The 57,491-nt window shown below is 54.1% G+C and carries 54 protein-coding genes and 2 tRNA genes (1 of these 56 cut by a window edge); 37 read left to right on the forward strand and 19 right to left on the reverse strand.

All coding sequences use genetic code 11. The annotated features are described in order from the left end of the window. Position 1 precedes the first annotated feature (1 nt). The 6 genes from WBY09_RS15100 (at position 2) to WBY09_RS15125 (ending at position 4,245) form a co-directional block, all read left to right on the forward strand. Positions 2-1,333, forward strand: coding sequence for a class I SAM-dependent methyltransferase (locus WBY09_RS15100; RefSeq protein ID WP_336233160.1), 1,332 nt, complete (start codon positions 2-4; stop codon positions 1,331-1,333). 449 nt (positions 1,334-1,782) lie between these two features. After that, positions 1,783-2,148 carry an AtpZ/AtpI family protein gene (locus WBY09_RS15105; RefSeq protein ID WP_040823076.1) on the forward strand — a complete coding sequence of 122 codons (366 nt, stop codon included), beginning with the start codon at positions 1,783-1,785 and terminating at the stop codon, positions 2,146-2,148. 21 nt (positions 2,149-2,169) lie between these two features. Beyond that, positions 2,170-2,892, forward strand: a complete 723-nt coding sequence (locus tag WBY09_RS15110; RefSeq protein ID WP_008889876.1) for a F0F1 ATP synthase subunit A — start codon at positions 2,170-2,172, stop codon at positions 2,890-2,892. Positions 2,893-2,952: 60 nt separating this feature from the next. Then, the gene (locus WBY09_RS15115; RefSeq protein WP_007089066.1) at positions 2,953-3,177 is read left to right on the forward strand and encodes an ATP synthase subunit C family protein; all 225 of its coding nucleotides are present in this window, start codon (positions 2,953-2,955) and stop codon (positions 3,175-3,177) included. A 74-nt stretch (positions 3,178-3,251) separates the two neighbouring features. After that, a complete protein-coding gene (locus WBY09_RS15120; RefSeq protein WP_008889877.1) occupies positions 3,252-3,737 on the forward strand; it encodes a F0F1 ATP synthase subunit B family protein in 486 nt (161 codons plus the stop codon). 4 nt (positions 3,738-3,741) lie between these two features. Further along, positions 3,742-4,245, forward strand: coding sequence for a F0F1 ATP synthase subunit B family protein (locus WBY09_RS15125; RefSeq protein WP_064781144.1), 504 nt, complete (start codon positions 3,742-3,744; stop codon positions 4,243-4,245). Positions 4,246-4,323: 78 nt separating this feature from the next. Here the strand turns inward: WBY09_RS15125 and WBY09_RS15130 are convergent, their stop codons facing one another. Continuing rightward, positions 4,324-5,283, reverse strand: a complete 960-nt coding sequence (locus tag WBY09_RS15130; protein WP_336233161.1) for a glutathione S-transferase family protein — start codon at positions 5,281-5,283, stop codon at positions 4,324-4,326. Positions 5,284-5,433: 150 nt separating this feature from the next. On the opposite strand from WBY09_RS15130, the gene WBY09_RS15135 reads away from it, so the two are divergent. Continuing rightward, a complete protein-coding gene (locus tag WBY09_RS15135; RefSeq protein ID WP_064788799.1) occupies positions 5,434-6,399 on the forward strand; it encodes a LysR family transcriptional regulator in 966 nt (321 codons plus the stop codon). Here WBY09_RS15135 and WBY09_RS15140 read toward each other — a convergent pair whose 3' ends face one another. From WBY09_RS15140 to WBY09_RS15155, 4 genes are read right to left on the reverse strand one after another with little or no spacing between them, the layout of a single operon-like run. Further along, positions 6,400-8,475, reverse strand: a complete 2,076-nt coding sequence (locus tag WBY09_RS15140; RefSeq protein ID WP_336233162.1) for a hypothetical protein — start codon at positions 8,473-8,475, stop codon at positions 6,400-6,402. It abuts the gene before it with no gap. Continuing rightward, positions 8,472-11,183 (reverse strand): DUF4159 domain-containing protein, encoded by a 2,712-nt coding sequence (locus WBY09_RS15145; protein ID WP_336233163.1) that lies wholly within the window; start codon positions 11,181-11,183, stop codon positions 8,472-8,474. The genes WBY09_RS15140 and WBY09_RS15145 overlap by 4 nt, the downstream gene beginning before the upstream one ends. Continuing rightward, positions 11,180-12,133 carry a DUF58 domain-containing protein gene (locus tag WBY09_RS15150; RefSeq protein WP_336233164.1) on the reverse strand — a complete coding sequence of 318 codons (954 nt, stop codon included), beginning with the start codon at positions 12,131-12,133 and terminating at the stop codon, positions 11,180-11,182. The genes WBY09_RS15145 and WBY09_RS15150 overlap by 4 nt, the downstream gene beginning before the upstream one ends. Then, a complete protein-coding gene (locus tag WBY09_RS15155) occupies positions 12,134-13,174 on the reverse strand; it encodes an AAA family ATPase (RefSeq protein WP_336233165.1) in 1,041 nt (346 codons plus the stop codon). A 113-nt stretch (positions 13,175-13,287) separates the two neighbouring features. On the opposite strand from WBY09_RS15155, the gene WBY09_RS15160 reads away from it, so the two are divergent. From WBY09_RS15160 to WBY09_RS15180, 5 genes are read left to right on the forward strand one after another with little or no spacing between them, the layout of a single operon-like run. Then, positions 13,288-13,869 (forward strand): DUF1285 domain-containing protein, encoded by a 582-nt coding sequence (locus WBY09_RS15160; protein WP_336233166.1) that lies wholly within the window; start codon positions 13,288-13,290, stop codon positions 13,867-13,869. Beyond that, entirely contained in the window at positions 13,866-14,510 is a 645-nt protein-coding gene (locus tag WBY09_RS15165; protein WP_008889886.1) for a CoA pyrophosphatase, read from the forward strand. Before WBY09_RS15160 ends, WBY09_RS15165 begins: the two co-directional genes overlap by 4 nt. A 23-nt stretch (positions 14,511-14,533) precedes the next feature. Next, entirely contained in the window at positions 14,534-14,821 is a 288-nt protein-coding gene (locus WBY09_RS15170) for a hypothetical protein (RefSeq protein WP_008889887.1), read from the forward strand. Between the two features lie 30 nt (positions 14,822-14,851). Next, the gene (locus tag WBY09_RS15175) at positions 14,852-16,210 is read left to right on the forward strand and encodes a CCA tRNA nucleotidyltransferase (RefSeq protein WP_336233167.1); all 1,359 of its coding nucleotides are present in this window, start codon (positions 14,852-14,854) and stop codon (positions 16,208-16,210) included. Continuing rightward, the gene (locus WBY09_RS15180) at positions 16,207-16,866 is read left to right on the forward strand and encodes a DUF459 domain-containing protein (RefSeq protein WP_336233168.1); all 660 of its coding nucleotides are present in this window, start codon (positions 16,207-16,209) and stop codon (positions 16,864-16,866) included. The genes WBY09_RS15175 and WBY09_RS15180 overlap by 4 nt, the downstream gene beginning before the upstream one ends. Before the next feature lie 15 nt (positions 16,867-16,881). Here WBY09_RS15180 and WBY09_RS15185 read toward each other — a convergent pair whose 3' ends face one another. The 5 genes from WBY09_RS15185 to WBY09_RS15205 all read right to left on the reverse strand — a co-directional run bounded on the left by WBY09_RS15185 (position 16,882) and on the right by WBY09_RS15205 (position 22,605). Next, complete coding sequence (locus WBY09_RS15185) at positions 16,882-17,235, reverse strand: hypothetical protein (protein ID WP_064788805.1); 354 nt, start codon at positions 17,233-17,235, stop codon at positions 16,882-16,884. 128 nt (positions 17,236-17,363) lie between these two features. Then, positions 17,364-19,163 (reverse strand): EAL domain-containing protein, encoded by a 1,800-nt coding sequence (locus tag WBY09_RS15190; protein WP_245227846.1) that lies wholly within the window; start codon positions 19,161-19,163, stop codon positions 17,364-17,366. A gap of 258 nt (positions 19,164-19,421) precedes the next feature. Beyond that, on the reverse strand, positions 19,422-20,372 hold the full coding sequence (gene xerD / locus WBY09_RS15195; RefSeq protein WP_197146648.1) for a site-specific tyrosine recombinase XerD: 951 nt from the start codon (positions 20,370-20,372) through the stop codon (positions 19,422-19,424). Positions 20,373-20,399: 27 nt separating this feature from the next. Further along, positions 20,400-22,466, reverse strand: coding sequence for an antifreeze glycopeptide (locus WBY09_RS15200; protein WP_197146649.1), 2,067 nt, complete (start codon positions 22,464-22,466; stop codon positions 20,400-20,402). A 1-nt stretch (position 22,467) separates the two neighbouring features. Beyond that, positions 22,468-22,605 carry a hypothetical protein gene (locus WBY09_RS15205; protein WP_165374927.1) on the reverse strand — a complete coding sequence of 46 codons (138 nt, stop codon included), beginning with the start codon at positions 22,603-22,605 and terminating at the stop codon, positions 22,468-22,470. A 387-nt stretch (positions 22,606-22,992) separates the two neighbouring features. On the opposite strand from WBY09_RS15205, the gene WBY09_RS15210 reads away from it, so the two are divergent. The 6 genes from WBY09_RS15210 to WBY09_RS15235 all read left to right on the forward strand — a co-directional run bounded on the left by WBY09_RS15210 (position 22,993) and on the right by WBY09_RS15235 (position 29,111). Continuing rightward, positions 22,993-23,604 (forward strand): shikimate kinase, encoded by a 612-nt coding sequence (locus WBY09_RS15210; protein ID WP_252724049.1) that lies wholly within the window; start codon positions 22,993-22,995, stop codon positions 23,602-23,604. Between the two features lie 4 nt (positions 23,605-23,608). Further along, positions 23,609-24,724 (forward strand): 3-dehydroquinate synthase, encoded by a 1,116-nt coding sequence (gene aroB / locus WBY09_RS15215; protein ID WP_197146651.1) that lies wholly within the window; start codon positions 23,609-23,611, stop codon positions 24,722-24,724. Positions 24,725-24,903: 179 nt separating this feature from the next. Next, positions 24,904-26,178 (forward strand): HlyC/CorC family transporter, encoded by a 1,275-nt coding sequence (locus WBY09_RS15220; RefSeq protein ID WP_008889896.1) that lies wholly within the window; start codon positions 24,904-24,906, stop codon positions 26,176-26,178. A gap of 252 nt (positions 26,179-26,430) precedes the next feature. Beyond that, positions 26,431-26,880: a CBS domain-containing protein gene (locus WBY09_RS15225; RefSeq protein ID WP_008889897.1), complete on the forward strand. Its 450-nt coding sequence runs from the start codon at positions 26,431-26,433 to the stop codon at positions 26,878-26,880. Between the two features lie 213 nt (positions 26,881-27,093). Then, positions 27,094-27,663 carry a DUF2889 domain-containing protein gene (locus tag WBY09_RS15230; protein ID WP_336233169.1) on the forward strand — a complete coding sequence of 190 codons (570 nt, stop codon included), beginning with the start codon at positions 27,094-27,096 and terminating at the stop codon, positions 27,661-27,663. A 167-nt stretch (positions 27,664-27,830) separates the two neighbouring features. Further along, the gene (locus WBY09_RS15235; RefSeq protein WP_336233170.1) at positions 27,831-29,111 is read left to right on the forward strand and encodes a transporter substrate-binding domain-containing protein; all 1,281 of its coding nucleotides are present in this window, start codon (positions 27,831-27,833) and stop codon (positions 29,109-29,111) included. 26 nt (positions 29,112-29,137) lie between these two features. Here WBY09_RS15235 and WBY09_RS15240 read toward each other — a convergent pair whose 3' ends face one another. The 3 genes from WBY09_RS15240 to WBY09_RS15250 all read right to left on the reverse strand — a co-directional run bounded on the left by WBY09_RS15240 (position 29,138) and on the right by WBY09_RS15250 (position 31,439). After that, entirely contained in the window at positions 29,138-29,749 is a 612-nt protein-coding gene (locus WBY09_RS15240) for a c-type cytochrome (protein ID WP_336233171.1), read from the reverse strand. After that, positions 29,749-31,002 (reverse strand): PQQ-dependent sugar dehydrogenase, encoded by a 1,254-nt coding sequence (locus WBY09_RS15245; RefSeq protein WP_336233172.1) that lies wholly within the window; start codon positions 31,000-31,002, stop codon positions 29,749-29,751. The genes WBY09_RS15240 and WBY09_RS15245 overlap by 1 nt, the downstream gene beginning before the upstream one ends. Before the next feature lie 140 nt (positions 31,003-31,142). After that, a complete protein-coding gene (locus WBY09_RS15250) occupies positions 31,143-31,439 on the reverse strand; it encodes a BolA family protein (protein ID WP_120225676.1) in 297 nt (98 codons plus the stop codon). Between the two features lie 160 nt (positions 31,440-31,599). On the opposite strand from WBY09_RS15250, the gene WBY09_RS15255 reads away from it, so the two are divergent. The 7 genes from WBY09_RS15255 to WBY09_RS15285 all read left to right on the forward strand — a co-directional run bounded on the left by WBY09_RS15255 (position 31,600) and on the right by WBY09_RS15285 (position 40,603). After that, the gene (locus WBY09_RS15255) at positions 31,600-32,250 is read left to right on the forward strand and encodes a DnaJ domain-containing protein (RefSeq protein ID WP_336233173.1); all 651 of its coding nucleotides are present in this window, start codon (positions 31,600-31,602) and stop codon (positions 32,248-32,250) included. Between the two features lie 212 nt (positions 32,251-32,462). Continuing rightward, the gene (cobS, locus tag WBY09_RS15260; protein WP_008889904.1) at positions 32,463-33,470 is read left to right on the forward strand and encodes a cobaltochelatase subunit CobS; all 1,008 of its coding nucleotides are present in this window, start codon (positions 32,463-32,465) and stop codon (positions 33,468-33,470) included. Positions 33,471-33,521: 51 nt separating this feature from the next. Beyond that, entirely contained in the window at positions 33,522-35,447 is a 1,926-nt protein-coding gene (cobT, locus tag WBY09_RS15265) for a cobaltochelatase subunit CobT (protein ID WP_336233174.1), read from the forward strand. Between the two features lie 19 nt (positions 35,448-35,466). Further along, positions 35,467-36,309 (forward strand): tRNA glutamyl-Q(34) synthetase GluQRS, encoded by an 843-nt coding sequence (gene gluQRS / locus WBY09_RS15270; protein ID WP_336233175.1) that lies wholly within the window; start codon positions 35,467-35,469, stop codon positions 36,307-36,309. A gap of 58 nt (positions 36,310-36,367) precedes the next feature. Beyond that, positions 36,368-37,528, forward strand: a complete 1,161-nt coding sequence (locus WBY09_RS15275; RefSeq protein WP_336233176.1) for an AAA family ATPase — start codon at positions 36,368-36,370, stop codon at positions 37,526-37,528. Next, positions 37,525-38,223: a hypothetical protein gene (locus WBY09_RS15280; protein ID WP_336233177.1), complete on the forward strand. Its 699-nt coding sequence runs from the start codon at positions 37,525-37,527 to the stop codon at positions 38,221-38,223. The genes WBY09_RS15275 and WBY09_RS15280 overlap by 4 nt, the downstream gene beginning before the upstream one ends. A gap of 313 nt (positions 38,224-38,536) precedes the next feature. After that, entirely contained in the window at positions 38,537-40,603 is a 2,067-nt protein-coding gene (locus WBY09_RS15285; protein WP_336233178.1) for a putative bifunctional diguanylate cyclase/phosphodiesterase, read from the forward strand. Between the two features lie 89 nt (positions 40,604-40,692). Here the strand turns inward: WBY09_RS15285 and WBY09_RS15290 are convergent, their stop codons facing one another. Beyond that, the gene (locus tag WBY09_RS15290) at positions 40,693-40,881 is read right to left on the reverse strand and encodes a hypothetical protein (RefSeq protein WP_008889908.1); all 189 of its coding nucleotides are present in this window, start codon (positions 40,879-40,881) and stop codon (positions 40,693-40,695) included. A 448-nt stretch (positions 40,882-41,329) separates the two neighbouring features. Here WBY09_RS15290 and rpmB point away from each other — a divergent pair, with 448 nt between their 5' ends. Together rpmB and WBY09_RS15300 are read left to right on the forward strand one after the other, a co-directional pair. After that, positions 41,330-41,623, forward strand: a complete 294-nt coding sequence (rpmB, locus tag WBY09_RS15295) for a 50S ribosomal protein L28 (RefSeq protein ID WP_008889909.1) — start codon at positions 41,330-41,332, stop codon at positions 41,621-41,623. Between the two features lie 391 nt (positions 41,624-42,014). After that, on the forward strand, positions 42,015-42,581 hold the full coding sequence (locus tag WBY09_RS15300; RefSeq protein ID WP_008889910.1) for an HNH endonuclease: 567 nt from the start codon (positions 42,015-42,017) through the stop codon (positions 42,579-42,581). 92 nt (positions 42,582-42,673) lie between these two features. Here the strand turns inward: WBY09_RS15300 and WBY09_RS15305 are convergent, their stop codons facing one another. The 4 genes from WBY09_RS15305 to WBY09_RS15320 all read right to left on the reverse strand — a co-directional run bounded on the left by WBY09_RS15305 (position 42,674) and on the right by WBY09_RS15320 (position 47,264). Next, on the reverse strand, positions 42,674-44,857 hold the full coding sequence (locus WBY09_RS15305) for a TonB-dependent siderophore receptor (protein WP_197146659.1): 2,184 nt from the start codon (positions 44,855-44,857) through the stop codon (positions 42,674-42,676). A 148-nt stretch (positions 44,858-45,005) separates the two neighbouring features. Further along, entirely contained in the window at positions 45,006-45,893 is an 888-nt protein-coding gene (locus tag WBY09_RS15310; RefSeq protein WP_197147638.1) for a helix-turn-helix transcriptional regulator, read from the reverse strand. A gap of 233 nt (positions 45,894-46,126) precedes the next feature. Beyond that, positions 46,127-46,633: a disulfide bond formation protein B gene (locus tag WBY09_RS15315; protein WP_197146660.1), complete on the reverse strand. Its 507-nt coding sequence runs from the start codon at positions 46,631-46,633 to the stop codon at positions 46,127-46,129. Positions 46,634-46,676: 43 nt separating this feature from the next. Beyond that, complete coding sequence (locus WBY09_RS15320; RefSeq protein ID WP_008889914.1) at positions 46,677-47,264, reverse strand: YqaA family protein; 588 nt, start codon at positions 47,262-47,264, stop codon at positions 46,677-46,679. 215 nt (positions 47,265-47,479) lie between these two features. On the opposite strand from WBY09_RS15320, the gene WBY09_RS15325 reads away from it, so the two are divergent. Next, positions 47,480-47,565: transfer RNA gene (locus tag WBY09_RS15325), tRNA-Leu, on the forward strand. Positions 47,566-47,716: 151 nt separating this feature from the next. Here WBY09_RS15325 and WBY09_RS15330 read toward each other — a convergent pair. Beyond that, a complete protein-coding gene (locus WBY09_RS15330; protein WP_336233180.1) occupies positions 47,717-48,757 on the reverse strand; it encodes a LacI family DNA-binding transcriptional regulator in 1,041 nt (346 codons plus the stop codon). A 184-nt stretch (positions 48,758-48,941) separates the two neighbouring features. Between WBY09_RS15330 and WBY09_RS15335 the strand changes: the two genes are divergently transcribed. The 9 genes from WBY09_RS15335 to WBY09_RS15375 all read left to right on the forward strand — a co-directional run. After that, positions 48,942-49,964 (forward strand): ABC transporter permease, encoded by a 1,023-nt coding sequence (locus WBY09_RS15335; protein ID WP_197146662.1) that lies wholly within the window; start codon positions 48,942-48,944, stop codon positions 49,962-49,964. A gap of 59 nt (positions 49,965-50,023) precedes the next feature. Next, the gene (locus WBY09_RS15340; protein WP_008889917.1) at positions 50,024-51,034 is read left to right on the forward strand and encodes a substrate-binding domain-containing protein; all 1,011 of its coding nucleotides are present in this window, start codon (positions 50,024-50,026) and stop codon (positions 51,032-51,034) included. A gap of 99 nt (positions 51,035-51,133) precedes the next feature. After that, complete coding sequence (locus WBY09_RS15345; RefSeq protein ID WP_197146663.1) at positions 51,134-52,681, forward strand: sugar ABC transporter ATP-binding protein; 1,548 nt, start codon at positions 51,134-51,136, stop codon at positions 52,679-52,681. Then, entirely contained in the window at positions 52,678-53,742 is a 1,065-nt protein-coding gene (locus WBY09_RS15350; protein WP_336233181.1) for an ABC transporter permease, read from the forward strand. The genes WBY09_RS15345 and WBY09_RS15350 overlap by 4 nt, the downstream gene beginning before the upstream one ends. A 10-nt stretch (positions 53,743-53,752) precedes the next feature. Further along, the gene (locus WBY09_RS15355) at positions 53,753-54,754 is read left to right on the forward strand and encodes a dihydroxyacetone kinase subunit DhaK (RefSeq protein WP_286792656.1); all 1,002 of its coding nucleotides are present in this window, start codon (positions 53,753-53,755) and stop codon (positions 54,752-54,754) included. Between the two features lie 12 nt (positions 54,755-54,766). Continuing rightward, positions 54,767-55,402 carry a dihydroxyacetone kinase subunit L gene (locus tag WBY09_RS15360; RefSeq protein WP_286792655.1) on the forward strand — a complete coding sequence of 212 codons (636 nt, stop codon included), beginning with the start codon at positions 54,767-54,769 and terminating at the stop codon, positions 55,400-55,402. A 152-nt stretch (positions 55,403-55,554) separates the two neighbouring features. Next, positions 55,555-56,556: an aldo/keto reductase gene (locus tag WBY09_RS15365; RefSeq protein ID WP_286792654.1), complete on the forward strand. Its 1,002-nt coding sequence runs from the start codon at positions 55,555-55,557 to the stop codon at positions 56,554-56,556. A 372-nt stretch (positions 56,557-56,928) separates the two neighbouring features. Continuing rightward, positions 56,929-57,027 (forward strand) — tRNA-Ser (locus tag WBY09_RS15370). Between the two features lie 213 nt (positions 57,028-57,240). Then, positions 57,241-57,491, forward strand: the 5' end (the start) of a protein-coding gene (locus WBY09_RS15375) for a cyclase family protein (RefSeq protein ID WP_336233182.1). Its footprint extends 697 nt past the window's final position; 251 of the gene's 948 nt are visible here — the first part of the coding sequence; its start codon is at positions 57,241-57,243; its stop codon lies beyond the right edge, outside the window.

Genomic DNA, 57,491 nt, shown 5'->3' on the forward strand with positions numbered 1-57,491 from the left:
GATGTCCCAGAAAGTGCGCGAGCTTTACGAACAGTTTCCCTATCCGTTGCGCGATCCAGGGCAGGAAAAAGACCGCCTGTTAATGCCGCCGATCGATACCCTGTCACGGGTCAATCATTACTGTTTTGGCGGGACAAAGGAATTTGATGCCACCTTCCGCGCACTGGTTGCCGGTGGCGGCACCGGGGATTCGATGATCTGGCTGGCAGAACAATTGCGCGATGTCGGTGGATCGGTGACCTACCTCGAGCCGTCCGCGGCCAGTACCAAGGTCGCCCGTGCCCGGGCCGAGGCACGCGGTCTTTCAAACGTCACCTACGTCAATCAGACCATCTCTGAATTTGCCAAATCCAAGCCCGAGCCGTTTGATTACATCAATTGTGCCGGTGTCTTGCACCATCTTGAAGACCCGGAAGAGGGCCTTCGCGATTTGATGTCGGTGCTTAAGGCCGACGGTGCGATGGGCATCATGGTCTATGGCGAACACGGGCGCCTTGCCGTGACCGAGTGGCGCAAAATGATCGAGCCATTGCTGGAAGGCAAAGACCTGCAGCAACAGTTGGCGATGACGCGGACATTGCTATCGTCGCTGCCCGAAGACAACATGCTGCTTAAGATGGGCGGCGGTCTGGGCTTCATCAAAGGGTTGCTTGAAAACGATCCGGAAATTGTTGATTTGCTGCTTCATCCCGTTGAATGCGCATATGACGTCCACGGGGTGTATGATTTCGCGTCTTCTGCGGGCCTTCATGTTGCGGCCTTTACGGGCTTCTTCGGGTTTGGTGGAACGGGCAAGGCGCATTACAAGATCGACAATCTGGTGCGTGATCCGGCCATTCTGCGCGAACTGGCGGCCAAGCCGCTTCGCGATCAGCAGGCATTTTGCGAAAGGTTCAGTGGCGCGATGCCGCTGCATGCATTCTACCTGACCCGTGAAGACAAGAGCCAAACTGCCGAAATGCTGCCAGATGCCGAACTGGCACCTTACTTCTTCGTCCCGCCCAACAAGACCTTTTTTGATGATCTGGTGGCATTGGCCGGACAACCTGTTCTGATCGAAGACGGCAGTGGCAATGCGGTCGACCTGACCGGTGGGCCGGATCTGGCCCGCTTGCTGGCGGTCTTTGATGGCAAAAAGACGGTTGCAGAACTTGTCGCCATTCTGCGCGATGAAATTCTTGATACCCAGCCGATTGATATGAACTCGATTGCGATCAATACATTGGGGGCTGTGTGGGCGCTGTTTCACAAGTTCGATTGGATGTTGTCATCAAAGCCTGGCGGCTGGCAAAAAACCGACGGTGAACGGACGCTCGGCGTGCGCAAGATCTGATTGGTTTGCGGGGGTAGCGCCCCTGCAAGCCTCATTCGGTGACCGCGGGTGAATCGGGAATGCCGACTTTCTTTAATCCACCGATATTTCATGGTTTTGGGCAAAAACACTCCTGATTTTGGCAAATTGCCGGGGCCCGGTGAAAAACACCGAATTTGTCATCTATGATGCCAAAGGGGATAAAACCGGCAGGAACCAAGGAAAACCGCCGGTTGCAGGCCAGTGGCGCAGATCACTGTCAATTCTTTTGACTGCGACTATTGCCTAACTCTAAAAGTGTTTTCCTTCACATTTAAGGGGTTAAGTGTCTGAAATAATTATTATTATTTCGGTTTTCAAAGGCCCGGGGAGACGGGGTTTTACAGCTTGACAGCCCATGGGGTGCTAAGTATGTTGCCCGCGCATTTCCTTGCGACGTTTGCAGGGCTGCCAAAGCGGGGTTCACGACAATGAGCGATGATAAAGATCGCGCTTCATTAGCAGAGCTTGAGAGCAAACTGGCAGCCGTAGCAGGCAAGCGAGAAGAACTGCACAGCCCGAACCGGGCGACCGGCAAACCATCTCAAGGGATGGCGCTTGGCATGAGGATTTCGGCGGAAATGATCGCTGCGGTTCTTGTCGGCTTGCTGATTGGCTGGGCGCTGGATCGGGTGCTTGATACGACACCTTGGCTGCTTGTTCTGTTTGTTTTTCTTGGAGCAGGTGCCGGAGGTTTGAACGCTTATCGCGTTGCCAAGGGTTTTGACAGTGCTGTCGGACTTGGTCGTGCGATGGGGGAGCGCAAGCAGGGGAACGGGGACAAATCCGAACCCTGATAATATTGAGCGAGGATTACGGTGGCTGGACCGCTAGAGCAGTTTGAAATCAAGCCCTTGGCCGAACTTTCGGTTGCCGGCATTGATATTTCCTTCACCAACTCCGCACTTTGGATGGTGATCGCAGCCGTTCTCGTAACGGGCTTCATGACGCTTTCGATGCGTCGCGGCGCGCTGGTTCCGGGCCGCTGGCAGGGATCTGCCGAGGTGATGTACGAATTCGTCGCCAATATGCTCAAGGACAACGTGGGAAGCGCAGGTCGCAAATATTTCCCGTTCGTCTTTACGCTGTTTATGTTTGTTCTGTTCGGGAACCTGCTTGGCATGATCCCGCACAGCTTTACCTTTACGAGCCACATCGCTGTTACCTTTGCGATGGCTCTGGTGATCTTCCTCGGTGTGACGGTCATCGGCTTCATGCGTCATGGTACGCATTACCTTCGGATGTTCTTCCCTGAAGGTGCGCCGATTGCGACCGCGATCATTCTGATCCCGATCGAAATCATCTCCTATTTCTCTCGTCCGTTCAGCCTGGCGATCCGACTGTTTGCGAACATGACCGTCGGCCACATCATGCTGAAAGTTATCGGTGGGTTCGTTGGCCTGATTGGCATTCTCGGCGTGCTTCCCTTTGCTTTGCTGACGGGGATTACTGTTCTGGAGTTCGGCATTGCTGCGCTTCAGGCTTACGTCTACACAATTCTCACCTGCATCTATCTCCATGATGCAATCCACATGCACTGATGTGTGTGGTTTGGTGTGATCTCTTCTGATTGCCTTTAAGAAATTCGAAAGGGTGAAGTTATGGAACTCGATGCTGCTAAGATGATCGGTGCTGGCCTGGCTGCTATTGGCATGATTGGTGCCGGTATCGGTGTTGGTAACATCTGGTCGAGCCTGATTGCGACTGTTGGCCGTAACCCGGCTGCAAAAGGCGACGTTGAACTGTATGGCTGGATCGGCTTTGCTGTTACCGAAGCTATTGCACTGTTCGCACTCGTCGTTGCGCTGATCGTTCTGTTCGGCTAATCGGCGCCTTTTGCGCGAATACACGGCCCGGCGAGGCACTCCCTCGCCGGCGTCGTTGAATTCGGGAGTAGGCTATGCCGCAGTTTGATATTGCGACGTTCTCGGAACAGATCTTCTGGCTGTTCGTTATTTTCGCCATCTTGTATTTCCTGATGTCGAGAATTGCGCTGCCGAAGGTTGGTGAAGTTCTTGAACGCCGTCAAAAAACCATCGAAGACAACCTTGGCAAGGCTCGGGCGTTGAAAGACGAAACCGATGCCGCCATCGCGAAATACGAGGCTGCTCTGGCAGAAGCTCGTGAAGCCGCTCAGGCTGACATTCGCGAAGCATCGGAAAAGGCTGCTGCAGAGCAAGCCAAGAAAACCGAAGCTATGGTCAAGAAGCTGTCTAAAAAGACATCTGATGCCGAGAAGGCAATTGCGGACGCCAAAGCGGATGCAATGACGGGTGTTGCAGAAGCAGCATCGGAAATTGCCCGTGAAGCAACCGACAAACTTATCGGTGTCAAGGTTCAGGCCAAAACTGCCGACAAGGCTGTTTCGGCAATCGTAGGAGAGTAAGACAATGGCAACCCAAGAGGTTACTTTCCTTACCGATCCATACACCTGGACCACGCTTTCTTTCGTGCTGGTCGTCGGTTTTGGCGGTTTCAAAGCCGTCAAAGGGATCTCTGCCGCACTTGATAAACGTGCACAGAAGATTTCCGACGAACTGGACGAAGCACAGCGTCTTCGCGAAGAAGCCCAGGAGCTTCTGGCCAATTATCAGGCCAAACAGCGTGAAGCGCTTAAGGAAGCTGACGAAATCCGTGCGCATGCCAAGGTGGAAGCCGACCGTATGCTCGAGAACGCCCAGGCAGAACTGAAAGCGGCGCTCAAACGTCGTGAACAGCAAGCTCTGGACCGTATCTCCAACCTCGAAAGCCAGGCTATTGCCGAAGTTCGTGCACATGTTGCCGAAATCGCAGCCAAGGCCACCATGGCCCTTGTCAGTGACAAGGTTTCTGGTGCAAAGGCAGACGAGTTGGTTGATAGCGCGATCGCGGAACTCAAAGGTCGTCTGAACTGATTTTTTCCGGTTTCCGGAAACTGAAAACCCCGCAGCGATGCTGCGGGGTTTTTTATTGTTCGACAGTCCGGCTGAGGATCAGGACAAGTGTTCGCGGCCATGCGGTTCATCAAGGTCCAAGACCGGGCCCAATGGCACCACGCCGGACGGATTGATCGTCGGATGGCTTTCGTAATAGTGGCCCTTGATATGGTCCATAAAGACCGTCTCTTTGATCCCCGGGTGCTGATACAGATCGCGGGTATAGGCCCAAAGATTGGAATATTCATTGAGCTTGCGCAGGTTGCATTTGAAATGACCGTGATAGACCGGATCAAAGCGCAACAAGGTCGTGAACAGGCGCCAGTCGGCTTCGGTAAGCTGGTTGCCAACAAGGTAGCGTTGCTTTGAAAGGCGTTCTTCAAGCCAGTCAAGCGCATCAAACAGCGTGGTGACGGCTTCTTCATAGGCTGATTGCGTGGTGGCAAAGCCGGATTTGTAAACGCCATTATTCACATCGTGATAAACCCGTTCGTTCACTTCATCGATTTCGGTGCGCAAATCTTCGGGATAAAAATCAACCTCCGTTGCGCCAAGATCGTCAAACGCGCTGTTAAGCATGCGGATGATTTCAGCCGACTCATTGCTGACCAGCTTGTTGGTCTTCTTGTCCCAAAGCACCGGCACGGTGACGCGACCGGTGTAATCCGACATCGCATCGGTATAGACCTGATGCATGAAGTCACGGTCTTCGAGATGGTCGGGAAGGCCCGCATCGCGATCAAACTTCCAACCGTTCTCACCCATGTGCCAATGCACGACCGATACACTGATCATGTCTTCCAGTCCCTTAAGCGCACGGAAGATCAGCGTGCGATGTGCCCAGGGACAGGCGTAGGATACATACAGGTGGTAGCGGCCGTTTTCGGCCGGAAATTCGGCATCCTGATCGGCAGAGACCCAGTTGCGAAAAGCTGAATCCTGGCGTTTGAATTTTCCACCGTTGCTTTTGGTGTCATACCATTTGTCGTGCCAGACTCCGTCGACAAGTAATCCCATGTCCGTTTCCCAAATTTTGTTAATCGGTTCTGGCAGGCATTCTGCCGCGGTTAAGCTTCATTGTGCTTATTTGCGCGTTGAAGACAATCCGTTGATGTGACATTAATTTGTTTCCAATCGCGCAACAGTACCCCGCTCAGGAGCCGTATAATGCTGATCGGAAATCTTGACGGCATGACCGTCTTTGCCCGTGTCGTCGAGGAACGCAGTTTTTCCGGTGCGGCGCGCAAGCTTGGCATGTCCAAATCCGCGGTCAGCAAACATGTAACCAAGCTTGAAGACAATCTTGGCATCCGGCTTCTGAACCGCACCACGCGGCGTCTTAGCCTTACAGATGCCGGGTCGACCTTCTATCAGCACTGCGCGCGTGTGGTTGAAGAAATCGAAACAGCCGAACATGCGTTGACCGATTTGCGCGGCACGCCGCGCGGGACATTGCGTATTTCAGCCCCCCTGACCTTTGGGCAGATGTATCTGCCGCAACTGGTGACCGAGTTCATGGATAAGTATCCCGGGCTGCATGTCGATATCCATCTGGCCGACCATATGGTTGATCTGGTGGCCGAGGGGATTGATATGGCGATCCGTATCACCCGACTTAAGGATTCAAGCCTGATCGCCCGTAAACTGGCCGATTTTACCGGCCATGTGGTGGCCTCACCGGGTTATCTGGAACAGTATGGCGAACCCAAAACGCCACAGGAACTGGCCGAGCACCGAACGATTTCCTACACCAACGTACCCAGCCCCAATATCTGGGACTTTGACGGGCCTGATGGTCAGGTCTCAGTCCGGGTCAATCCGGTGATGTCATGCAACAATGGTGAATTCACATCCGTCGCGGCCATTCGCGGTCTTGGCATTGCCCGTGAACCGGAATTCATCGTTGCGGAGGCACTTAGCGAAGGGCGTCTTGTCCGCATCCTGCATGATTACGATCCACTCAGCAGTGGCGGTATTTACGCGGTCTATCCCGAACGCCGCCACTTGCCCAGCAAGGTGCGTGTGTTTATCGATTTTCTGGTCGAAAAATTCAAAGGCGGATTGTGCAACTTCCATCAGGAAGCCTGTGCGGAATACCATGAAGGACGTGGCCGTCAAAGACCACGGCCCTAATCACTTGCTTTCGACCCGCCAGCCCAACAAACAGATTGCCCCGATCAAAAGCGCGACAAACGGGATCGGCAGCAAGTTTGTAATGCCACCAATCACCGTCTTGAAACTGTCGGTCTGAAGGAACCCGGCCCAGTTGCTGCCATGCCAGATACGGTCATCGGGCACATGGCGGAAATCGGGCAAACCATCTTCGATCCGGCCGATATATCCATCATTTTCCGCCACCAGCCCGGCCAACAGATCCGGGGTGGAGTTGGTGTTTCGGGTTTCGGCGGTCAGGACATCACGATCGACATGCAACGCGGTTTGACTGCGATCATCCTGATCACGTACCCGAACCCGGATCAGACCGCGGGTTTCAATCGGAACAGTCGCCTGCCAGGATTGATTGGGAAGCTGTTCGAACGGCGCATTGATCTGTTCACCGGTTTCCGGGTTGATCACGCTGGCTGCTTCGGGGGCTGCGCCAATCTTGCGCCAATTGAGGATCAGGCTTTCGCCATCCGGGCTGCGTTCGGTCAGCACAGTGTTTTCATCAAGGGCTGGTTCCTTCATCAGCCAGTGTGACAAGCGCCGCAGCAATTCTGCGACAGGGCCGCCGCCATCATGGCCACGCTGCCAAAGCCACATCTGATCGGAACTTAACATCGCCACACGGCCTTCCTCGACCCGTTGCATGGTCAGAAGTGGCAGGTCATCGACACCGGTCAGAAGCGTCATCGCATCGGGATCAGAAATACGCGTTTCGATCTGACGATACCACTGACCCCATTTCGGGGGCGTGTTGGGGGATCCGGCAATGGCGGTTGTAACCGGGTGCAGGCGGCCGGCCTGATTAACACGGGGGACAAAGGCCTGCTCGATAACCCGGCCGGTCGGCGCGGCAGGCATCAGGTCATTCAAGGCGGTGCTGGCAAGCCCATCCGGTCCGACATATTCCGGCCCGGCGACGACCAGTGCCGCGCCACCCCATTTGACGAAATCAACCACCTTTTCAAGATAGTGCGGCGGCAAGACGCCGCGCATCTGGTAGCGGTCAAAAATGATCAGATCAAATTGACGCAGGCGCACTTCAAACAGATCGCGGATCGGAAACGGGATCAGCGCCAGTTCATTGATCGGCGTGTCGTCACCCTTTTCTGGCGGACGCAAAATCGTGAAATGCACAAGGTCGACCCCCGGATCAGCCCGCAAAAGGTTACGCCAGGCCCGTTCACCCGGGTGGGGTTCACCAGATAACAACAAAACACGCAAACGATCACGCACACCGGTTGTTTCAAGGATCAGCCGGTTGTTGGATTTGTCGGTTTCTTCCTCAAGCGTATCCATACGCAATTCGGCAAGAACCGATCCGGCATGCGGCACCGGGATGCTGACCCGGCGTTGTTCGTTGGCGGGCAGGGCAATTTCACGTTCCGTACCATCTTCAAGCAGCATCCGTACCTGGATCGCCGTGCCGGGGGGCAGTTGTGGATCAACCGCCTCGATCATGAATTCAGCATCCTTGCCGACAATGCCGTAATCGGCACTTTGGCGAATTACCAACCGGCGATCACGTTCATCGCGTCCGCCACTGATCAAAACATGCAACGGTGCGTTCAGATCAAGGCTGCTTGGCACGTCGTGAACCTGCCCGTCAGTGATCATCATGACACCCCCCAGCCGTTCGCGCGGCAGCCCGCCCAGCAACCGGTCAAGGACGGCAAACATGCGGGTATCGGTATCGCCCGGAACATCTTCAAAGCGAAGCTCCACCGATGGGTCCTCGGCAAAGCGATCTTGCAGTTCGGCAATCGCCGCATCGGTTTGTGCCGCGCGGTTCGCGATATTCTGGCTTGCCGACCGGTCGACAAGCACCAGAATAATGTCGCTTAGTTTTTCGCTTTCACGGTCGGTAAATTGCGGTGCCAGAAGGGCCAGAAGAACCAGCACCATCACCACCCCGCGCCAAACCGTTCCACGCAGCCGGAAGATGGTGAACACAATGACGGCAACCAAACACAAAACAGCCAAGCCTTGCAGGATGGTGATGTCGAGAAGCGGGGAAATCTGAAGGTTCTGCCATCCCTGGTTCATCGGCCCAACCTTTCCAGAATGGCCGGGATATGGACCTGATCGCCCTTGTAGCTCCCCGTAAGGGCATACATCACCAAATTGACGCCAAACCGATAGGCCATTTCGCGTTGCCGGGGGGATATGTCTTCGCTGCGCAATTCATCGCGGCCTTCGGGAATGATCCAGGCCGATGCCCAGTCATTACCGCCAAACAGAACCGACGCCACCCCATCCAGACGTTGGCTGGGGCGGGCATCAAGCCATAGCGGTTCGGAAAATCGGCCAAAAGCATGGTCAAGCAGATAGAAACTGCGAAACAGGATGTGATCACTTGGCGCACGATCCAAAAGCGGGACTTCCAACCCGGCCAAAAGACGCCGCAAGCGCGCCGGTTGGACTTCGCGATCCCGACTATCGATCAGGATCATGCCACCATTATTCAGATAACGGTTCAATCGTTCCTGTGCGCGTTCGGAAAACGGTTCCTGCCCGTCAACCAGCGGCCAATAGATCAGCGGATAGAAACTAAGCTCATCGGTTTCCGGATTAACGCCATCGACGGTGTTGAGGTCTGCCGCACTACGCCGACGCAGGATTTCGGTCAGGCCGGTCATCCCGGCACGGCTCAGGCGATCCACCGGGGCATTCCCGGTCTCAAGATAAGCCAGACGCGGTTGCAGGGCTGCTTCGGGCAGTGTTGCCGCGATGGATGCTGCGGGCATCATCATGCTGGCGGAGGCCGCACCCGTCAGGACGGCGGCCAGCAAAAGCGATGTCAGGGCATTGCTGCGTCGACTGCGCCGCAGGGACACGTTGTTCAGCACCAGCAAAATCGCGGCATCAAACAAGATCAGGATAAAGGCAGCCAACAGGCAAAGGGCTGCAAGATCAACCTGGCTTTGATCGGTGATTTCGCGCGTGCTGATGCCCGATGGCCAAACCACATCGCGACCGATATCGGAAAGTGAAGGGCCAAGGTTCAGCGCAACCGCCTGTCCGTTCTCGCCGTAAATGCCCGGTGGATGGCGCGGATTGGGTGTCGGAAGCGGGGTTTGAACCGGCAGGATCAAGGCATCTGGCTGATGCGGTCGGCCAAAACCATCCAGAATGGTCTGGGCAGGCAGGCTGCTTTGCAGTTCGGCGTCGCTGCGATTGCTCGGACTTGCAAGGGGAAGAAGCCGCTGCCACAGTTCGACAAACAGGCCCGACATCGGAAGGTTCGACCAATCTGCCCATGGTGTGACATGGAAAAGGACAATCCGCCCGGCATTGCGCGGTGTGCTGGTGATCAGGGGCGTCCCATCGGTCAGACGTGCCCAAGTCTTGCTGACAATGTCCGGGTCGGGTTCGGCCAGCAATTGGCGCGTGACCGTGATGTCGTCAGGCACGTCGACCCCGTGAAACGGACTGTTGTCCGGAAAGTCGAGCAACCTTTTGGGCTTTTCCCACGACATCGATCCGCCAAAGTCGCGGTTGCCAAGTCGAAGTGTGACGGGCAGGAAATCGTTACCGATCTGCGATGAACTGTCGCCCGCAAACCGCACCAGCATGCCGCCTTCATTGACCCAGCGTTCCAGCGCGTCAAACTGGCTGCCCAGACCTGAAATCGGACCAGCGGAGACCAGAACATCGACCTTGTCTTCAAGCAACGTTCCAAGCGGCGCATAGGTCACATCGGCATAGGGCGAAAGCGCCCGATCAAGGAAGAAATACTGATCAGACAAAACCCCCGGACCATCGCCAGAACTGACCACGACGCCAACCCGGCGTTGTTGCCAGCGCGCACCGGTCTGAAATACCGATGCGGCACTTTCGACCCCCTCAATCCCGACAGATTGAATGGCATTGGAAATGTCACGCGGCAACAGAATGGCGACATCGCTTTGATCGCTGTCGGGTGTGATTTCCACCGTATGGCGAAGGATCACATTGCCGCGTTCGCCGCGGGCCAGAAGATTGATCTCGCGCGGTTGATCATCGCGATTGTGGGCCAATGTTGCCAACATGCCGGTACCGGACCGGCTAAGCGACCGGATCGCGATACGGTCGGTGATGGTTGGTGAGATCGTTGTGATCGGCGCGATATCAAGCAGTTCGGATGCGATTTTGGCCTTGCCGGGGCTGTCCATCTCGCTGGTTAGCCACAAGATGCTACCAACAGCCCGGTTCATTTCCGGGCGTTCGGAAATCAAATCCGAAAGGGCGGTATAATCCGAGGGCCAAGGACGTGGCTGCAAGCGATCAAACAGGTTTTTGGTATCGTTGGGCGATACCGGACCGACAATGTCTGGAAGTTTCCATGTGGTCGCGCCTGCTGCCTCGGGCGCGGTTTGGGCAATATAGACCGTTTGCAACTCGAACCGGGCCTGATTGGCGATCTGTTGCAATGCCGTGCGGTATTGCCGCCAGTTAGCGGCACTGTCCCAGCCGTTATCGGCAATGATCAATATCGCGCCATCATTGGCGGCAAAATCATTGCGGTTCATCACCGGGCGGGCAGCGGCAACAATCAGAAGCGTCAGGATCAAACAGCGCAGAATGGTTTGCCAGATCGGCGCGCGCTGAATATCGCGGCGTTTGCTTTTAAGGCCGCGCAAAATACGCGCAGCCGGGAAGATAACGGTTTTGGGTGACCGTGGTGCCGATCTGATCAAAAGCCAGACAATCGGCAATGCCAGCAGCCCGGCCAGCATCGCAGGATACAGGAATGTGATGGCCGACAGGCTCATGACATCTCCTGCGTGTTATGGCGATGCAGGTTAGGACGACCGCGTCCGTTCGATCCGCTTTGATTTTGCCGCTCGCTCAGATGCTGATACAGGGCCAGCAATGTCGGGCTGGCACTTTCGGATGTGACATGCCGGTCATAAAGCCAGTCATTCTGGCGCGCGGCATCGCGGACCAATGCCCGCCATTTCTGGGCGCGAAGTTTATAGCCCTCCGTGAGGTCTTCGAACTTTTCGCTGCGAAAGATCATCTGATCATCGGTATCAAACAGATCAACCCGTCCCTGAAATGGCGGGGCGATTTCCGCAGGATCAAGAATTTGTACCAGCGCACCGTCATTCTGATACTGGCCCAAGCGCCGCACCGTGCGTCCTGACTGTTCGCTTTGATCCGCAAATTCAAGGAAGTCACCCAGGATCAGCACCGAATGTTTCCGGCCGGGGTGAATGTTTGTCGCCTGGCCCGCGATGCTTTGCGGACTTGCCAGCATCGCGTGACCCAGTTTTTCAAGATGCTCTGCCGATGTGATGCGCGTACGTTCGCCGTCAAAGGTGCCAACGGTTTCGCCGTTGCGGATCAAAAGGTCGGCCAATGCGATGGAAATGATCAGGGTGCGTTCCGCCTTCGACGGCAGCTTTTCGCTTGATGCCCAATAGGTCGACGGCGAAAGTACCGGCCAGATCCAGTAATTATGGCTGGCCTGCCATTCGGTCTGGCGGATGAAGGTATGTTCGCTGCGCGCAGATCGGCGCCAGTCAATCTGGTTGGTTGGGTCGCCGGGAACATACGGGCGGAATTGCCAGAAATCGCTGCCCGGCCCGACCTTGCGATTGCCATGCAGGCCACTGCGCAGACTGATGGCCGTTCGGCGTGACTCATCAATCAGCTGTGGCAGTTTCGCCGCAAGGGCGCGGGCAGCGGCAACATGATCCTGCACGGGGGCGGTGACCAATTAGTTTTTCTCCTGCAGGTGGGCAAGCGCATCGGTAATCAGCCCTTTGGCGGTAAAGCCTTCGGCGCGTGCGCCATAGGTCAGACCGAAACGATGGCGCAAAACAGGAACGGCAAGTTCTTCGATATCCTCGATCGATGGGGCAAAGCGCCCAAACAGCATCGCACGCGCCCGGCACGCCAGTGACAGGGCCTGTGCCGCACGTGTACCGGGGCCCCAGGCGACATTTTCACGAATATCGGCAAGTGATGTGCTTTCCGGGCGGCATTCGCGACACAGGGCAATGATAGTATCGAGAACCCGGTCCGGCATTGGCAGGCGGCGGACAAAGTCCTGTGCCTCAACCAGATCATCGGTTTGAAGAACCTGTCGTGGGCGGGCCGGATACCGTCCGTTGGTCTCGGTCACGATCTTGCGTTCTTCATCAGCATCGGGATAGCCAAGCCGGACTTCAAGCAGGAAACGGTCAAGCTGTGCTTCGGGCAGGGGATAGGTGCCTTCCTGCTCCAACGGGTTCTGGGTGGCCAGAACATGGAACGGTTCGGGCAGTTTGTGGCTGTAACCGGCAACCGAAACCTCGCGTTCCTGCATTGCCTGCAACAGGGCCGATTGAGTACGCGGGCTGGCACGGTTGATTTCATCTGCCAAAAGCAACTGGCAAAATACCGGTCCCTTGATAAAGCGAAACGCGCGTTTGCCGTCCGCCCCTTCTTCAAGAACTTCGGAACCCAGAATATCGGCGGGCATCAGATCGGGTGTGAACTGAACACGCTTGTCAAGCAGGCCAAGAACCTTGCCCAGCGTGTGCGCCAGAAGCGACTTGCCAAGGCCCGGCGCACCGACCATCAGCACATGTCCACCCGATAAAATGCCGATAAGTGTTTGCTCTACGGCATCATTCTGCCCAAATATAATACTGGAAATCATTTTGCGGGCTTCGGCCAGCCGTGCGACACACTCGTCCAGACGGGCTGCATCGCGTTCGAGACTGCTTTCCTGGGAGAAACCCATTTCTTCGGGGAATTGTGGCGCGTTTGTCATGGCGGTTGACTGTGCTTCCTATGTTGCAGTGCAGGCGTTGGCAGGCCAGAGAACGCAGATGAAATCGCAGAAGTATAACGGGAAAACGTCTGGTTCAGGATCAACTCTACAGCATGAATGAAAACCAAAAAACCATCGATCTCGCCGAGAAGTTGTGGACGCGCTTGCGCGGGCAGAAGCCCGACACCGGGCGGCACCCACAAATCTGTGGCGATATCCCTATGTCTATAGGTCGGGATGGAACCTGGTTCTATCAAGGTGGTCCGATTGGCCGAATTGAGCTGGTTAAGCTTTTTTCTTCCGTGTTGCAGCGTGATGAGGAAGGCGGGCACTGGTTGGTGACCCCGGCCGAGATGGCCCGGATCGAGGTCGAGGACGTCGCCTTCATCGCGGTTGAAATGCAAAATGAAGGCGACGGCAAAGATCAGAATATCCGTTTTCGGACCAATATCGATCAGTGGGTGGAACTTGATGATGATCATCCCCTGCGCGTCGAACACGACCCCGAAACTGATGAACCATCGCCCTATGTCGGGTTGGAGCGCGGCCTTGAGGCGCGCCTGAACCGGGCGGTGTTCTATCAATTGGTCGAATTGGCCGAAGAAATTAGTGACCCTGACCACAACATGATACGTATCGGTGTTTACAGTCATGGGAAGTTTTTTGAGATCGGTCGGATGGAGGCCACGGAATGACACCCGATGACATCGTTGCCGCCTTGCGCGCGCCAACTGGCGATGTTTTGCAGCGCCGTGGCGACCATGCGGTGGACTTTCCGGGTTCGAAATCGCGCGCACGGGCATTTGCCGATGGGGAGCTGATTTCGCGTCCGGCAGCCGTTCTGGTGCCGTTGGTCAAACGCGATGCGGGTTTGCATGTGATCCTGACAAGGCGTACTGATCACCTCAGCGACCATGCAGGTCAAATCAGCTTCCCCGGCGGGCGGCAGGAAGAATTTGATACCACGCTTGAAGAAACCGCGCTCCGCGAGACGGAGGAAGAAATTGGTCTTGCCCGCCGTCACATCGATCTGGTGGGCCGGATCGACGATTATTACACCGTGACCGGCTATCAGGTGACCCCGGTCGTCGGTCTGATTACACCGCCATTCGATCTTAAGCCCGATGACCACGAAGTGGCCGAAGTGTTTGAAGTGCCACTCAGTTTCATTCTTGATCCGCGAAATCAGAAACTGCAAACCGTTACGTTCGAGGGTACCCGCAGGCGGTATTTTGCGATTCCGTATCGCGAATATTACATCTGGGGCGCGACCGCCGGGATGCTGGTCAACTTCTCTGAAGTCATCCGGGCCAATGCGCCATCGCTTAACCGTTAATCCGAATATTAGGACAGAGCTTTATGTTGCGACAAATCATCCAGATCGGTCTTCCTCTGATCCTGCCCTTTGTGATTTACGGGCTGTGGCTGAAATGGGCCCGCGCCAAGGCCATCCGTGAAGGTCATGACATCATCCCGCCATGGAACAAGGGGCCGTGGCTGATGCTGTTTGGTTTGGGCGTGTTGCTGACCGCTGCAATCCTGATTTTCACTGCACTTGGGACTGGTGCGCCGCCCGATTCCATTTATCATGCGCCGGTATTGCGTGACGGCGTGGTCGAGCCGGGCTATTTCGAACCCAAGGAATAGAACAGCCCAGCCACCGTCGTGGCACTTGATATGACAGGTGGCAACAAGGCAGCGATGACAGCACTCGAAGTAACCGGCAGATTGCGGCCATACGGGATCATGGTCGCCGATGATACGGCCCGCGTGTTTGATGCCATTGCGCAGCAAGGCGGTTGTGCGCGGTTTGTTGGCGGCGTCGTGCGTGATGCGTTGCTGAAACGCGATCTGGTCGATGTCGATATCGCCTGTGATCTCGCGCCCGAGGAAACGCAGGCTGCTTTGGAAAAGGCGGGTATCCGGGTCATCCCGACCGGCCTTAAGCACGGGACTGTCACCGCAATTACCGATGCCGGGACCTATGAAATCACGACGTTGCGTGTCGATGTCCTGACCGATGGGCGCCACGCGGAGGTCGCCTTTACCGACAGCTGGCTTGAAGATGCCAAGCGCCGTGATTTTACCTTCAACGCCATATACTGCGACCTTGATGGCACGATCTATGACCCGTTTGATGGCGAAACCGATTTGCGCGACGGGCGGGTTCGATTTATCGGGGTGGCCGAAAACCGCATTGCCGAGGATTTCCTGCGCATTTTGCGGTTCTTCCGCTTTCAGGCCTGGTTTGGCCGCCCGCCGATTGATCCCGTCGGGGCAGAAGCCTGTCGCAAGGCAGTAAACGGTCTTCATGATATTTCGGTCGAACGTATTCGCGACGAGATGTTCAAGCTTCTTCGCTCGCGCAGTCCTGCCGGCACGATCAATGACATGATCGGGTTTGGCATTTTACCCGCCATTCTGCCCAAACTAATCCACACTGATTGCCTGCGCATCATGCAGTGGCTTGATAGCACCGCCCTTGCCGATCCGGTGATCCAGCCCGATCCGTTGCGCCGCCTTGCGGCACTGTTTGCGCCAGCGGGCGATAGAGGCAACAGCGATGATGACGAGGACAATCTGGCGGCGGCAGAACGCTTCGCGCGTGATTTGCGACTGTCGAATGAAGAAACCGACCGTTTTGCTGAAATGGTTGCGCATGCGCCGCTGATTGATCCGAAACTGCGGCCGGAAATCGTGCGCCGCGATCTGTATCGGATGGGGGCATCCGCATTTCGTGATGCGGTGCTCTTGGCATGGAGTACACGCGCCGCAGTGCCACCACGTTGCACACGCGCAGAAAATGACGAATGGAAAGCCCTGATTGAGGCCGCAGCAAACTGGCAACCGGTGAAATTGCCAATACAGGGCCGTGATATTCTGAAAGCTGGCCTTGCACCTGCAGGGCCGTGTGTCGGGGCGCTTTTAAGACAGGCCGAGGAATACTGGATCGATCGCGATTTCCAGCCCGGTCGGGATGAATTGATGGACTATATTGCCCGCCAGATCACTGCAGGCGATGAGGAGAAAGAATGACGACAGGCGCAATTGGACATCGGATTTGCTGTTTTGGCGACAGTCTGGTCAATGGTGTTCGCGACGGTGAAAAGGGCGGTTGGCCGATGCGTTTGGCCCGGCGTCTTTTGGACGAGGCCGGGCGTGACGTCACGATCTATAACCTTGGTATTCGCGCGGAAACGTCCGAGGGGCTCAAGGCCCGCTGGCAGGTTGAAGCAAGCCTTCGCATGGTTGAAGAATTCCCGACGGTCCTGATCTTCAGTTTTGGGGTGAATGACGCCAACCACGCCGAAGACCGGGGCGAGGAAACCACCATGCGGGTTTCCCCGGCAAAGTCGGCGGCCAATGCCGCCGAGATTATCGGTGCGGCTGCCAAACTGGCACCAACCCTTTGGGTCGGGCCACAGGCCGTGATTAACGGCAGCAAATCCAGCCAGGAAATCAACCAGCGCCTCGAAGGGCTGAACCAGATTTATCTCGAAACGGCGCGCGGGTTTGATGTGCCCTATCTCGATCTGCTTGCCACGACACTTGAAGACGATACATGGCAACGCGCATTACGGCGCGGCGATGGCTATCACCCCGACAAGTTCGGCTATGACCGGCTGGCAGATCTGATCTGGGAATGGGGTGCTGTGCAAAAGACCATTGGTCTTTCAGCCTCAGACGACTAAGGGTCGGACAACCAATCAGGTCAGAATATCGAAATACTGACCACGTCCACCGGCACCGGCCGTGAGGTTGTTCAACGGATCGCCAGATGCGCTGTATGTCGGCGATGAGATCTTTTCGACATAGCTGTCTGAAATTGTTTTCTGTTCGCCGTCTTTCAGGAACTGCTTTTGTTCATTGCGGTCACGCTGATAGGACTGAACAGCGCGCTCGATCTCCTGATCCGATGTCAGGACAGAGGCGCGTGTCCCATCGATAATCCGGTTTTGTTCGGCAAACCGTTGCTCATCGCCACGTTGCTGGGCGATGGGGCTGGTCTGGCGGACGGGATTGGACAGCGAAAGATCAGAAAAAGGCGCGATATTTACCATTGACGGAACTGCTCGTTTGAACCGATTGGTGTTTTTAATTCGGCCGGAATATTACTCAGAGTGACTCGGATTTGAAGCCCTAATTTGCGCTTCAGAGCGACAAAAATGACAAGTCTTTGAAAAAGCAATCAAAGAAGTTTTGGTTCGCTGGCGTTGTTGCTGTCCGGGTCATAAATACCTGCCGCGAATCGCCGTGGACTGGTCTTTGCCAGCGCCTTGAGTTTCGCCGCTTCGACCGAAATATGATCAAGGGTGATGTCGGTGCGTTCTGCCGGAATCCGGATCAGCGCGGCACTGACACTCATCAGATCAAACCGTGCAGGTTGGCCATCGCGACCCTTGCCCGTCAGGTATCCACTTTCACGTGTCTCCGGATCATAGAAGCTTTTGATCTGGGCATCAAACATGGCCTGAACGCGTTGGACAGCCGCGACCGCATCCTCAAAATCAATCGATTGTACATAGGCAAAGAAATCATCGCCGCCAATATGGCCAACAAACCAGTCATTCTGGCTCAGGACCTTGCCCAGGATATCCTTGAAAAGCAGGATCGCGCGGTCACCTTGGCGGAAACCGTATTGGTCATTGAACGGTTTGAAATTGTCGAAATCGAAATAGACGGCAAAACGGCGTCGGCGCGGCTCTGCCAGCGCGCGGGCGGCATAGCGGTAAATCGCACTGTTGCCCGGCAGACGGGTCAGCGGGTTTTCATCGCGGGCATTTAGCGTATTGCGTTCATTGACCGCCCGCAAAAGCGCACTTTGATCCAGAACACCCAGATATTGGTCATTTTCCGTCAGGATCACCCCGTCCAACGCCTCGGTCGCGACAAAGGTTTCAAGAAGCTCCGACAGGCTGGTGCGGATATCGGCAACCGGACAACGGCGCAAAAAGCGTTTTATATTGGCCCGGTTGGCCGGGTTTTGCAGCAATTCACGGCCAAACGGCGTGTAGATAAACGCCTTGAATTCTGAATCCCGGACAATGCCCAACGGCTTGCCGTCATGGTCGACCACCGGCACCAGCGAGATATCCGGATTTTGCTGGAAGTAGCTCAGGATATCGACCGGGTTGATATCAATCGGCAGTGCCGGTGTTTCCAGCAGGTAGGATCTGACAACATCATCATCGCGATCTGACTGGCGGCGCGAATCTGCCGCAATGTCGGCTGCTGAGGACACAATATCGGTCTGTTCGGGAATATCGAGTGACGGGCGCGCGATAAAGAAACCCTGCACCAGATCACAGCCCAAACGCCGACAGCACAGGAACTCCTCACGGGTTTCGACACCTTCGGCGACGACCTGTGCCGCGATCATGTGGGCGAACGCCGTAATTTGCGTGACAAACAGTTCCTTGCGACGGTCACGGTCGATGCCATCGATAAAGAACCGGTCGATCTTGATGATGTCTGGTTCGCATTCATAAAGGGCGCGCAACTGGGCAAAGCCACTGCCGTAATCATCAATGGCAATTTTGAAGCCCTGACTGCGGTACCGCACCAGAATGTCTTTGAGGTACCCGGCATTGCTGATGTCGTGGCGTTCGGAAATCTCAAGGAAGATAGTATCGCGTTCAAGTCCGGCATCGCTCAGCAGGGCGGCAGTCTGACCGGGTTGGTAATCCTCGGTCTTCACGACGCGATTGTCGAAATTATAAAAAAGCTTGAGCCGCTTGGCGCCGGGAAAGCGCGCGAATTTCTCGATCGCCTTGGCGCGCAGCATCATGTCGACGCTGTGCAGGTTGCCAGTATCCCATGCGGTATCAAACAGGGCCTGAATGGATGTAAATCCGGCTTCTTCCCAGCGCCGCAAAAGCGCCTCATAGCCGAAAACATGACCGGTGTGCGGACTGACAATGGGCTGGAAGGCGAAGTCGACTTTTTCGACGACCTGCTGCCAGTTACGGAGCATGACCGGTTGGGTCATGGGTCGGTCGGATATCCACTGTTCATCTGCATCAAAGGTCAAATGCAGTACCCCGATCTTCAAAATGGTCGGCTTTCCCGGAAGTTGTGAGAATTAGAAGTTCCGAGGTTTGCTGTTATCCCAGATATGACAACAAGTTCATGACAGTAGGGTTACGAATATGTGACATCCGCAGAAAACATCCGCTTTTTTATCAAGAAACGGCGGGATCTCTATACAAAGGGGTTAGACAAATCGGCGAACCCGATACTGCCTCGACTAACCGATAGCCCGTGTGGCCAGCGGATGATGTTCCTGAACCAGTCCGCGCAGCCGTGACTCGAGAACATGGGTATAAATCTGCGTGGTCGAGATATCCGAATGGCCCAACATCTTTTGCAGGCTGCGCAAATCTGCGCCATTGGCCAGAAGGTGACTGGCAAAGGAATGGCGCAAGACGTGCGGCGATACCTTTGATGGCGGGACACCGGCCTCAATCGCCAGATCCTTGATTATTTTCAAAAACATCTGACGGGTCAAATGCCCGGTTTTCCCGCGTGACGGGAAAAGGTATGAGGATTGCCCGGGGCGATCAGCATGGCCGTTTGATTTGTCTGATGGAATGAAGGCATCGCGCACTTCAAGGTAATCACGCAGCGCATCGCGCGCCGGATCGGAAAGCGGCACCAGCCGTTCCTTGCTGCCCTTGCCACGCACAATCAGCATCTGCGGATCACGCGCCGCTGCGGCAAAGGGGAGCTCGACCAGCTCCGAAACGCGCATGCCGGTGGCATACATCAGCTCCACCATCGCAAGTAACCGCTTGCCCTTGATACCCGGATGATTGGTGGCGGCGATGATCAGACGATCAATTTCCTCAATCGACAGGAATTTGGGCAGGGTCTGGCCCTGTTGCGGACTATCGATATTCGATGACGGGTCATCATTGCGATACCCGTCGGAATAAAGGAACTTGTGAAACTGCCGCAAGGCCGACAGGCGCCGCGCCTGCGTACGCGGGGCAAGCCCGGCAGACCCCAGTTCGGCCATATAGCGTCTGACATCCGCATCGCTTGCCGATACCGGATCAGCCTTGCCCGCAGTCAGTGATGACGCATAATCTTCAAGATCACGCCGATAGGCATCAAGCGTATGCACACTGGCCCCGCGTTCAGCCGCCATCATTTCCAGAAAGGCCGATATCAACGAGCTTGTCAGTGCCTTGGCCATGACCGGTCCTGCCAGTGATTAAAGAGCCTACTGATTAAACGACATCAGCAGTTCTGTCGCCAGACGCCGTGCGTCATTTTCCTGCCCGATGACCAGAAGCGACGTCACAGTATCGCTCAGGACCTTGGGGTCGGCATTGTCGACAGCCGCGACCTGTTGGGCCTGAATGGCCAATGCCGCGGTTTTCGCCTTTTGCCGCGCAGCCGCAGCTGCGTTGAGTTGATGCGATACAGCACTGCTGGTTGTCATGCGTTGTTCGGCATAGGGGGCGGTCAGGATGCTGTCCCACAACGTATTGGGGACTTCGATGCCGAAACCTTCAAACAGGTTGAAAATCAGTTCGCTATAACGTCTTGCCGCGGCCTGATCGCCGCGCGCAGCCTGCATTTCCTGCCATTCGACCATACGTGCACGATGGCGGGCAAGGGCGGCTGCGCGATCAGATGCACTTTGCACATCCTCTGCCGAGGCCGAGTTGGGCATGACGGTTGCCGACGCCATGCCGCCACTTGATGTCGGTGCACCCGGCACGACGGCACCGCCAAGACCGAAGGTTTGCGTCGGACCGGATTGCGGATCAGCCCCAAAACTCTGCGAAGAACTTCCATCCGTTGCCATGGCTGTCGGTCGAACGGCGCCTGTTTCTTCAAGGCCGGAAATCGCCAGAACCGGATAAAGCAGGCTCAGGCGTGATGAAATGTCATTCGATGCATTGGCCGATGATTTGGCAACCTGAAGCCAGTTTTCTGCCCGCTCGAAATTGTTTGCGGCAATTGATGCCCGAAGGGCAGGAACAGCAAACCACGAAAAGTCGCCATTCACCGGAATGTCGGTCATCAGCGGCGCTGCCAGCCTTGCGACCTGCATGAAATCGCCTTCAAAATCCGCGGCGTCAAACAGGGCAGCCAGAATTTCGGCCCGTGCGGCGGCAACATCACTTTGTGCTGCGGCCTGATAAAGCTTGGCATACTGGCGCGCCTGAATGCCTTCGCTGGCATCATCAAGAACGCTTTCCAATGCCGCCGGTTCGAAATTCACCGACTGATAAACATCAGCCAGCTTTTCCGGGCTGATCAGGCCAAGATTTTCAGCCTTGCGGGCGGCCTCAAGGCGAACATCGGTCGCAGTCGCATCGGCAGTGGTAATGCCGATGATGGCGGCTGGATTTTCGGTTTCAAGCTGGCTGGTCGGGATCGATTGTTTGGCAACCGCCAGAAGTGCCAGATCGATCGGGCGCAAATCATTTAGCAGGTCGGCATCGGCAGTACTGCCACTGCGGATTGCGGAAACCAGACCAAAGAAGGTGGCATCGCTTTCGCCACCCATTTCACGCACAAGATCGACGGTGAAGGCCGCAGAAGTCGGGTCATTGGCGTAAAACGCGCACATCGCCGCCGCCTTAAGCCAGAAAAGCTCCTCGTAACTTGCGCCGTAACCTTCAATCGCGTCACACGCCGCATCAATTCTGGAGCCAATCAGAAGGGCGTTGACCTCTGCCTGCGCCAGCATGGAGCCGCGCGATCCTTGCGGGGCGGCGCGGACAAGTTCGATGGCGTCATCAAGCGCGCCCATTTCGATCAGCTTTGCAACACGCGCTTCAAGCAGGCTGATATCAGCCGAGCCCTGAGGCAGGGCGGCTGCGGACAGAAGCAGGCGTTTTTGCAAGTCACGCGCAGCATGGGTCGCCGGGGTCGCGGGCAATTCTGAAATCAGTTGTGCCGCAGACCGGCGGGTGGTGCCGTTCCACATATCGGCGCCAAGGCCACCGCGCGATTGATCAATGGTCCCGACGGCCTCGGCGTCGACTGCGCCAAGTGACAGCGATTGCACCGCGTTCGGATCCGACGGGAATGCATCAGTCTCGCTGGTGCCAGATGACGTATTGCCAAAGCTGCCTGATCGCGGGGCCGATGTGGCCCCCGGATTGGTCGGGCTTGGGGCAACCTGGCGTTCCGCGTCCTGTTCTGCTTCCTGTTTTAAAAACAACGGCACGGGGGCCGAGTTTTGCGCGTTTGCAGGGGCGGAACCCAGTCCCGTTCCCGTCATCATGGCCAGTACACAGGTCTGCATTAACAGGCGGGAACGCAATGTCATCTTAGTTAAACCTCGAATTCGGGATGGTTTCTTCGATTTGGGCGGTCGGGGCAGGAATGTCCCAGGTCACCAGGAAAGTGGCACCGCCGGCAATCACGGCGATAACCAGCAACAGGATGATGCGCGATAAAATTCTCATTTTAATCCAGACTTCGAAGCGTTTAAGCGATGGACGCGAATACCAGTATGCGGACGAAAATCAAAGATGCAAGAACCGCAACCGCCAATCATTCTGGCGATCCGTCCAAGTATCTTGAACCTGTCATCGCAATGGGGTGGTCGCACTCCAATTCGGCAACTTAAAGGCAGTATAAGTGCCTGTTACTCACAGAGAGTTAATGCCATCGCGCAGAACAACATTGGGCAAAACGATGCATAGGCATGCCTAAAGTGACTGAAAGGGGCAATTTGGCGCAGTATTTTTGTCGTGTTTTCTGTCCGGTTTGCTTGCGTTCGGGGGCAAGCTGGCCTAAAGATTTGGGTAATTTGTATCTCAATGATTGAACCACAGGACTGCAAACCGAACATGGACAGCAACATTGCCGAGTCGGGTTTGCACGAAGACGTGATCGCCAAAATTCGGGACGGCCTGAAAGGCCGGACATTGGTGTTCATTGGACTGATGGGTGCAGGAAAAAGCTGCATCGGCCGTATGGTCGCCAAGGAACTCAAACTGGATTTTGTCGATGCCGACCGCGAAATTGAAGAAGCCGCTGGCTGCTCGATCGCCGATATCTTCAAGCTGTATGGCGAAGAGGCGTTTCGCGACGGCGAGGAACGTGTAATTGCCCGTTTGCTTGATGGCGAACAGATCGTGTTGGCCACAGGCGGTGGTGCGTTCATTCGCGAACGTACCCGACAATTAATCCTCGAAAAATCCGTATCGGTCTGGCTTCGTGCCGACCTTGATCTGCTGATGCACCGCACCAGCGGGCGGACCCATCGTCCGTTGCTTAATAACGGTGATCCCAGACAAATTCTCGCGGATCTGATCGAGACGCGTTACCCGGTCTATGCCGGGGCAGACATTATTTTCGACTGTGATGAATCCTCAAAGGAAGCCACCCGCGATGCGGTTCTTGAACTGCTTGCCGATTCCTTTGATGACGATGGTCAATTGATCAAGACAGGAACCTGACAGAGTGAGCAATCACGACACCCTTCGCGTCGACCTTGGTGCGCGCAGCTATGACATCCTTGTTGGCAGCAACCTTTTGGCCGATACCGCCAAATATATTGCCCCGTTCGTCAAGAAGGCCGGTGTGGTCGTGATCAGCGATGCGGCACTGTCGGACAATCATTTACCGACCGTGCTGGCATCGCTTGACGGGGCGGGCATTCCTCACCGCGAAGTCGTCGTGCCGTCTGGTGAAAAGTCCAAAAGCTTTGCCATGTTCGAAAACGTCGTCGAACAGATTTTGGCGATGGGGATCGAACGGTCCACCCTGATCATTGCCCTCGGTGGCGGTGTCGTTGGCGATCTTGCCGGGTTTGTTGCGGCGTCTTTGTTGCGTGGTCTTGATTTCGTTCAGATCCCGACCACTTTGCTGTCGCAAGTCGATAGTTCCGTTGGTGGCAAGACCGGGATCAATTCCAAGTCGGGCAAGAATCTGATTGGTGCGTTTCATCAGCCGCGTCTGGTTCTGGCCGATACATCCGTTCTTGATACCTTGCCGGCACGTGAATTGCGGTCGGGTTATGCCGAGGTCGCCAAATACGGCCTGATCGATGATCCGGAATTCTTTGCCTGGCTTGAAGAAAACGGGCAGGCGGTTCTTGATAAAGATGGATCTGAGCGCCGTCAGGCCGTGATAAAAAGCTGTGCGGCGAAGGCCCGCATCGTGTCCGAGGATGAACGCGAAGGCGGCAAGCGTGCACTTTTGAACCTTGGTCATACCTTTGGTCACGCGCTTGAAGCCGAAACCGGATATGGCGAAAAGCTTTTGCATGGCGAAGCGGTTGCCATGGGTATGGTCATTGCCCATGACGTTTGCGGTGCCATGGGTATGGCACCTGCGGGCGAGAAAGACCGGATTGTTGCCCATCTGAAATCGGTGGGTCTTCCGGTGACGGCATCCGAGGTCACGGGCATGCATTGGGATATCGACAAGGTGATCAGCCACATGTCACGCGACAAAAAAGTCCGCGACGGCGAGATCACCTTTGTCATGACCCGCGGGATCGGCAAGGCGTTTACATCCAAGGCAATGGATGTTGAAAAAATGCGTGCCGCGATCACCCGATCCTGTCGGGGTTGATCAATATTATACTGATTCACAATGCGTGTGGGTCGACGGACGTGCATGGTGGCGGTCACTTCGCGGTGGTGACTTTGCCGCCAATGTGTTGTTGTTAACTTGTTTAACGGCATTTGACCTTATAGATGAACACAGAACAAACTTGCTCTGTTGCAATCACCGCTTGGAGACGGCCCTGAATGACGATCACGATTGTCGTGATTTTTTTGCTGCTGATGCTTTCGGCATTCTTTTCTGGCTCGGAAACCGCGCTGACGGCGGCGTCGCGTCCGGTCATGCATCACAAGGAACAGGATGGCGACATTCGGGCCGCAATCGTCAACAGGTTGCGGCGGTATCAGGAACGGTTGCTGGGCGCGATCCTGCTTGGCAACAACATGGTCAACATTCTGGCCTCTGCCCTTGCAACATCGGTGATGATCGAACTGTTTGGTGAAAACGGTGTCGTGTATGCGACGGCGGTGATGACCGCGCTTGTTCTGATTTTCTCGGAAATTCTGCCAAAGACCTACGCGCTTCAGCATGCCGATACCATGGCGCTGCGCGTCGCGCGCCCGATGAGCATCCTTGTCGTTCTGTTCGCGCCGATCACCCAGACCATTCAGGTCCTGGTGCAGGCGACCCTGCGCCTGTTTGGCAGTGGCGAGGGCCCCGGTCTTGATAGCGAACGCGAATTGCGTGGTGCCATCGAACTGCATGCCGATGACGTGGTTGTCGGTAACCACCATGCCGAACGCACGATGTTGCACGGGGTGCTTGATCTTGAAGATGTCGGCGTTTGGGAAATCATGGTGCACCGTCGCAAGGTGCAAATGATCGACATTTCCCGCCCGATGGAAGAAATCCTTGATACGGTTCTGGCAAGTCCGCACACCCGTATTCCGATCTACGAAAAGGACCCGGACAACATTGTCGGTGTTCTGCATGCGCGTGAAGTTCTCAAGGCGATTGTACGCGGGGCCAAGCCCGCCAGTGCCGAGGATGTCCGCGAACTGAGCTCTGAACCCTGGTTCATCCCGGATTCAACCACCCTTGCCGACCAGCTTAAGGCGTTCAAGGAACGGCACGAACATTTTGCCATCGTGGTTGACGAATATGGCGCGTTCGAAGGCGTTGTGTCGCTTGAAGACATTCTGGAAGAAATCGTTGGCGATATTGCCGATGAAACCGACGTCGAAGTGGTTGGTGTCCAGCCGCAGGCTGACGGATCGGTCATTGTGCGCGGCGATGTCACCATTCGCGACCTGAACCGTCGTTTCGGCTGGCGTCTGCCAGATGAAGAAGCCGCCACCGTGGCCGGTCTTTTGCTGTATGAAACCCGGCGTATTCCCGATGTCGGGCAACAGTTCCGTTTCCACGGTTTTGAGTTTGAAGTGCTGCGGCGTATTCGCAACCAGATCACCCGTGTGCGTCTGCGCGCGGTGACGGATCCGGCCGGGGAAGAACAGGAATAAACCTTCTTCCCCGCTTTACCGGTGTGTTGCCGACAAACCACTATAGCGTAAAAAATTTCAGCTTTATCTACTTATGGGTTAAACTCTTGTTTCAGGGTCTTGACCCAAAGGATTGCAGGGCCACTTGCAAATAAGGGCCCGTCACACTGTGTCATCCAGTGACGTCATTTCTATGTGACGTCAGGCAGTGTGAAACCAGATGATCTGATCGGGTTTGGGCATGTGGCAACAGCAACCTGCAGAGAGAGATGCATGGATACTAAAATTGTACCGGGTGTGGTCCAGGAACAATCCATCGCGACACTCAACCCCGCCGATTCCGTGATGGACGCCGTCACCATGATGGCCGAGCGTAAGATTGGCGCGGTCATCATCGTTGATAACAACGCCAGACTGGCTGGAATTTTTACCGAGCGTGACCTTGTCAACCGCGTGGTGGCAAAGGGGCTGGATGCGGCATCTGTGCCGCTTTCCAAAGTCATGACCGCTGATCCTGATACGCTTGGCCCGAACGATTCCGCCATGAGTGCGCTTGATCTGATGAGTGCACGGCGATACCGCCACCTGCCGGTTGTCGATGGCGACAAGGTTGTTGGCATGGTGTCGATCCGTGACCTGTTTAATGTGGTCAAACGCCAACTCGAAGAAGATGTGCGGGAACGCGAAAAGTTCATCTTCGGCTCGGACTACGGCGTGGCCTGAAGCCACCGGTTTTCTGGAAGCAGCATATGGTATCGGTCTGACGGGGAATTCCCCGTCAGGCCTGTGTGCCGTGAAGAATTCCGATGAATTTCCCGAAATTCCGGTGATTGTCTTTCGCCGCCAGGTTTGGGCGGCGGGAATGACGGAAAATGCGTTTGCGACTTGACAGCATGCAGGTGAACGTCTTTACGTTTACGTAAAGGAGAAATTCCGATGCCACTGTCCCGCCCCGCAGAACGCGAACACATCCATATCCGCACGGTGACCTGTCAGGGGTTCCGGCGCAAAGACGGCCTTTGGGATATCGAAGGCCACATCACCGATGTCAAAACCTATGGTTTTTCCAATCATGATCGTGGTGAAATCCCTGCCGGCGAGCCGGTCCACGGGATGTGGATACGCGTTACCATTGGCGATGATCTTGTTATCCGCGAGGTCGAGGCCGTAACCGACTTTGCCCCGTTTTCTGCCTGCGATGCGATTGCCCCGAATTACGAAAAGCTGGTCGGTTTGAAGCTTGGCCCGGGCCTGCGCAAACAGATCCGCGACCGGGTAGGGGGCGTTCATGGCTGTACGCATCTGAATGAATTGATGGGCCCGGTTGCGACCACGGCGTTTCAGACAGTTTTCCCGATCCTTGCCAAGGAATCCTTGCAGGCACGCGATGAAAATGATGACAAGCCGCCACGACGCAATCCCTTGATCAATACCTGCCATGGCTGGCGCAGTGACGGTCCCGCCGTCAAACGGATATCTCCAGAACTCTATACCGGTGACGATTAACCGGGGCGTCTTGCAAGTGCATCTGCGCGGTCCAATATCCAAATGGTCCGTAACGTGTAATTGTCAGGTGGCGTGTGTTCATGTTGCGCCGGTGTGGAAACGCCAATAACGAGAAAGATTGCAAAGGCTTCTTGCACCCGTTTGAAATGACGGTGTTCTGTTGTTGCGTGACGGCGATACTGCTTCTGACAGCATCCTTGGCGAAGGCACATGATCTTGCATCGCCACAGGCAGAAGCCGGACAAGCCAATCTTGATGAACAGGATGGCTTCCTGATCTTGCAGACCAACCTGCACCCCCCCTATCAGGAACTTCAGAACGGCATACTCAGCGGATATTCGGTTTCGATCCTGAATTGTGTGTTTGATCGGCTTGATATTGGCTATGGGCTGGCGATTGCACCCCGCCAACGCAACCGCGAAATGGTGCGCACCGGCAAGGCCGACGGGTTCTTTTTGGCCCGCATCAGCGACACGATGGACGAATACGCCGTGGCGTCAAATCCGTTGGCGCTTGAAAAATGGGTTTGGGTGTCGCCCGCGATCAAATCGGACGATCCCCGTGTTAGTCGGCGGCCCAAGCCCGGTGATTTTTCTACAGTCGGGGCGATACTGGGATCGAACGAGGCCGAGTGGCTGCTTGAACAGGGTTACACCGATGTGATGCGGGTACCTTCCATCGCGTCACTGGTCGGGCAAGTCGCAGCAGGTCGGGTCGAATATGCCCTTGTGGATAAGCACAGTTTTGAATTCGCCCGCAAGGAACTGCAACTGACAGCCGATAAGTTCCGGATGCAGTTCGAACGCTATGTTCCGCTGGTTGTGTATTTTTCCAAACATTACGTTGCGACTTTCCCGCGGCTGCTTGATGACCTCAATGCCGTTTTGGAATTTTGTGAAACTCGCCCGATGCATTTGGAAGCCTGGGAACGCGAAGCAATCCAGAATGTTCAACTGCCCGGTATTCGCCAGTTTGCAAGTTCGCCGGAACTTTTGGGCCATGTTTTTAACCAGTTGGATGGGACAGAGATACAGAGTGCTGATCAAAAACGCCTGACCGATCAAGAATGGATCACGCTGGCGCGCGAAGGTGCCGCCAGTGCAATCGCGACGGAAATCCTTGGCAATGATTTGTCAAAATACCTTCGCACGTTTCAGGCCAGTATTGGCGAACAAGTGGCAGAGGCATTCGTGTTTGACACCCATGGTCAGATCATCGGCATGAGCCGCCTGACATCGGATTTTGATCAGAGTGACGAAGCCCAGTTTCAGATGATCGATAGCCTTAATCGTGAAAAGGCACTGATCACCGATATTTGGTATGACGCCTCAACCCGTGCGTTCCTGTCGCAAATCACGGTGCCGATCATTGACCCGGATAGTGGTCAGACACTTGCCGCCCTGACGGTGGGCCTAAACGTTTCCGCAGCACTGCGTCCGGAAAGCTGAGATCACGTAACGGTAAATCGTCCGGATTACTTGCCGGACGGCTCGGAAATTTCAATCGCGATATTGCTGTACCAGTCCGCCGCGGCCTGCATCTCCGCATCCGTCAGGTCCTTGGCAATCGGTGTCATCACGTCATGAACCCGCTTGCCGGTGCGAAACGCCTTGAGTTGCGTTTCGATATAAATATTGGTCTCGCCCGCCAGATTGGGGGCGTCTTCCAGTGTTGAAATGCCATTCGCACTGTGACAGCCAACGCAAAGTTCGGGTGCATCATCTTCGGATGTGTCGGCGGGCAGGGTGCCTGATACCTCGAAATGGCTGAACCAAAGCGCAACCTTGCTGATCTGATCATCAGACAGTCCGCTTGCGACCACGGTCATCATTTCATGTTCACGTTCACCGGTCTTGAAGGCGTTTAGCTGGGCGATCAGATAATCGACCGGCTCGCCCCCGATATGCGGCGCAATCGGAATGCGTGCCAGACCATCAAGCCCGTGACAGGTACGGCACATTCCGGCAACCTTGCGGCCATCCTGAAGGGCGTCCGCATCAGGCGTGGACTTATCTTGGGCCGCCGCATTGGATACGCCCCCGGCGGACAAAAGCCCGCCGAGGAGTGCGATCATAAATCTGCGCATCAATTGCCCTCATACCAGATGCGATACAGCGCACCGGCCAGATCATCGGAAACAAGGATCGAGCCATCACGCAATTGGGCAACATCAACCGGACGTCCAAGATATTCTTCGTTCTCGTCAATCCAGCCTTCGGCAAACGGTTCGATGGTGGCGTTTCCTTCTTCGTCAATGAAGGTGACCATCACCCGCGCGCCCACCGGGGTTGTGCGGTTCCACGACCCATGCTGGGCCGAAAATATCGCGTTCTTGTATTTGGCCGGGAACATGTTGCCGGTATAGAAGCTCATGCCAAGGTCGGCGGCATGCGCCACGGTTTCAACCGCAGGCATGACCACATCATACGGCACTTCCTGACCGGCATATTCATTGGTGCGGACATCACCGCCGCCATACCAAGGATGGCCGAAATGTTGGCCTGCGGCGGTTTGATGGTTGATCTCGCCGGGCGGGATATCATCGCCCATGCCATCAACCTGGTTATCGGTCCACCACAGTTCACCGGTGACCGGATGGAAGTCATGCCCAACGGAGTTGCGCACCCCGTATGTGTAGACTTCGCGACCGGTGCCATCGGTATTGATGCGGATGATGCCACCAATTCCCCACTCGCGATAAAGATCCAGCTTGTCTTCCGGTGCCACGTTAAACGGCTGACCAAGCGAGATATAAAGCTTTCCATCCGGGCCGATTTTGCAAACGCGCGCGGTGTGGTTATAGCTTTCCTCGGCGGGTGGGATCAGGTCACCCTGTTTAACCACGTTGAACGCGGCAACGTCCGGGCTTTCATAGAAGAACTCGGCCGCCGGGAACACCAGAACACGGTTCTGTTCGGCGATATACAGGAACCCGTCAGACGAGAAACACGGACCGTTCGGGATGCTAAATCGAAGCGACGGGGCGAAGTCCTTGACCTCGTCGGCGACACGGTCCTTGTTGCGGTCTGTGACTGACCACACCTTGTCCTTGCGCGTGCCGACAAAGGTCACAACCCCCTGTGGCCCGACGGCAATATGGCGGGCATCGGGGACAATGGCATAAAGACCGATCTTGAAACCATCAGGAAGCTTGATGCGCTCAAGGGTCTTTTTGATCCCTTCGGCGTAATCACCACCCTGTTCGATGACCGTGAATTCTGTCGTTCCGGTTGATTGGAAGTTGGAGAGTTTTTCAAGATTGTCCGGCGCAGGTGCTTGCGCATAGGCGGTTCCGGACATGGCAAGCGCAATGCTCGCCATTAGAAGGCGTTTCGTCATTACGTAGTCCTCCCGATTGTAGCGGATGCCATTGACCGGCATCCGTGCCGCGCGAATTTCACCATCCGCACGGCTTGTGTATAAGCATTGCGCCTAATCGGGATGAACGTCTAGGTTGATTTCACTATGTGGAATTATTCTTAATTGTTTTTGTTGGCCAGGGCGGTTTCGTATTCCGCTGGTGTCATGGTTTTGAGTGCCAGTGCGTGCACGCGATCCTTCAGTAACGCATCAAGCGCGCCATATACAAGGCGTTGACGATTGACCCGGTTCTCGCCTTCGAATTTTTCGGAAACCACAAGAACGGAAAAATGGGACTCGCCACGCGGGTCAGCACCGGCGTGACCGGCATGTTTGGACGAATCATCATTGATCTGTAGTTCGACCGGGCTGAATTGTTCGGTCAGGATGTCACGGATCTGGTTGGCGACCTGCATGGTAAGGGCCTCTGTTTTCTGGTGATGTTTGCAGATTGCTGCAAAAACGTTTCTTTACGTCACGTTCTGTCATGCGGCGACCGTTTTTCAAGCCTTTTATCGCATTTAAAGCGCCCGTATGATATTGCGCGCATCGAATTTTCAGAACATATAGACGCAAATGAACAGAGGACACCGCAACAAGCGCAAGACGCTCTACCATGAAGAACCCGTTCTGCCGGAATGTGACTGGCCGGAATGTGACGGGCATGGGGAATTCCGTGCGCCCAAGGATCGCAAGTTGCGCGACTATTACAAGTTCTGTCTGGAACATGTCCGCGAATACAACAAGTCTTGGAACTATTATGCCGGCATGAAGGCCGAGGATATCGAAAACGACATGCGTCGCGATACCCATTGGCAACGTCCGACATGGCAGTTCGGTCATATCCGCGGATCAAAAAAACCGTTCAATTTCAAATTCAAGGACGGGTTCGGCTTCTTTAACGAAGACGGCGACCAGACCCATCATGGCCCCGGCGCCGAAGCCAGGGCCAATGCCGAACGCAAACGCAAAAGCGAAGAAGCCCAGCGTCGCGCTGGCGCGATGGGCATGCCGACCGAACAGCAAGAGGCCATGGCGACCCTCGATCTGGGATGGCCGTTCACCCGCGATGAACTCAAGACGAAATACAAGGCACTTTCCAAAAAGTACCACCCTGATGCCAATGGCGGCGACAAGGCGGCCGAGGAACATTTCAAGCGGATCAGTGCGGCCTATACGTCACTCACACGCTATATCCGTGATCTTGAAGCGCGCGTGACACTTTAGCTTTCTGGCTAATTTTCTGCGAAATTTGATCAAAACCGGTCTATCTGGTTGCAGTTTGCGTATCTGGAAGGTCTTATCGACCAAACCTTTTGCGATAATAGATATTTTTTGCGCATCTTCCCTTTGTGTGATGCGTCATAACCGCTATTAATGAGCAAGTTTAACGAAACGACCGCGTCACCAGCGCCGGTCCGAAAAACGCGCGAGTACTTATGAGCCAAGGTTACGAAGCGAGCGGTGCAGCGGCAGAACATCCGCTTGATACACCCGACATCACCATTTCCGTCCGTGAAACGTTCGGGATCGATATCGATATGGAAGTCCCGGCATTCAGTCAGGGCAGCGAACATGTGCCGGCGATTGATCCGACCTACCGTTTTGATCGCGACACCACGATGGCGATCCTGGCGGGCTTTGCCCATAACCGCCGCGTGATGATCCAAGGTTATCACGGCACCGGTAAATCGACCCATATCGAACAGGTGGCAGCGCGCCTGAACTGGCCGTGCGTGCGTGTGAACCTTGATAGCCACATCAGCCGTATCGATCTGATCGGTAAGGACGCGATTGTTCTGCGTGATGGCAAACAGATCACCGAATTCCGCGAAGGCATTTTGCCCTGGGCGCTCAAACGCCCTGTCGCGATGGTGTTTGATGAATATGATGCCGGTCGCCCGGATGTGATGTTCGTGATCCAGCGTGTGCTTGAAGTCGATGGCAAGCTGACCCTTCTTGATCAGAACAAGGTCATCCACCCGCATTCGCATTTCCGCCTGTTTGCGACATCGAACACGGTCGGTCTTGGCGATACCACGGGCCTTTACCACGGTACTCAGCAGATTAACCAGGCCCAGATGGACCGTTGGTCGATCATTGCGACGCTGAACTATCTGTCGGTCGAAGACGAAACCAACATCGTCACCGCCAAGGTTCCGGCGTTTGATACTGCCGAAGGCCGCCAGAAGATCGAGGCAATGGTTGCCCTTGCCAACCTGACGCGTCAGGGCTTTGTGGCCGGTGATATCTCAACCGTCATGAGTCCGCGTACCGTGATCACGCTTGCCGAAAACGCCAAAATCTTCGGGGATGTTTCCTATGCCTTCCGCGTAACGTTCCTTAACCGTTGCGATGAAGTCGAACGTCCGATTTTGGCGGAATATTACCAGCGTTGCTTTGGTGAAGAACTGCCTGAGGAAGCCATTAATGTGATGGTCCGCTAAGGCGTGACTCTCAAGCAGATTGGCGAACTGGTTCCACAAGCGAGTAGTGCGATGAAGAATGATGAGGCTCTTTCCGGCTTCTTGCGCGGCACGGCAGCGACGTTTCGTGCGCTTGCCGGGCGCAATGATCTGGAAGTCGGCTTTGTCAAAGGCGGGCGTCCGGGCGGCTATGGTGAACATGTGCGTTTGCCGATGCCCAAACAGTCCATGCCCAAGGATGAAGTCGCAGATCTGCGCGGTGTTGCCGATGGATGGGCGCTTAAGATGCGTCACCATGATGCCACCCTGCACGCCAAACGCATGCCTGAAACCGCCGAGGCTCAGGCTGTTTACGATGCGCTTGAAACCGCTCGTGTTGAAGCAGTGGGATCGCGGTATTTCCCCGGTGTGCGCAAAAACCTTCGCGAACATGCCGAACAGGATTGCCATGCCAAGAACTATCACCGTGTGACATCACGCGACGATGCCCCGTTTGCCGATGCGATCGGGATGCTGGCGCGCGAAGTCTTTACCGGTGAAAAGGCCCCTGAATCCGCTGGTCCGCTGATTGACCTGTGGCGTTCACATATCGAAGAAAATGCCGGCTCAGACCTGAGCAACCTGCGCGATCTGCTCGATGACCAGGATGCCTTTGCACGTGGCATGCGTAAATTGCTCGATCGCCTGTCGCTTGAAGACGACCTCGACGATGCCCCGCCCGAACAGGAAGGCGAGGATGACGAGCAAAAAGACGGTGAAAACGATCCCGATCAGGAAGATATGGAAAGTCAGGGCGGCCAGCAGGGCCAGAATGACGATTCAGATCCTGATACTGGTGATGACAAACAGGATGCCGGTTCCGAAGAAGCAGAAGCCGGTGAAGGCGACATCGATGATCAGCAGCTTGAAGCCATGTCGCAGGAAGAAAAGCCTGCCGGACCGGGCGAGCAGCCGGAATTTGATGGCCGTAACGAGCCGGTTGAACGTGGCTATGAGCCGTTTACCCGCGAATTTGACGAGGTGGTCACCGCAGATGATCTGTGTGAAAACCTCGAACTGTCGCGTCTGCGCGCCATGCTTGATAAGCAGCTGGCCAACCTTCAGAACGTGGTTTCCAAGCTTGCCAACCGTCTGCAACGCCGCCTGATGGCGCAGCAGAACCGTGGCTGGGACTTCGACCTTGAGGAAGGCATTCTTGATGCCGCCAAGCTGGCCCGCATCGTCTCGACCCCGTCGACGTCGCTGTCGTTCAAGCAGGAACAGGATACCGACTTCCGCGATACGGTTGTGACGCTTCTGATCGATAATTCCGGTTCCATGCGCGGTCGTCCGATCACGATTGCCGCCCTGTCGGCTGATATTCTGGCCCGCACACTGGAACGTTGTGGCGTTAAGGTCGAAATCCTTGGTTTCACCACCCGTCAGTGGAAAGGTGGCCAGTCGCGCGAAAGCTGGGTCGAGGCCGGAAAACCGCCAAAACCCGGTCGTCTGAACGATCTGCGTCATATCATCTACAAGGCTGCCGATACGCCATGGCGTCGGGCACGCAAGAACCTTGGTCTGATGCTGCGCGAAGGGCTGCTTAAGGAAAACATCGACGGCGAAGCACTGCTTTGGGCTCATGAACGTCTTCTTGGCCGCACCGAACAACGCCGGATCATGATGGTGATTTCCGATGGTGCACCGGTTGATGACTCGACCCTTTCGGTCAATTCCGGAAACTATCTGGAACGTCATCTGCGCGAAGTGATCGAATGGATCGAAACCAGATCACCGGTGGAACTTCTGGCGATCGGGATTGGTCATGACGTCACGCGTTATTATCGCCGTGCGGTGACAATCAACGATCCGGAAGAACTCGGTGGCACCATGCTGCGCGAATTGTCCGATCTGTTTGACGAGCAGGGCGCGCGCCAGCCCAAACGCCCGATGCGCCATGTGCCCGCCGATAACGCGCAGGCCCGCGATCACGCCACAGGCGATCGCGACCGCTGGTAAGGGCAGGGGTGCGTAAAGGATGACCACGATCACCCGCTTTGCACCAAGCCCGACCGGATATCTTCATCTCGGCCATGCGGCCTCGGCCTTGTTTTCTGCAAAACAGGCCGGGCCGGATGGCCGTTTTCTTTTGCGGATCGAAGATATCGACCAGACCCGGTGTCGTCCGGAATATCTGGATGCGATCTATGAAGACCTCGCCTGGCTTGGCCTTGAATGGGAAAAACCGGTTCGGGTGCAGTCCGATCACTTTGCTGACTATCAAACGGTGCTAAATCGCTTGTCGGATATGGAATTGCTTTATCCGTGCTTTTGCACCCGCAAGGACATTCAGGCAGAAATCGCCCGCATCGGAAACGCACCGCACGGCCCGGATGGCGCGCTTTATCCCGGGACCTGTCGGCAGTGTTCGCCGACCGAACGCCAAGATCGCATTGCGGCCGGTGAAAGCTATGCACTTCGTCTTGATATGGCTGCGGCGATCAAACAGGTCGGCCGCGAACTGATATGGTTTGATCGCGCAGCAGGCAAACAGATCGCCACCCCGGAAATCTTTGGCGATGTGGTTCTGGCGCGCAAGGATACCCCGACCAGCTATCATATCTCGGTCACCCATGATGATGATTTGCAGGGCATAACCCTCGTCACCCGCGGCGAGGATCTGTTTTTTGCCAGCCACCTGCATCGGTTGTTGCAGGAACTACTGGGCTATGACGTGCCGGAATATCACCATCACGGGCTTCTGACCGGGCCGGATGGCAAACGCTTTGCCAAGCGTGACAAATCCAAAACATTGCGCTCAATGCGCGCCTGCGGTTTAACTGTCCCTTGTTTATGCGATAATTTACTGGATTTTAGCTAAACATTCGTTTCCTCTCTACTTCTGGGAAAGTGCGATTGTCGCAAGTATGGATAGATGCATGCTGAATAGTATTTACGTCGATAACTTCAAAGCTTTAGTGGATTTTGAGCTGAGGTTCGAAAAAACCACATTTTTGGTAGGGCTAAATGGCGCTGGAAAGTCAAGCGTTCTACAGTTTATCGATTTTGTTTCGAGCGTATCTAAAGGCAAGTGCCATCAATGGTTGGATGATCGCGATTGGTCCCCGGTGGATCTCAACTCTAAGTTGAAAAGAAAGCTGAATATTGAGTTTGAAATCAGATTTGAACTTGGTGTTGGGGAAGGCTTTGGAGAGGTGATTTGGAAGGCCTCGTTCAATCGAGCTAAAATGCGTTGTACTCAGGAGTCATTTGAAGTTAACGGCAAAACCGTTGCGCGAGTTTCAGACGGTATTTTTTATAACTCATATGAAACTAACCATGCCGAGAAGATAAAAACAGAATACGAAGGATCTTATGTTTTCCAATTGAAAGATTCCATTTTGGAAAATTGGCCCGGAATTTTCGCCACGAAACAGTTTTTAAGAAACATGCAAGTCTTAGATTCCCTGTCCCCTCAATCTTTGAGGAAGAAGAGTAGGGAATCTTCAGGAACGATTGGGTTGGGCGGAGAGAGACTTTCGGCATTGATTCATGAAATGTCTGAAAGTGATAGGGAAAAACTGCATGATTTGACTAAAAAGTTTTATTCAAACATTACCTTTAAGACCAAGTCATTGAGGTCTGGCTGGAAAGAGATCTGGCTTACAGAGCTCTATCAGAAATCAAAACTCGAAACAGCACAACAGCATATCAATGACGGGACTCTTCGTATCTTAGCAATACTAGCTTTGTTGATTGGTGAGGATAACAACCTAATTGTTTTGGATGAAATTGAGAATGGAATAAATCCCGAGTTAGTTGGGGACCTAATCAAAATTATTTTGAACAGCAAGCACCAAGTTTTGTCAACTACACATAGCCCCATTATATTGAATTACCTACCTGATGAAAGTGCAAAGGTTTCCGTACAGTATTTATATCGACGGAAAGATGGTGCTGTGAAGTCTGTCCCGCTATTCGGTATTCCTTCAATGATTCAAAAGCTTCGTGTTATGGGGCCCGGTGAGGTGTTCGCAGACACCGACCTCAGAGCTTTAAACTTAGAGTTGTTCGAGTCGGATAAGGACGAACAAGGATGATATTCGTCGTTTCAGGTGAGGGCCCTAGTGATATTGGATCGTCGAGTCACGATCACACACTAAAACCTGGGCCAATGGCGCACTTCATTGATCAAGTTGTTCAAGATAAACTGGATTATTCGCCAATTGAAGCTACGACGATGGTTATTATTAGTGAATCGGTCTTAGCTGATGCTTCAAAAGAAATCAGTTCTGGGAAAAAAGGTGTAACCCTCCCAGGTGATAAATCTAAAAAGGAAACAGCATATTTTTTTCGAAATGCTAGGGCGCTTGCCAAAATTGCTTTAGATAAAGCCGCCGAAGATGCTGTGGCAGTTCTATTCAGAGATGCAGACGGCACCGCCTCGAGTGGGCGAGGGCTCTGGAGCGACAAAGTGAGTTCAATAGAGAATGGATTTCGGGCCGAAGGTTTACGTCGTGGAGTTGCTATGGTTCCAAAGCCAAAATCAGAGGCTTGGCTGATTTGTGCTTTGAAAGATCAACCTTATCAACATTGCGGAAATTTGGAGAATCGGTCGGGAAACGATAAGTCGCCAAAGTCTTTAAAGAAGGAGTTGGAAGAGCTTCTTGGAGGGGAATTCGACCTAGGAGAAGTGATAAATCAAATAGAAAATAGGAAGATCGACTATCGGAAAATAGCCATGCCAAGTTTGACTAGTTTTCTAAAGAATATTTGTGAAGCCATTGATAGATAGGTTTAAATGTATTTTGGTTGCGATGATATTTCTGCATAGAATTATTTAGATTTTCTAATAACAATTAACGTTCTTGATGCGATGTTTTTATCGCTGCAGCTGTATATTTTAAATTACTATTGTCCAGATAAGAATGCGGTATTGCTTCTCCCGTCTGACGTAATAAAATTTGCTGATCAGTTCTGATTGAGCGCCTGTGCCTGACTAGCCTCATGGCAATATAGCGGTTTCGTCATATTCCCATTGTCGTGGGTTAGTACCTCCGTATAGGATGATCTTTGATCATACGACGATGTCAGAGGCGCAAGACCAGATGGAAAAAAACGCTGGCTTGGTCAGGAGGATCGGTAAACGCGTTCTCGACCCGGGCATAGAAATAAGTGCCGGGGAAGAGTTGAACGGAAAGGTTCAGCGAGACCTTCTTGATCTGGCCTATCGCAATAACTGGGCTAACATTCTGGTCAATCTGGCCGCTGGCACCAGCATGGTTGCGATGTTCTGGCTGCGCGGCGATTTGCGCGCCGAAACCGTTATCTGGCTTCTGGCCGTCACCTTGATTTGCAGCATTCGGCTTTGGGGTGGGTATCTCTATCACCTGACGCGTGAAAACAGGACGGAGCTCTCCTCTGATCTGCTTCGAAAATGGCGCTTTCGCTATCAGCTCGGGGTGATTGTCACCGGACTGCTGTGGTCCATGGTTGGTGCGATTGAAATTCCCGCGGTTCAGGGCGAAAGCCAGTTTCTGACTATGATCATCATTGCCGGTATGGCTGGGGGTGCCACGGGTATTCTTGCTCCTGTATTCCTCGTCGGGCGCTTTTATCTGTGTGCGCTGCTATTGCCGCCAGCCGTGATCCTGTCGGTGATGGGGGATGCGAACTATATCCTGTCCGCCTTGGCGCTGGTGTTCCTGCTGGTGATGCTGGTTACACATCGCAACAATCACGCGGTTCTTTTCAGATCTTTTGTCCTCAAACATCAAAATCAGGGGCTGGTCGAAGACCTTAGGCAGAAAAACCGGATTACCGAAAACTGGAATGCCACCCTTGAAGCGCGGGTCGAACAGCGCACGGAGGAGCTGCGCAATCTGGTCGAACACGATGCCCTGACCGGTATTCTTAACCGTGACGGGATTGTCGCGTGGTTCGAACATAAAAAGAGATCGGACGCGCTTCTGGATTACGCCGTGCTGTTTATCGATCTGGACCGGTTCAAACAGATAAATGATGGCCTCAGTCACGCGATTGGCGATGAAGTTCTGCGTGCTGTCAGCATGCGGCTTAGGGAATGTGTTGATGACCGCCATGCTTTGGGCCGTTGGGGCGGGGATGAATTTCTGATTGTTCTGGCCGCCCCGCATGAAGAGCTTCACCCACTGGTCGAAACCACGGTTGACCTGGCTCAGCGTGCGGTTAATCAGCCGATCAATATTGTCGGTCATACATTGCATGTCGGGTTCAGTACCGGCGTTGCCTTTTCGTCCGGACGTAATCCGTCGATATCGGAACTGATCCACTGGGCGGATCTGGCCGCGGCCGAGGTCAAGCGATCCGGTCGGGGCAGCGTGCATAACTACGACAAGATGCTGCTGACGGAACAGGAACGTCGCCTGAGTGTGACACAGGCGCTGCGCCGGGCGCTGAGTGCCGATGAGTTTTATATCGAGTACCAGCCGGTCATTGATGCAACCCGTGGCGACATCATCGCCTACGAGGCCCTTTTGCGCTGGGACAGCGCGGTCCTTGGTGCTGTGCCGCCCGATGAATTCATTCCAATTGCCGAGGAAAGTGCGCTCATCGTTGATATCGGGGAATGGTGCATGCGGCGCGCCTGCCAGACCCTGCATGACAATACCGAGATTCCGGTCACCACGAAAATTGCCATCAACGTTTCGATCCGTCAGATCGTGATGCCGAATTTTCCGGATATGGTTTCGCGCATCCTTGCGGAAACCGGTCTTGCATCCAATCGGTTGGTTTTGGAAGTCACGGAATCGATCTTTGAAAAACGCCAGACGTCGCAGATTTCCGCTGTGCTTGATCATCTGCACGCGATGGAAGTCGGCATTCATATTGATGATTTCGGGACCGGTTATTCATCCCTGTCGCGCCTGCATGAAATTCATGTGGATGCGGTCAAGATCGACAAGTCCTTTGTCTTGTCGATGGATGAAAATGCCCGCGTGGTGATCGAGGCGGCAATTCTGATCGCTCATCGCTTTGGTCTTAAGGTCATTGCCGAGGGGATCGAGACGCCGCAACAGCGTGCGGAACTCCGCGCGATGGGGGTAGATGCCTATCAGGGATACTTCTTTGCCCGTCCGGGGCAACTCCCGTGTCGCGACATTCACTGGCAAACTGATCCAGATTTGCTGGCCTGAGGGTGTTTCTTTGGAACTGGCGCAAAAAAAAAACGGCCTGCCGCAAGCGGTGCAGGCCGTTCACAGTCCTGTTCTGCTGGGGGACAGAATCAGCGGCTAAAATCAATCAGAACAAGGAAGCTGACCGGCACAAGCGCCAGCGCGACATAAATCCAGAAGGACGCGATCGGAACGCCGAACGCGGCAAGAACATAACCGGCAAGGTAAAGTGCCAAGCCAATTACAGCGACCAGCAGAATGCCCAAAAGCGGCAGAGAAACTTTGCTATCTGATTTCATGTCCCGTCATGCTCCCGAAACGGATTTCTTAACTCATGGTGTTGAACCTACCATGCTGTGCGCGTAGGCGTTTTGATCCGTATCAATAAACGCGACAGATTGAATCCCAAGGTCTTTGCAGGCATCAAGCAGGGTACTCTTATTATATAAACACAGAGAATCGATTGTTCGCCCTGTGTCAGAATGGCGCAATTGCCTGTAAATGGGGTCTTTGTTATTGTCGCCCCGGTTTGGAAAACATCAGATTCCGTGCGGTTGAGTTGGGCAAATACCGGCACAAACCAAGGATTATCGACAAAACAGCTCTGATAAGCGTTTTTGTCGCGGTTTTCGGTTGATGAAGGCTTGACGGCATGGGTTAGAGGCGGTAATAACCCGCTTCCAAGCGCGGGCCTGCATGTTCAGGCCAAGCGTCCTTTTGCGAATTTATAGACCAGGAGATCAGGTCATGGCACGTCGCTGCCCGGTATCCGGCAAAGGCGTTTTGGTCGGCATGAATGTGAGCCACGCCCACAATCGTACCAAACGTCGTTTCCTCCCGAACCTGCAGCCGACCTCGCTGCTTAGTGAGTCGCTCGGTCGTTCGGTGCGTCTGCGTCTGACCACCAATGCTGTCCGCACCATCGAAAAACGTGGTGGTCTGGATGCGTATCTGCTCAGCACTGCAAATGCAAAGCTGCCGGCAGATTTGGTGAAAATCAAACGCCAGGTCGCCAAAGCTGTTGAAGCAAAAGCTGCCTAATTAAGGCTTCTGCTTTACAGACAGAATTTACGAAGGCTCGCTTTTTAGCGGGCCTTTCGTTTTTTTCGGCTCTGGGCTTGGCCATCCGATGCATCGGTTCAGGTGCACCAGACAGGCTGCCAGACATCGTCGGGCGGCTTTTTTTGTGCCGTGCCGCACTGGCAGTTATCCAAGGGTTTCTTGGGCTACGCAAGGGTGCAGTCTCAATAAACGCGACTCGGCAGAACACGAGCTTTGCGCTTTTGGAAATTTGCTCTATACTTTGCTCTATCAGTGGTTTACGTCGCCGTGTCGCCCGGTTTGGTGAAACGTCATGATATGTTCATCAACAGCGATTCCCGGACCTGCTAAATAAGGCAAGCGACTCGGTAAACACGGTGGAGCGGATGGTATGCATTTATCGCCCAATGCGTGTCCGGCACTTGTTCTTAACGCCGATTTTCGGCCGTTGAGCTACTTCCCGCTATCTCTTTGGTCATGGCAGGATACGCTCAAGGCAGTCTTTCTTGAACGCGTCGATGTTCTTTCCGAATACGATCGCGAAGTACGCTCTCCTTCCTTTAAAATGCGCCTGCCCAGCGTCATCTCGCTCAAGGAATATGTCCCGCTTAAAAGCAGCCCGGCCTTTACCCGGTTTAACGTCTTCCTGCGCGATGAATTTTCCTGTCAGTATTGCGGCGACCGCCTGCCGACAAATGAACTGACCTTTGATCATGTCATCCCGCGTGCGCGCGGAGGGCGAACCAATTGGGAAAACATCGTCACGGCCTGTTCTGACTGCAACCTGTTTAAAGGCAGTCGATCGGTGCGCGAGGCTGGCCTGCGACTACGCAGGACGCCGGGACAGCCCTCGATGCACGAACTCCAGACCACAGGACGCCGTTTCCCGCCAAACTATCTTCACGAAAGTTGGCGGGATTTTTTATACTGGGATACCGAACTGGAATACGACTTCTAGTCGACACCAAAACTTTTACAAAGTTCAGCTTGGCAACGAAAAAGCCGACGGCAGGACCGTCGGTTTTTTTGTATTCGCTGGTTCAAGAAAACTTACAGATCGAGGGTAAGCTTTAGAAGTGCCGTACGTCCTTCGCCATAGCCGCAGGCCGTGGCTGAACTGCAACCTGCGACATATTCCTTGTCAAACAGGTTGCTGACATTGAGGCTGAGGTTCCACTGGTTCTCAACGCCGTAGCCAAGGCCAGCGTCAAACAATGTTGCTGCCGGTACTTCGTACTGGTTGGCCTCGTCCGCATAGGATGCGCCTTGATAACGTACACCACCACCTAGGCGAAGGCCGCTGAGCGTGCCCTGACGGATGGTGTAATCGAGACCAAGGGTCGCCATCTCGGTCGGGACGGTGACCGGTTGCTTACCAATCACACTTGCGTCTTCGTCCTTGGTAACTTCAAGGTCGTAGGCAGTTGCGCTAGCACTGAGCAGCAGGTTCTCAGTGATGTTCGCCTTGGCCTCAAACTCGATACCCTGTGAGTTAACTTCACCAAGCTGACGCTCGTTCTGGAAGGTGCCGGTAATCACGTTCTGACGGGTCAGGTCAAATACAGCAACCGTGAAAAGGCCATCGAAGCTATTGGGGACGTATTTCAGGCCTGCTTCATACTGGCTGCCGGTTTCCGGTTCATACACCCCTTGGGAGCTTGAACCGAGAACCGGGTTAAAGAACGTTGCAGCGCTTACATACGGGGTCAGACCATTGTCGAAGGTATATGCCAAGCCAGCGCGACCGCTCCACTCACCTGTGGTTTCGCTATAGTTGTTGTACCGGGAAATCGGATCGTCGCCATCGGTTTTGACATAATCATAACGACCATTCAGCGTCGTGATCCAGCCGTCACCAAATCGGATTTGATCCTGAGCATATACACCGATCTGGTTCATGACAATGTCCTGATCGAGATAGGCAGATCGTGCGACCTGTGCGGTGCCATGTACGGGATTCAGCGGATCAATATCGGTACCTGCGCCGGAATATTCTTTGCGCGACATATCAAACCGCTTTAGGTCGATGCCACCAAGCAATGTGTGATCAAGTGCACCGGTCTCAAAGCGCTGTTCGAGCTGGTTATCAAGACCGATGGATGTGATCTGGGTGCGGTGTTCGAACCCCCAGCGATCAAGGTCGTAATTGGTGGTTGTTGGTGATGTTCCACCGGTGGCATAGCCACTTGGGTAGTAGTAAATCTCATGAATGTCCGCATGTCCGATCCGCGCATTCTGGCGGAAGGTTAGGTCGTCATTGAGATCGTGTTCAAGTTCGTAACCGACCATAACCTGACGGCGCAGGTTTTTATCAAGGTCGGGTTCAGAGAAGTTGGTTTCCGGATCAATCTTGCCATAAGGCGCATCTTTGGCAGTGCCGAAATAGGGCAGGAAACCAAGGCCACCATTATGCTTGCCGTCCACGAAGGTAAAGCTGCTAAGCAGGGTCAGGCTGGTGTCTTCGTTCGGCGTCCAGGCTAAGCTTGGTGCAACCGTCCCCTGGAATCCTTCATTGTCGTCGGCCTGTTCGTCGCCATTGGTAAAGTTACCGGTCAGGCGGTATGCTGCAACGTCACTAAGCTTGTCGCTGAAATCGATGCCTGTGCCATATTTCCCCGTCTCGGTGACGGAAAACTCAAGACGGCGCAGTGGCACATCGGTCGGGCGTTTGCTGACATAGTTTACCATGCCGCCGGGATTGGTGCTGCCATACAGGACAGAGGCGGCACCGCGAAGGACCTCTACCCTTTCAAGAGTGTAATCATTGACCAAGAATGCGCCAAAGCCATAGGCGTAGTTTTGCAAGCCATCAAGATAAGCTCCGCTCTGGGTTGCTTCAAAGCCACGAATGAAGAACCAGTTGGTATCCGTGTCGGAGCCATAAGGCTGGGTGAATACGCCAGCGGTATATCGCAATGCTTCATCGACTTTGTCGACACCGCGGCTGTCCATCTCTTTGCGGCCGATAACGGATACGGATTGCGGGATTTCCTCAATGGCGGTGCCGGTTTTTGAGCCGGTTGCACTGTGTGTAGCAACATATCCGTTTACAGGAGCATGTGCAGGCTCTGCTTCGGACTCAATGATCAGAGGTTTAAGGGTAGTGCTTTCGCCGTCACGTTCTGTCGCGTCATCTGAAGACTGCGCAAGCGCAAAATCGGGTGCGGCAAAAACCAATGCAAGTGCCGTACCCAGCAAAAGGGTTGAAGACAATTTCTGTCCTGTAAAACGCATTTGGGATTCCCTGTATCGGTTGTCTTTGACGACGACCTGTCGGGCGGGAACCGGCGGGTCATCTGTGATGATGGCCTTTTCGATATCACGCGTTGGGGGATGGGATATTGAACCGGATTTCGGCGTATTGAACGGAATTTGGCTTAAGTTACGCGATCTGTTCCTTGCGCCATGCACCCGGCGTGGTGCCAACGATTTTGCGGAACACGCGGGTCAAATGCGCCTGATCGGCAAAGCCGACCCGAAGGGCGACCGACGCTAGCGGTGTCTCGGCATCTTTAAGCAGGGTTTTGGCGCGCTCCACCCGGGCTTTCATCTGCCACTGTTGCGGCGGCATGCCGGTACTTTCGCGGAAGGCCGAGCAGAAATAGGATTGCGAGAGCCCGGTCAACTGTGCCAGTTCATCAAGGCGGATGGTGCGTCCGCAATTCTGTTCGATATAATCGACCGACTTGCGCAAATGGTACGGTGCCAGTTTGCCGCGTTTGCGTTGCGGTTCACTTGCCGCGCGCGGTTGCAGCAGGGCCGCGGTCAACGCGCTGATCAAACCTTCGCCATAGATCTGCGGGCTTTGGTGTTCGCTTTGCAGGTCGTCGGCCAGCAACCGAACCAACGTATTGATGCGCGGATCACAAAAACCGATGCGGGGTGTTTCTAGGGTCGCGAGGTCAAGTGGGGCGCCCATGCTGTTTTCAAGCGCGTCGACATCAAGATGGATATCAAGATGGCGCAGACGACACGCGCCGAAGACCTCGGATGAGACCTCCATCCCGGCCGGGATATAGGACAGGCATCCTTTGCCGCGACGTTGCTGATCTGCCGCGTCATCTGAGGAACGGACGTTGATACGCCCATCGCCCACGCAATCAATGATCGCTACCAGACGCGGGGCTTGCGAAACATAGGTTCCCCCGGCCTCCGCTTCACATTCCACATGCCATAAATCGGAAATGGCGGTGTTCCAGCGACGGAACCGCAGGTCATCAAGAAGGGAAATACCTTCGATGTGGCTGGTCATATGCGGATGGAATGCCATGGCGCTCACGACAATGGGGTCCTTTGTGCAGTCGGAACTTATGGTGCGAATGGGTCTCAATATAACCGGGAATTTTCTGCAAACAATAACAATTCTCATTATCAGGCGAAGAATTGTCAGATTTCTGAGCAATTGTTCGCGCAAAAGGCGGCCTTTGGAAATGCAAAAACCCGCCTGACGTGTCAGACGGGTTTTGTGAGGCTTGGCTTCAGCAGCGTCGAAGGTGTTCGCGGTTATTTCTTCATCCAGCGCGACGATGCGATCAGGCAGAAAACAGTGAGTGCTGACGAGAAGAACACGTTGACCGTCGGCATGGTGATGCCAAACAGGGTCCAGTCGATCTTGTCACAGCGAATGATCGGTTGTGCCATAAGCTGCGCTTTGAGGTCTGCCACGGATGCGGCGCCGCTTTGCACGCCCCCACACATGGCGGGCCCTTCCCACCACAATTCCTGAACACCAACGTGGTAAAATGCAATCGCCGTTCCGACGGCAAAGGTCGCAGCACACAGATAAACCACCGCTCGTGCGGCGGCAGGAAAGCGGATCAGCAACAGCGCGACGATCGAAAGACCGGCAACCATATAAAATGGCACACGTTGATAAAGACACAGCACACAGGGAAGCAGCTTCTGGACATATTGCGCGTAAAAGGCAAAGCCAATGCTGCCCGCTGAAACCAGCAGCAGGGCAAGGGGTGGAAAGGCCGGGATGAAGCGTGGGCGCAGCAAATTGAACATCAGTTGGTCCGTTTATTGGCGTGCATCAGAATTTGGCGTCGGGTCAACCATGCGGGATCAGCTTTATCGCGGCAAACCCGCCGACAAGAACCACGATAAATATGGTGAAAACGAGGCCCAGTCGACGTTCGATGAAGTCGCGGATGACAGGGCCGAATTTCCAGATCAGGGCAGCAATGACAAAGAACCGCAATCCGCGCGCCAGGATCGATGCCAGCGTAAAGACAACCGGGTCAAGTGCGGTCACACCCGACAGGATGGTGATTACCTTGTAGGGGAATGGCGTTACACCGGCAATGAACACCGCCCAGGCACCCCATTCATTATAATAGTCGCGGAACTGATCAAACTTGTCGGCATAGCCATAAAGCTCAAGCACGGGCTGTCCGACCGTTTCAAACAGGAAGAAACCGATACCGTATCCGACAAGCCCGCCAAGGACAGACCCGACGAGGCAAATCAGCGCATAGCGCCAGGCGCGCGTCGGGGCGGCAATGATCATCGGGATCAGCAAAATGTCAGGCGGGATCGGAAAGACAGAGCTTTCAATCGCTGCAATGAAAAACAGGGCCCAGCCGGCATGGCGGTGGCCGGCAAGGTTCATGGTCCAGTCATAGAGGCTGCGGATCACGGCAATAGCGCCTTGTCATGTTGTCTGCGATTTGGGAGCGGCGCTTGGCCTTGAAAACAGGCCAGATCAAACCGCATTTTGCCGGCAATCGCAATGGCGCAGTTTATCCGTATCTACGCAGACGTATTTTTGCACAAAGCCCCATTGACCCGGCGAAATTTACGGCTATTATCCCGCCCGTTGATGGAGGGTGCGCACACGCACCCGAATTGCCTGCCCCTGTGGCGGAATTGGTAGACGCGGCAGACTCAAAATCTGTTTCACTTAGTGAGTGGGAGTTCGATTCTCCCCGGGGGCACCATCGCTTTTCCAAACCCAGCCGTAATCGGTTGGGTTTTGCTCTTTTAGCTTCCCACATCTTTTCCAGACGCTGCGTATTAATCGATATGTGCCACGTTGAGATACGGGGTGCTTAAAGGCAGTGTTGGCAATGGTGATGGAACATTGCGTTATCAGTCGGTTTTCTTCGGGGTTGTACTTGCGCGGACAACAAGCTCTGCGCCGACCTGAACCTTGACCGCAGGCAGGGAGCCCTCTGCATTTAAGAGTTCATCAAGTACCGTAACAGCCATGCTTCCGATTTTGCGTTTCGAAACATCTATCGTCGTTAAGGACGGGTCAAGAGTGGCGCTCATTGGAAGGTTATCAAACCCGACGATCGAGATGTCCTGTGGAATCTTATATCCTTTTTCTTTCAGGGCTTTGGTAAATCCATATGCCATGATGTCGTTCGCGCAAAAATAAGCTTCAGCAAGGCTGTCGTGATCGGAAAGCGCCTTGAAGCTATCTTCATATGCCGAGGCGATGGTGGAACCGATTGACAGGATGTGACTGCTGTTCACTGTCAGTCCGAGATGGTGCATGTTTTTCAGGAAGGCTTTCTTGCGCAGAGCAAAGTTTCGGGTCTGAGTTTCACTGCCGACAAAGCCAATTTTACTAAAACCAAGATCTTTTAAGTGCGAAAGCACGGTGTAAACCGCATCGCCATTGTTCATGTCGACGAAATTTGCATCAATGAGATCATAAAAAGAATCAATAAAAACAGTTGGTAATCTGAAGTCCTGGATTTTCTGAATATCTTCACGCGTTAGCTCGGTGCCAAGTATGATGGCGGCCGTTGCATCCGAATTTGCCAGGATGTCTGTGATGTCACTTGCTGTGACATTTTCATAGCTTAAAACCTGCAGCTTATAACCACGACTGGTTGCCTCTGATGACATACCGTCAATGTAATCAGAAATGAAATGGCTATGGTCACGGTTCACAGTATGACCGTGTTTGGCGATCTTGAGAAACTTGATGGTTTTCGCCGTTTTTTCGCGATTTTTGGGAGCGCGCGGCAGGTAGTTCAACGAAGAAACAACTTCAAGGACCCGTGAACGGGTAACGCCGGAAATTTCACCCTTGCCATTCAGAACAAGCGACACCGTAGAAGGGGAGACACCCGCCTGTTCGGCAATCTGTTTGATCGTCGGTTTGTTATTTTTTTTCATGTACTTAACCTTGGTGCTCTTCCCTGATTCTTCATTGTTTATGTTTTTTAGTAAACATCCTGCCGGATATCAATGCAACTGTGATGTAACAGTTTGTGTCAAACAGATGCTTGCCAACATAAAAATGAATTGATAGTTTTTAGTCAATAAACATAAAAATTTACTAAAAGTATGGGGAGGATCCATGCGCTTTTTTGACGGGCACCTGACCGTTCTAATCGGGCTGATCGTCACGTTGATGACGGCGGGCGCGATTGTTTCTGATGGAAACTATCTTTCGCTGTTTAATCTTCAGTCGATGGCGGGCCAAGTGCCTGAAATCGGGTTGTTGGCGATCGGTGTTTTGCTGGCGATGTGTGTCGGGAATGGCGGCATCGAATTGTCGGGGATCGCGTTGGCCAATCTTTCGGGCGTCGTCGCTGCGACCATTGCTGTAAGTTTTTTCTCTGCCTCTCAGGACCCGGAGATTTTCTCGCTCATCTTTATCGTGGTGGCATTGGCAACCGGGTTTCTTGGCGGTTTGCTGAACGGCCTGTTGATTGCCTATCTTAAAATCACGGCGATCCTTTGCACGCTGGGCACGCAAATGCTGTTTATCGGGCTTGCCGTTGCGATTTCCGATGGTCGTTCGGTAAGGGTTGGTGCACCGGGCCCGCTTTATGAAATCGGCAACGGATTGTTGTTTGAAATCCCGATCAGTTTCCTTTTGTTCATCGGGGTTGCCTGCATCATCGGTTTTGTTCTGCGCTATACGCCGTTTGGCATGTGGCTGATGCTCAATGGGTCAAACCCCAAGGCCGCTGAGTATGCCGGGTTTCCAAAAAACAAAGTGATCATTTCGACCTATACCGTAAGCGGCATCCTGTCGTCGCTTGCCGGGATCATAATTGCCGCGCGGACCATCAACGTGAAGTGGGATTACGGCACATCCTACCTTCTGGTGGCGATCCTGATTGCGGTGATGGCCGGTGTTAAACCCGAAGGCGGTTATGGGCGGGTGATCTGTGTTGTTCTGTCGGCAATCACGCTGCAGATGATGTCGAGCATGCTCAACTTCATGGGCCTTTCAAACTTTATTCGTGATTTCGCTTGGGGGGCCCTGTTGCTTGGGTTCCTCGCGATCGGGCGGTTCAGATTGCTTGATCTGATTAACCTGCAAAAACATGCGATCTCTGCCTCTGTGCGCAGCCCTCACGCACAGAAGTAATCAAAAATCAGAGGGAAACATCTGGCCAAACAGAATATTTCCAATTGGGAGGAAACATTATGAAAATTGCCAACCTTATGAAAACCACAGCTTTCGCACTGGCTGCGATGTCTGTTCTTGGTTTTGCTGCTCCGTCCTCGGCGCAGGACACAAAATCCATTACGACTGTCGTTAAAATTAGCGGTATTCCATGGTTTGATCGTATGGAAACCGGTGTTACCAAGTTTGCCGAACAAAACCCCGAAATGGATATTCGTCAGGTCGGTCCGGCAACGGCGGATTCCGCCCAGCAGCTTCAGATCGTCAATGATCTTGTGGCAACTGGCGTAGACGCACTGGCTGTTGTGCCGATGGATCCAGATATTCTCGAAGGTATCCTTGGCCGCGCGATGGACCGCGGCACAATCGTTGTGACGCACGAAGCCGATAACCAGACCAACACCCATGCCGATATCGAAGCATTCGATAACAGCGATTATGGTGCGGCCCTGAACGAACGTTTGGCGCAGTGCATGGGCGAAAAAGGCAAGTGGACAACGTTTGTTGGATCGCTGGGAAGCCGTACGCACATGCAGTGGGTTGGTGCCGGCGAAGAAAATGCCAAAAAATATCCGGGTATGGAATTGGTCGACCCGAACAATGAATCGTTCGATGATGCCAATGGTACCTATGAAAAAGCCAAGGAAATCCTCCGCAAACATCCTGACATCAAGGGCTTCCAGACTTCGGCTGGCAACGATGTTCTTGGTGTCGGACGTGCGATCGAAGAAGCTGGTCTTGCCGGCAAGGTCTGCCTGGTTGGTACCGGTCTTCCGAACCCGTCAACGGCCTATCTGGAATCTGGTGCGATCACCGCAATTGGTTTCTGGGATCCGCAGAAAGCTGGCATGGCAATGAATGCCGTTGCCAAGCTGATGCTTGAAGGCAAAGAAGTTACCGATGGCATGGACCTTGGTGTTGAAGGCTACGAAAGCGTGACCGTCACACCAGGCGCAGGCAAAGGTCTTCTGATTGTTGGCAATGGCATGGTCCTTGTCGATAAGGAAACCTACAAAGATTACCTTTTCTAAGCGAACCCGGTTGAGGCAGCCCGGAATGTGTCTTGGCATGTTTCGGGCCGCCCGGCCTCGTCAAAGGCCGGGACATGTCAGCAGGAAAGGGTCTGACTGGTGACGCAAAACACGCAGAAAAATCGCTGTTTTCTTGAACTAAGAAACATTCACAAACGTTTTGGCGGTGTCCATGCCCTGCGCGGTGTTGACCTGTCACTTGAAGCCGGGGAGGTATACCACCTGCTGGGCGAAAACGGTTGTGGCAAAAGCACCGTGATCAAGATCATGGCCGGGGCGCATCCGCCCAGCGAAGGCCAGATTGTTCTTGATGGCGAGGTGTTTAACGAACTTACCCCCATTCAATCTCTCGATTTCGGGATTGAGACCGTCTATCAGGACCTGTCTTTGATCCCCAATCTGAGCGTAATGGAAAATGTTGCCCTTGGGGAGCAACTGGTCGAAGGCCACGGCAGGCTTCTGCGCCGTATTGACCGGGCGCGGATGCAGCAAACGGCGACCAAAGCCCTGTCGCAAGTGGGCCTGGACGTAACACCCGAACTGATGTCGACGATTGTCTCGGAACTGCCTTTGGCAACACGTCAGCTTGTGGCAATTGCCCGTGCGATTGCCTGTGAAGCACGCCTTGTCATCATGGATGAACCGACGACGTCGCTGACCCGTCGCGAGGTGGAAAACCTTATTGATGTGGTCTCACGTCTGCGGTCGCAAAATGTCGCGGTGCTGTTTGTCACCCACAAACTCGAAGAATGCTATCGTATTGGCGGGCATGCGATCGTATTTCGTGACGGGCAATGCGTGGCACAAGGACCGATTGAAAGTTATAGCAGGGCCGATTTGGCCGAACTGATGACAGGTCGTCAAATCAGCGAAAAGCGATACCGCGAAGGTAGCCCTTTGGAAGATACGCTGATGTCGCTTTCGAACTTCAGCATGCCGGGCCGTTTCAACGATGTCGGATTTGATCTTCGCAAAGGCGAGGTACTTGGCATTACCGGGCTGTCGGATTCTGGGCGAAATGAACTTGCTTTGGCAATAGCCGGTATCCGGCCTGCGGCAAGTGGCACGATCTCTATCAATGACAAGAACATCCGCATTGCAACAGCATCGGATTCAATTGATGCCGGCATTGCCTATGTCCCGGAAGATCGTCTGTCCGAAGGCCTGTTTTTAAGCAAATCTATCTATCAGAACGAAGTGGCTCTGATCCTGCGTAAACTTGCGGGGTTCATGGGCATTCTCGACATGAAGAAGGGTAAGGAAATTGCCCGCGAAATTTCGGCCGACATGCGTCTGAACACCGCAGATATCGAATTGCCGGTTTCATCGCTTTCGGGTGGGAACCAGCAACGCGTTCTGATTGGTCGCTGGTTAAGCATCACTCCGGAAATTCTCGTGCTGCATGGTCCAACTGTTGGTGTCGATGTCGGGTCAAAGGACGCGATCTATCAGACAATTCAGAAAATGGCTGAAGACGGTATGGGGCTGATCATCGTCAGCGACGATTTGCCTGAACTTCTTCAAAACTGTGACCGCATACTTGTGATGAATGCCGGCGAGGTCGTCTCAGACCTCAATGGGGCATCCGCAAGTGAAGACGATATTTACCAGGCGATGCTTGGTTCAGTACAGGAAGGTGCAGCATGAGTTCGGCTGGAACCTCAAACAAACCTGCTCCGGGCCATGTATCGGCATCCGGGCAATTGCAGCAGCGCCGGGGATTGGGTGATCTGATTGCCAAGAAACCGGAATTGGTGACCTTGGGTCTTCTTATTGCCATTTGTATCGCTGTCGCCATTGCAAACCCGGCCTTTTTGCAGCCATCCACCCTGATTGATATTGGTCGTGCCAGTGTCGTGACCGGCCTGTTTGCATTGGGTGTTTTTGTGATCCTGGCGGCAGGCGGCATTGATGTGTCATTTACGGCCATCGCAGCACTGACGATGTATTCGATCACACTTCTGGCAATCAACTATGCACCGAACATGCCGATCTATGTCGTGTTCCTGATCGCGGTTGCCGGTGGCATTGCACTGGGCGTTCTCAATGGCTTTCTGGTTTATACGCTGCGTGTGCCGTCTCTGATTGTCACGATTGGGACGCAGTACCTGTTTCGGGGCGGCTTGCTGGCTTTTGTCGGCACGACCTGGATCATGGAGTTGCCCGGTCAGATGGGCACGTTCGGGCGTATTTCCCTGCTAGAATTTGAAACGGCAAATGGCGCAACGGTCAGTTTGCCTGTTTACTTCCTGATCCTGCCAGCAGCAGCGATCCTGACCTGGTGGATCATGCGCCGTACCCTGATGGGACGCGCCATCTTCTCGCTTGGTGGAAGTCCGGATGTCACCGCCCGTCTGGGGTACAACGTCAAGATCGTCCATCTTTTCGTGTTTGGTTATGCTGGTGCTTTGGCCGGCCTGGCAGGCATCGTTCATGTGACGGCCAACCGTTTGGCGAACCCGTTTGATCTTGTCGGAACCGAAATTGCGGTGATTGCAGCGGTTGTTCTGGGCGGGGCCCGGATCACCGGCGGAACCGGGTCGGTGATTGGCACCATGCTGGGCGTTTTGCTTGTCGTTGTGGTCGATAATGTTCTTGTGATGGTTGGAATTCCAAGCACATGGCAACGGGTGTTCGTCGGCGCGTTCATTCTGCTTGCCGCGGCGTTCTTCGTAACCCGTCAGCGCAAATTCAAACCTGCGAAATAAAGAGAAAATCATGAAAAAATTTATGAATGATCCGAAGAATTTCGTCGATGAAATGCTTGAAGGCATCTATCTGGCGAACAAAGAGGTCACCTATGTTGCCGATGACAAGCGCTGCTATGTCAAGGCCGAGCCGGTCAAAGGCAAGGTTGGCATTGCCACCGGTGGTGGTTCGGGGCATTTGCCGCTGTTTCTGGGTTATGTCGGCAAAGGCATGCTCGATGGTGCGGCTGTTGGCGGCGTGTTTCAGTCACCCAGTGCCGAACAGATGCTTGAAGTGACCAAGCATATCGATCAGGGGGCTGGTGTCCTTTACATTTACGGCAATTATACCGGGGATATCATCAATTTCGATATGGCGACCGAGCTGGCCGACCTTGAAGACATCAAGGTGATGTCGGTTGTCGGCAATGATGATGTGGCGTCCTCTGTCGTTGGTGAAGAACACAAGCGCCGTGGCGTTGCCGGGATATTCTTCCTTTATAAAGCTGCCGGTGCGGCCGCACAGGAAGGCATGTCACTTGAAGAGGTCGTTCGCGTTGCCGAAAAGGCCAAAGATCGCACACGCACCATCGGTGTCGCGCTGAGCAGCTGCATCATTCCCGAAGTTGGCAAACCATCCTTTGAAATCGGCGATGACGAGATGGAAATCGGCATGGGGATCCATGGCGAAAACGGTATTACCCGTAAAAAACTGACTGCTGCTGATCCGCTCGTCGACGAGATGATGGAGAAAATCTTCGCCGAGCAGGATTACAAGAAAGGCGACGATGTTGCCATTCTGGTTAACGGTCTTGGCGCGACACCGCTTGAAGAACTTTACATCATGTTCCGTCGTGTTTCCCAATTGATGAGCGAGCGCGAGATCAACGTGAAGCATGTTTGGGTCGGTGAATTTGCGACTTCGATGGAAATGGCCGGTGCATCTGTTTCGGTTCTGCATCTTGACGAAGAACTTGATCGCCTGATGGCTGCCAAAGCCGACACGCCATTCTTCAAACATTTCGCGCAGTAATCGGAGGCCATGATGAACACAATTAATACCGGCAATATTGCCGCCCTGTTCGAGGCCTTTCATGCCACATTTCGCGACAAGCGTGATGAGCTGATCGCCCTTGATGCCAAGGTCGGTGACAGTGATCTTGGCATCACTATGAATTCTGCGTTTGAGGCTGCCACTAAAACGGTCTCTGACATGGACGGTGAACCGCTGGGCAAGCAGTTCAAAATGGCTGGTGCGGCAATGGCAAAGGCAGCGCCCTCGACAATGGGGACGTTGACAGCAACCGGATTTATGCGCGGAGGCAAGGCTGTTGATGATACTGACGCGATTGGCACCAAGGAAATGACGGCCTTCTGGCGGGCGTATGCCGACGGGATTGCCGAACGCGGCAAAGCCAAACTTGGCGATAAAACTGTCTTGGATGTGCTTGAGCCCATCGCCCAAAGCCTTGAACAATCTGCCGACCAACACGCCCCGTTGGTAGATGCGGTTGCAGACGCCGCACGTGCCGGACAGGCAGCGCTGGAAGCAACCAAGGATATGGTCGCCCAGCACGGCAAGGCTGCGGCGTTTGCCGATAAAAGTAAAGGTCTTCAGGATGCGGGGGGCACGGTTGCCTTCCTGTTGATTGAAACGCTCGCACGCTTTGTAAAAGGCTGACTTTCTAAGTCTCAGCATGATTGCGCCGTGCTTGGGCGGCATGCTGAGACCTTTTCCTCCTTGCGCCACACCGCAATGACTTGCATCGAAAGGACCGGGTTATGGAGTATAGAACACTAGGCAGATCAGGGTTGAAAGTCTCAGCCCTTTCGATGGGAACATTTACTTTTGGCGGCGACGGACCGTTCGCAATGGTCGGTTCGCAACAAGTGCCCGAAGCACGCCGTCTTGTCGATTGCTGCATTGATCACGGTGTGAACCTGTTTGACACTGCCAATATGTACTCGACGGGCCTGTCCGAGCAAATCCTTGGCGAAGTCCTTGACGGCCGACGTGATCAGGTTCTTGTTACATCCAAGGCCCGCATGCGGATTGGCGATGGCCCGAATGATGAGGGGGTAAGTCGCTATCACCTGATCCGGGAATGCGAAAAGACGCTCAAGAATCTGCGCACCGACCACATCGACATCTATTACATGCACGAATGGGATGGCGTCACCCCGGTCGAAGAAAAGATGGCCGCTCTTGATGCTTTGGTCACACAGGGCAAGGTGCGCTATGTCGGCTGCTCAAACTATTCGGGCTGGCACATCATGAAATCATTGCAGGCATCCGAACGGGATCGCCGTGTGCGGTTCGTCACACAGCAAATTCATTACACCCTTGAGGCCCGCGAAGCAGAATATGAACTTCTGCCGATTTCGGTGGACCAAGGGCTTGGAGTTTTGGTCTGGAGCCCATTGGCGGCGGGATTGCTCTCGGGCAAACATCGCCGTAGTCAGCCTGTTGCGGAAGGGTCCCGGCAGGCTGCGGGCTGGACCGAACCACCCATCCGGGATCAGGATCGTTTGTGGGACATAGTTGACGTCCTGATCTCGGTGGGTGAAAAACATGGCGTTGAAGCCGCCCAGATTGCACTGGCTTGGTTGTTAACCCGCCCCGCAGTTTCATCGCTTGTAATTGGGGGCAGCAATATCGATCAGTTCAAAGCTAATTTCCGTGCGTTTGATGTCAAGCTTGATCCAGATGATCTTAAACGTCTTGATGAGGTCAGTGCTCCGCCGTTGATTTATCCTTACTGGCATCAGGGGCAATTTGCACATGACCGTTTTTCCGAAGGTGATTGGGCCTTGCATGCTAGGTCGGGTAAATAGCTGGCCCTCTCGGAAACTATCGTCCATGAGTTAAGCCTGATTTTCTTTTCAATTAGAATGAACCTGTCTTGTTGAGCAAGCTGTGATGCGTGGCCCTCGTTTCCAATTTTGGGGGCGTAAAAGTTGAATGTGCCCATCAAATGAAAGGGATTTTCGTTTGAGATAGCCCCGAGTTCTTCGGCGCGCGGTCATCTTCGCATATCGATTTTTCATAGCTTCGCTGAACGGCAGGTTGAATAATCATGTTGTTTCAGCTTTGGAGTTGACAGCAATCTGAGCCGAGAAATCTTAAGTACTGCGTGGTCAGCGGATATGATGAAATCCATTCCGTAAATTCATTCACGAAGTACAAGATACAAGCTCCGAAATGCTGCCTGTATTTTGGAAATGTACTGATTTCATTGAGTTTTCTCCGCCCTCAAAATCTGTTTCACTTAGTGAGTGGGAGTTCGATTCTCCCCGGGGGCACCATCACTTTTCCCAAAAGATAGAATGACAAAAATTGCGAGCTTGGTGAGACAGGCTGATCGCCTGCATGTTTTGCCGGAGCGATAACCGATCATGTAAGGTGTTCGATTGATCGGTTGCCGCTCAAATTCCTTTTGAAGATCGCCGTTTTAAGCCATTTTTTGTTGGCATTATAATTGCTGTTCTCTGAGTCCTTATCAACTTAGGGAGGAAAAAATGCAAAAAGCAAAAATGCTTATCTCTGCATCCATGATGCTTGGTCTTATCGGCGCAATCGATACCGCTTCGGCCAATGACCGGTTTACATCACCGTTTGGACCTGATGATCAGATCGGGGCTGCGAACTATCTGACTTCGGAAGTAACACTTGCAGCCAGCAAGCTGATTTCCGAAGGCAAGGTCTATTCGCTGGGGATGGAAGTTTCCCGTGATACGCCGGCCTTTGCACCACGTGGCGTCGCTGTGAC

It is taken from the genome of Thalassospira sp. CH_XMU1458, from assembly GCF_037027205.1.
In the GTDB taxonomy this organism is placed as follows: domain Bacteria; phylum Pseudomonadota; class Alphaproteobacteria; order Rhodospirillales; family Thalassospiraceae; genus Thalassospira; species Thalassospira tepidiphila.

Coding starts and splice junctions, on each gene's coding strand:
- WBY09_RS15175 (WP_336233167.1), top strand. CDS start 14,852: ATGACAGGTGGCAACAAGGCAGCGATGACAGCACTCGAAGTAACCGGC.
- WBY09_RS15120 (WP_008889877.1), top strand. CDS start 3,252: ATGCCGCAGTTTGATATTGCGACGTTCTCGGAACAGATCTTCTGGCTG.
- WBY09_RS15240 (WP_336233171.1), bottom strand. CDS start 29,749: ATGCGCAGATTTATGATCGCACTCCTCGGCGGGCTTTTGTCCGCCGGG.
- WBY09_RS15355 (WP_286792656.1), top strand. CDS start 53,753: ATGAAAAAATTTATGAATGATCCGAAGAATTTCGTCGATGAAATGCTT.
- WBY09_RS15365 (WP_286792654.1), top strand. CDS start 55,555: ATGGGAACATTTACTTTTGGCGGCGACGGACCGTTCGCAATGGTCGGT.
- WBY09_RS15335 (WP_197146662.1), top strand. CDS start 48,942: ATGCGCTTTTTTGACGGGCACCTGACCGTTCTAATCGGGCTGATCGTC.
- WBY09_RS15170 (WP_008889887.1), top strand. CDS start 14,534: ATGTTGCGACAAATCATCCAGATCGGTCTTCCTCTGATCCTGCCCTTT.
- WBY09_RS15315 (WP_197146660.1), bottom strand. CDS start 46,633: ATGTTCAATTTGCTGCGCCCACGCTTCATCCCGGCCTTTCCACCCCTT.
- WBY09_RS15115 (WP_007089066.1), top strand. CDS start 2,953: ATGGAACTCGATGCTGCTAAGATGATCGGTGCTGGCCTGGCTGCTATT.
- WBY09_RS15350 (WP_336233181.1), top strand. CDS start 52,678: ATGAGTTCGGCTGGAACCTCAAACAAACCTGCTCCGGGCCATGTATCG.
- WBY09_RS15100 (WP_336233160.1), top strand. CDS start 2: ATGTCCCAGAAAGTGCGCGAGCTTTACGAACAGTTTCCCTATCCGTTG.
- WBY09_RS15220 (WP_008889896.1), top strand. CDS start 24,904: ATGACGATCACGATTGTCGTGATTTTTTTGCTGCTGATGCTTTCGGCA.
- cobS (WP_008889904.1), top strand. CDS start 32,463: ATGAGCCAAGGTTACGAAGCGAGCGGTGCAGCGGCAGAACATCCGCTT.
- gluQRS (WP_336233175.1), top strand. CDS start 35,467: ATGACCACGATCACCCGCTTTGCACCAAGCCCGACCGGATATCTTCAT.
- WBY09_RS15275 (WP_336233176.1), top strand. CDS start 36,368: ATGCTGAATAGTATTTACGTCGATAACTTCAAAGCTTTAGTGGATTTT.
- WBY09_RS15145 (WP_336233163.1), bottom strand. CDS start 11,183: ATGAGCCTGTCGGCCATCACATTCCTGTATCCTGCGATGCTGGCCGGG.
- WBY09_RS15140 (WP_336233162.1), bottom strand. CDS start 8,475: ATGAACCAGGGATGGCAGAACCTTCAGATTTCCCCGCTTCTCGACATC.
- WBY09_RS15255 (WP_336233173.1), top strand. CDS start 31,600: ATGAACAGAGGACACCGCAACAAGCGCAAGACGCTCTACCATGAAGAA.
- WBY09_RS15180 (WP_336233168.1), top strand. CDS start 16,207: ATGACGACAGGCGCAATTGGACATCGGATTTGCTGTTTTGGCGACAGT.
- WBY09_RS15310 (WP_197147638.1), bottom strand. CDS start 45,893: ATGGCATTCCATCCGCATATGACCAGCCACATCGAAGGTATTTCCCTT.
- WBY09_RS15230 (WP_336233169.1), top strand. CDS start 27,094: ATGCCACTGTCCCGCCCCGCAGAACGCGAACACATCCATATCCGCACG.
- WBY09_RS15285 (WP_336233178.1), top strand. CDS start 38,537: ATGGAAAAAAACGCTGGCTTGGTCAGGAGGATCGGTAAACGCGTTCTC.
- WBY09_RS15105 (WP_040823076.1), top strand. CDS start 1,783: ATGAGCGATGATAAAGATCGCGCTTCATTAGCAGAGCTTGAGAGCAAA.
- WBY09_RS15155 (WP_336233165.1), bottom strand. CDS start 13,174: ATGACAAACGCGCCACAATTCCCCGAAGAAATGGGTTTCTCCCAGGAA.
- WBY09_RS15245 (WP_336233172.1), bottom strand. CDS start 31,002: ATGACGAAACGCCTTCTAATGGCGAGCATTGCGCTTGCCATGTCCGGA.
- WBY09_RS15205 (WP_165374927.1), bottom strand. CDS start 22,605: ATGAGAATTTTATCGCGCATCATCCTGTTGCTGGTTATCGCCGTGATT.
- WBY09_RS15280 (WP_336233177.1), top strand. CDS start 37,525: ATGATATTCGTCGTTTCAGGTGAGGGCCCTAGTGATATTGGATCGTCG.
- WBY09_RS15225 (WP_008889897.1), top strand. CDS start 26,431: ATGGATACTAAAATTGTACCGGGTGTGGTCCAGGAACAATCCATCGCG.
- WBY09_RS15300 (WP_008889910.1), top strand. CDS start 42,015: ATGCATTTATCGCCCAATGCGTGTCCGGCACTTGTTCTTAACGCCGAT.
- WBY09_RS15290 (WP_008889908.1), bottom strand. CDS start 40,881: ATGAAATCAGATAGCAAAGTTTCTCTGCCGCTTTTGGGCATTCTGCTG.
- WBY09_RS15330 (WP_336233180.1), bottom strand. CDS start 48,757: ATGAAAAAAAATAACAAACCGACGATCAAACAGATTGCCGAACAGGCG.
- WBY09_RS15160 (WP_336233166.1), top strand. CDS start 13,288: ATGAATGAAAACCAAAAAACCATCGATCTCGCCGAGAAGTTGTGGACG.
- WBY09_RS15360 (WP_286792655.1), top strand. CDS start 54,767: ATGAACACAATTAATACCGGCAATATTGCCGCCCTGTTCGAGGCCTTT.
- WBY09_RS15135 (WP_064788799.1), top strand. CDS start 5,434: ATGCTGATCGGAAATCTTGACGGCATGACCGTCTTTGCCCGTGTCGTC.
- WBY09_RS15125 (WP_064781144.1), top strand. CDS start 3,742: ATGGCAACCCAAGAGGTTACTTTCCTTACCGATCCATACACCTGGACC.
- xerD (WP_197146648.1), bottom strand. CDS start 20,372: ATGGCCAAGGCACTGACAAGCTCGTTGATATCGGCCTTTCTGGAAATG.
- WBY09_RS15185 (WP_064788805.1), bottom strand. CDS start 17,235: ATGGTAAATATCGCGCCTTTTTCTGATCTTTCGCTGTCCAATCCCGTC.
- WBY09_RS15165 (WP_008889886.1), top strand. CDS start 13,866: ATGACACCCGATGACATCGTTGCCGCCTTGCGCGCGCCAACTGGCGAT.
- WBY09_RS15200 (WP_197146649.1), bottom strand. CDS start 22,466: ATGACATTGCGTTCCCGCCTGTTAATGCAGACCTGTGTACTGGCCATG.
- WBY09_RS15250 (WP_120225676.1), bottom strand. CDS start 31,439: ATGCAGGTCGCCAACCAGATCCGTGACATCCTGACCGAACAATTCAGC.
- rpmB (WP_008889909.1), top strand. CDS start 41,330: ATGGCACGTCGCTGCCCGGTATCCGGCAAAGGCGTTTTGGTCGGCATG.
- WBY09_RS15190 (WP_245227846.1), bottom strand. CDS start 19,163: ATGACCCAACCGGTCATGCTCCGTAACTGGCAGCAGGTCGTCGAAAAA.
- WBY09_RS15340 (WP_008889917.1), top strand. CDS start 50,024: ATGAAAATTGCCAACCTTATGAAAACCACAGCTTTCGCACTGGCTGCG.
- WBY09_RS15210 (WP_252724049.1), top strand. CDS start 22,993: ATGGACAGCAACATTGCCGAGTCGGGTTTGCACGAAGACGTGATCGCC.
- WBY09_RS15130 (WP_336233161.1), bottom strand. CDS start 5,283: ATGGGATTACTTGTCGACGGAGTCTGGCACGACAAATGGTATGACACC.
- WBY09_RS15305 (WP_197146659.1), bottom strand. CDS start 44,857: ATGCGTTTTACAGGACAGAAATTGTCTTCAACCCTTTTGCTGGGTACG.
- cobT (WP_336233174.1), top strand. CDS start 33,522: ATGAAGAATGATGAGGCTCTTTCCGGCTTCTTGCGCGGCACGGCAGCG.